Origin of the sequence: Streptomyces sp. NPDC094034, from assembly GCF_040303865.1 — a bacterium.
GTDB lineage: Bacteria > Actinomycetota > Actinomycetes > Streptomycetales > Streptomycetaceae > Streptomyces.
The window spans coordinates 345,178-402,848 of record NZ_JBEOUD010000001.1; the positions used below are offsets into that span (position 1 = coordinate 345,178).

Annotated in this window: 45 protein-coding genes and 2 tRNA genes (2 of these 47 only partly in view); 11 read left to right on the forward strand and 36 right to left on the reverse strand. The window is 69.2% G+C overall.

All coding sequences use genetic code 11. From position 1 onward, the window contains the following. Positions 1-371, forward strand: partial view of a dTDP-4-dehydrorhamnose 3,5-epimerase gene (gene rfbC, locus ABTZ59_RS01555; RefSeq protein ID WP_351388003.1) — the 3' portion only. The gene continues 229 nt to the left of window position 1, outside the view; only the last 371 of its 600 coding nucleotides appear in the window; the start codon falls outside the window, past its left edge; its stop codon occupies positions 369-371. Between the two features lie 88 nt (positions 372-459). On the opposite strand, the gene ABTZ59_RS01560 is transcribed toward rfbC, so the two are convergent. From ABTZ59_RS01560 to ABTZ59_RS01675, 24 genes are all read right to left on the reverse strand, one after another. Continuing rightward, complete coding sequence (locus tag ABTZ59_RS01560) at positions 460-1,254, reverse strand: O-methyltransferase (RefSeq protein WP_351388006.1); 795 nt, start codon at positions 1,252-1,254, stop codon at positions 460-462. A gap of 181 nt (positions 1,255-1,435) precedes the next feature. Then, positions 1,436-2,317 (reverse strand): dTDP-4-dehydrorhamnose reductase, encoded by an 882-nt coding sequence (gene rfbD / locus ABTZ59_RS01565; RefSeq protein WP_351388012.1) that lies wholly within the window; start codon positions 2,315-2,317, stop codon positions 1,436-1,438. Continuing rightward, positions 2,314-3,300, reverse strand: a complete 987-nt coding sequence (rfbB, locus tag ABTZ59_RS01570; protein WP_351388017.1) for a dTDP-glucose 4,6-dehydratase — start codon at positions 3,298-3,300, stop codon at positions 2,314-2,316. Before rfbB ends, rfbD begins: the two co-directional genes overlap by 4 nt. Further along, complete coding sequence (locus tag ABTZ59_RS01575; protein ID WP_351388021.1) at positions 3,297-4,364, reverse strand: glucose-1-phosphate thymidylyltransferase; 1,068 nt, start codon at positions 4,362-4,364, stop codon at positions 3,297-3,299. Before ABTZ59_RS01575 ends, rfbB begins: the two co-directional genes overlap by 4 nt. Positions 4,365-4,626: 262 nt before the next feature. Next, entirely contained in the window at positions 4,627-5,886 is a 1,260-nt protein-coding gene (locus ABTZ59_RS01580) for a glycosyltransferase family 2 protein (RefSeq protein ID WP_351388026.1), read from the reverse strand. A gap of 177 nt (positions 5,887-6,063) precedes the next feature. Then, entirely contained in the window at positions 6,064-8,169 is a 2,106-nt protein-coding gene (locus ABTZ59_RS01585; RefSeq protein WP_351388033.1) for a CDP-glycerol glycerophosphotransferase family protein, read from the reverse strand. A gap of 135 nt (positions 8,170-8,304) precedes the next feature. Further along, positions 8,305-9,810: a D-ribitol-5-phosphate cytidylyltransferase gene (locus tag ABTZ59_RS01590; RefSeq protein WP_351388036.1), complete on the reverse strand. Its 1,506-nt coding sequence runs from the start codon at positions 9,808-9,810 to the stop codon at positions 8,305-8,307. A 364-nt stretch (positions 9,811-10,174) separates the two neighbouring features. Next, entirely contained in the window at positions 10,175-11,611 is a 1,437-nt protein-coding gene (gene obgE, locus ABTZ59_RS01595) for a GTPase ObgE (RefSeq protein ID WP_351388041.1), read from the reverse strand. Between the two features lie 130 nt (positions 11,612-11,741). Continuing rightward, positions 11,742-11,996 carry a 50S ribosomal protein L27 gene (gene rpmA / locus ABTZ59_RS01600; protein WP_351388046.1) on the reverse strand — a complete coding sequence of 85 codons (255 nt, stop codon included), beginning with the start codon at positions 11,994-11,996 and terminating at the stop codon, positions 11,742-11,744. Between the two features lie 14 nt (positions 11,997-12,010). Then, positions 12,011-12,331, reverse strand: coding sequence for a 50S ribosomal protein L21 (gene rplU / locus ABTZ59_RS01605; RefSeq protein ID WP_030352366.1), 321 nt, complete (start codon positions 12,329-12,331; stop codon positions 12,011-12,013). Between the two features lie 257 nt (positions 12,332-12,588). Further along, positions 12,589-16,647, reverse strand: a complete 4,059-nt coding sequence (locus tag ABTZ59_RS01610) for an Rne/Rng family ribonuclease (protein WP_351388051.1) — start codon at positions 16,645-16,647, stop codon at positions 12,589-12,591. 232 nt (positions 16,648-16,879) lie between these two features. Beyond that, complete coding sequence (locus tag ABTZ59_RS01615) at positions 16,880-17,686, reverse strand: TIGR03936 family radical SAM-associated protein (RefSeq protein WP_351388054.1); 807 nt, start codon at positions 17,684-17,686, stop codon at positions 16,880-16,882. Between the two features lie 268 nt (positions 17,687-17,954). Beyond that, positions 17,955-18,488 carry a GNAT family N-acetyltransferase gene (locus ABTZ59_RS01620; protein ID WP_351388059.1) on the reverse strand — a complete coding sequence of 178 codons (534 nt, stop codon included), beginning with the start codon at positions 18,486-18,488 and terminating at the stop codon, positions 17,955-17,957. A 65-nt stretch (positions 18,489-18,553) separates the two neighbouring features. Beyond that, positions 18,554-20,479: a TIGR03960 family B12-binding radical SAM protein gene (locus tag ABTZ59_RS01625; protein WP_351388064.1), complete on the reverse strand. Its 1,926-nt coding sequence runs from the start codon at positions 20,477-20,479 to the stop codon at positions 18,554-18,556. A gap of 53 nt (positions 20,480-20,532) precedes the next feature. After that, complete coding sequence (locus tag ABTZ59_RS01630; protein WP_351388067.1) at positions 20,533-22,095, reverse strand: CYTH and CHAD domain-containing protein; 1,563 nt, start codon at positions 22,093-22,095, stop codon at positions 20,533-20,535. A gap of 71 nt (positions 22,096-22,166) precedes the next feature. Then, positions 22,167-23,366: a rod shape-determining protein RodA gene (rodA, locus tag ABTZ59_RS01635; protein ID WP_351388070.1), complete on the reverse strand. Its 1,200-nt coding sequence runs from the start codon at positions 23,364-23,366 to the stop codon at positions 22,167-22,169. A 3-nt stretch (positions 23,367-23,369) separates the two neighbouring features. Next, positions 23,370-25,538 (reverse strand): penicillin-binding protein 2, encoded by a 2,169-nt coding sequence (gene mrdA, locus ABTZ59_RS01640; protein WP_351388074.1) that lies wholly within the window; start codon positions 25,536-25,538, stop codon positions 23,370-23,372. Positions 25,539-25,635: 97 nt separating this feature from the next. Continuing rightward, on the reverse strand, positions 25,636-26,304 hold the full coding sequence (gene mreD / locus ABTZ59_RS01645) for a rod shape-determining protein MreD (RefSeq protein ID WP_351388077.1): 669 nt from the start codon (positions 26,302-26,304) through the stop codon (positions 25,636-25,638). Between the two features lie 11 nt (positions 26,305-26,315). Next, complete coding sequence (mreC, locus tag ABTZ59_RS01650) at positions 26,316-27,344, reverse strand: rod shape-determining protein MreC (protein ID WP_351388081.1); 1,029 nt, start codon at positions 27,342-27,344, stop codon at positions 26,316-26,318. Between the two features lie 128 nt (positions 27,345-27,472). Continuing rightward, positions 27,473-28,492, reverse strand: coding sequence for a rod shape-determining protein (locus ABTZ59_RS01655; RefSeq protein WP_030352375.1), 1,020 nt, complete (start codon positions 28,490-28,492; stop codon positions 27,473-27,475). 248 nt (positions 28,493-28,740) lie between these two features. Further along, positions 28,741-29,154, reverse strand: a complete 414-nt coding sequence (ndk, locus tag ABTZ59_RS01660; RefSeq protein ID WP_249949357.1) for a nucleoside-diphosphate kinase — start codon at positions 29,152-29,154, stop codon at positions 28,741-28,743. Positions 29,155-29,219: 65 nt separating this feature from the next. Then, complete coding sequence (locus ABTZ59_RS01665) at positions 29,220-29,573, reverse strand: DUF4233 domain-containing protein (protein WP_351388088.1); 354 nt, start codon at positions 29,571-29,573, stop codon at positions 29,220-29,222. A gap of 5 nt (positions 29,574-29,578) precedes the next feature. Then, a complete protein-coding gene (gene folC / locus ABTZ59_RS01670; protein WP_351388092.1) occupies positions 29,579-31,093 on the reverse strand; it encodes a bifunctional tetrahydrofolate synthase/dihydrofolate synthase in 1,515 nt (504 codons plus the stop codon). Positions 31,094-31,206: 113 nt separating this feature from the next. After that, positions 31,207-33,828 carry a valine--tRNA ligase gene (locus tag ABTZ59_RS01675; protein WP_351388100.1) on the reverse strand — a complete coding sequence of 874 codons (2,622 nt, stop codon included), beginning with the start codon at positions 33,826-33,828 and terminating at the stop codon, positions 31,207-31,209. A gap of 136 nt (positions 33,829-33,964) precedes the next feature. Between ABTZ59_RS01675 and ABTZ59_RS01680 the strand changes: the two genes are divergently transcribed. Next, positions 33,965-34,936, forward strand: coding sequence for a flagellar basal body-associated FliL family protein (locus ABTZ59_RS01680; protein WP_351388104.1), 972 nt, complete (start codon positions 33,965-33,967; stop codon positions 34,934-34,936). 84 nt (positions 34,937-35,020) lie between these two features. On the opposite strand, the gene clpX is transcribed toward ABTZ59_RS01680, so the two are convergent. The 5 genes from clpX to ABTZ59_RS01705 form a co-directional block, all read right to left on the reverse strand. Continuing rightward, positions 35,021-36,313: an ATP-dependent Clp protease ATP-binding subunit ClpX gene (gene clpX, locus ABTZ59_RS01685; protein WP_129771118.1), complete on the reverse strand. Its 1,293-nt coding sequence runs from the start codon at positions 36,311-36,313 to the stop codon at positions 35,021-35,023. A gap of 145 nt (positions 36,314-36,458) precedes the next feature. Further along, positions 36,459-37,133 (reverse strand): ATP-dependent Clp protease proteolytic subunit, encoded by a 675-nt coding sequence (locus ABTZ59_RS01690; protein ID WP_030352382.1) that lies wholly within the window; start codon positions 37,131-37,133, stop codon positions 36,459-36,461. Between the two features lie 46 nt (positions 37,134-37,179). Next, the gene (locus ABTZ59_RS01695) at positions 37,180-37,785 is read right to left on the reverse strand and encodes an ATP-dependent Clp protease proteolytic subunit (RefSeq protein WP_030352383.1); all 606 of its coding nucleotides are present in this window, start codon (positions 37,783-37,785) and stop codon (positions 37,180-37,182) included. Positions 37,786-38,130: 345 nt separating this feature from the next. Beyond that, positions 38,131-39,564 (reverse strand): trigger factor, encoded by a 1,434-nt coding sequence (gene tig / locus ABTZ59_RS01700; RefSeq protein ID WP_351388115.1) that lies wholly within the window; start codon positions 39,562-39,564, stop codon positions 38,131-38,133. A 177-nt stretch (positions 39,565-39,741) separates the two neighbouring features. Further along, positions 39,742-39,818, reverse strand: a tRNA-Pro gene (locus tag ABTZ59_RS01705). 151 nt (positions 39,819-39,969) lie between these two features. Between ABTZ59_RS01705 and ABTZ59_RS01710 the strand changes: the two genes are divergently transcribed. Further along, a tRNA-Gly gene (locus ABTZ59_RS01710) sits at positions 39,970-40,040 on the forward strand. A 120-nt stretch (positions 40,041-40,160) separates the two neighbouring features. On the opposite strand, the gene ABTZ59_RS01715 is transcribed toward ABTZ59_RS01710, so the two are convergent. After that, positions 40,161-40,355 carry a hypothetical protein gene (locus ABTZ59_RS01715; protein ID WP_351388120.1) on the reverse strand — a complete coding sequence of 65 codons (195 nt, stop codon included), beginning with the start codon at positions 40,353-40,355 and terminating at the stop codon, positions 40,161-40,163. Between the two features lie 457 nt (positions 40,356-40,812). Between ABTZ59_RS01715 and ABTZ59_RS01720 the strand changes: the two genes are divergently transcribed. Both ABTZ59_RS01720 and ABTZ59_RS01725 read left to right on the forward strand, forming a co-directional pair. Continuing rightward, positions 40,813-42,120, forward strand: a complete 1,308-nt coding sequence (locus ABTZ59_RS01720) for an acyltransferase family protein (RefSeq protein ID WP_351388125.1) — start codon at positions 40,813-40,815, stop codon at positions 42,118-42,120. Between the two features lie 162 nt (positions 42,121-42,282). Next, positions 42,283-43,506: a cation:proton antiporter gene (locus tag ABTZ59_RS01725; protein WP_351388129.1), complete on the forward strand. Its 1,224-nt coding sequence runs from the start codon at positions 42,283-42,285 to the stop codon at positions 43,504-43,506. A gap of 111 nt (positions 43,507-43,617) precedes the next feature. On the opposite strand, the gene ABTZ59_RS01730 is transcribed toward ABTZ59_RS01725, so the two are convergent. After that, positions 43,618-44,763 carry a SpoIIE family protein phosphatase gene (locus tag ABTZ59_RS01730; RefSeq protein WP_351388132.1) on the reverse strand — a complete coding sequence of 382 codons (1,146 nt, stop codon included), beginning with the start codon at positions 44,761-44,763 and terminating at the stop codon, positions 43,618-43,620. A 106-nt stretch (positions 44,764-44,869) separates the two neighbouring features. On the opposite strand from ABTZ59_RS01730, the gene ABTZ59_RS01735 reads away from it, so the two are divergent. Then, positions 44,870-46,105: a GNAT family N-acetyltransferase gene (locus ABTZ59_RS01735; RefSeq protein ID WP_351388135.1), complete on the forward strand. Its 1,236-nt coding sequence runs from the start codon at positions 44,870-44,872 to the stop codon at positions 46,103-46,105. A 22-nt stretch (positions 46,106-46,127) separates the two neighbouring features. Here ABTZ59_RS01735 and ABTZ59_RS01740 read toward each other — a convergent pair whose 3' ends face one another. Both ABTZ59_RS01740 and ABTZ59_RS01745 read right to left on the reverse strand, forming a co-directional pair. Beyond that, entirely contained in the window at positions 46,128-46,952 is an 825-nt protein-coding gene (locus tag ABTZ59_RS01740) for an Fpg/Nei family DNA glycosylase (RefSeq protein WP_351388140.1), read from the reverse strand. A gap of 284 nt (positions 46,953-47,236) precedes the next feature. Further along, complete coding sequence (locus ABTZ59_RS01745; RefSeq protein WP_351388146.1) at positions 47,237-47,725, reverse strand: ribose-5-phosphate isomerase; 489 nt, start codon at positions 47,723-47,725, stop codon at positions 47,237-47,239. A gap of 188 nt (positions 47,726-47,913) precedes the next feature. On the opposite strand from ABTZ59_RS01745, the gene ABTZ59_RS01750 reads away from it, so the two are divergent. Continuing rightward, positions 47,914-49,368: an amino acid permease gene (locus ABTZ59_RS01750; RefSeq protein WP_351388150.1), complete on the forward strand. Its 1,455-nt coding sequence runs from the start codon at positions 47,914-47,916 to the stop codon at positions 49,366-49,368. Positions 49,369-49,384: 16 nt separating this feature from the next. Here the strand turns inward: ABTZ59_RS01750 and ABTZ59_RS01755 are convergent, their stop codons facing one another. Further along, complete coding sequence (locus ABTZ59_RS01755; protein WP_351388153.1) at positions 49,385-50,926, reverse strand: serine hydrolase domain-containing protein; 1,542 nt, start codon at positions 50,924-50,926, stop codon at positions 49,385-49,387. Positions 50,927-51,035: 109 nt separating this feature from the next. On the opposite strand from ABTZ59_RS01755, the gene ABTZ59_RS01760 reads away from it, so the two are divergent. Both ABTZ59_RS01760 and ABTZ59_RS01765 read left to right on the forward strand, forming a co-directional pair. Then, positions 51,036-52,256 (forward strand): sensor histidine kinase, encoded by a 1,221-nt coding sequence (locus ABTZ59_RS01760; protein ID WP_351388156.1) that lies wholly within the window; start codon positions 51,036-51,038, stop codon positions 52,254-52,256. Continuing rightward, positions 52,247-52,894 carry a response regulator gene (locus ABTZ59_RS01765; RefSeq protein ID WP_351388162.1) on the forward strand — a complete coding sequence of 216 codons (648 nt, stop codon included), beginning with the start codon at positions 52,247-52,249 and terminating at the stop codon, positions 52,892-52,894. The genes ABTZ59_RS01760 and ABTZ59_RS01765 overlap by 10 nt, the downstream gene beginning before the upstream one ends. Positions 52,895-52,944: 50 nt before the next feature. Here the strand turns inward: ABTZ59_RS01765 and ABTZ59_RS01770 are convergent, their stop codons facing one another. Next, entirely contained in the window at positions 52,945-53,529 is a 585-nt protein-coding gene (locus ABTZ59_RS01770; protein WP_351388164.1) for a biotin transporter BioY, read from the reverse strand. 284 nt (positions 53,530-53,813) lie between these two features. On the opposite strand from ABTZ59_RS01770, the gene ABTZ59_RS01775 reads away from it, so the two are divergent. Beyond that, on the forward strand, positions 53,814-54,455 hold the full coding sequence (locus ABTZ59_RS01775) for a superoxide dismutase (RefSeq protein WP_351388169.1): 642 nt from the start codon (positions 53,814-53,816) through the stop codon (positions 54,453-54,455). A gap of 171 nt (positions 54,456-54,626) precedes the next feature. Here ABTZ59_RS01775 and ABTZ59_RS01780 read toward each other — a convergent pair whose 3' ends face one another. Further along, positions 54,627-55,250, reverse strand: coding sequence for a mycothiol-dependent nitroreductase Rv2466c family protein (locus ABTZ59_RS01780; protein WP_351388176.1), 624 nt, complete (start codon positions 55,248-55,250; stop codon positions 54,627-54,629). A 149-nt stretch (positions 55,251-55,399) separates the two neighbouring features. On the opposite strand from ABTZ59_RS01780, the gene pepN reads away from it, so the two are divergent. Next, positions 55,400-57,671, forward strand: partial view of an aminopeptidase N gene (gene pepN, locus ABTZ59_RS01785; protein ID WP_351388181.1) — the 5' portion only. Its footprint extends 329 nt past the window's final position; the window shows 2,272 of its 2,601 coding nt (coding positions 1-2,272); the start codon lies at positions 55,400-55,402; the stop codon falls past the right edge of the window.

The following is a 57,671-nucleotide window of genomic DNA, read 5'->3' on the forward strand; positions in this document are numbered from 1 at the left end:
GCGCGGTGCTCGACGTGATCGTGGACATCCGGGTCGGCTCCCCCACCTACCGGCAGTGGGAGGCGGTACGACTGGACGATGTGGATCATCACGCCGTCTATCTCGCCGAGGGGCTCGGCCACGCGTTCATGGCGCTGACGGACGACGCCACGGTGGTCTATCTGTGCTCCGAGGGATACGCCCCCGGTCGTGAGCACGGCATCAATCCGCTGGACCCGGCGCTCGGTATCGAGTGGCCCCAGGGCATCACGCCGCTGCTCTCCGACAAGGACGCCGCGGCGCCGACCCTCGCGGAGGCCGAGGCCCAGGGCCTGCTCCCGTCGTACGCGGACTGCACGGCGTACTACAACGAGCTGGCCGCCCGCGGCTGAGCCGGCCCGGCGCATACGGAAGGGGCCCGAGCGATCATGAATCGCTCGGGCCCCTTCCGTATGGTTCCGGGATCAGCTGGTTCCGGGATCAGCCGGTGACCGCTTCGATCTGCCGCCGCAGCGGCGCGAAGGCGGACCGCGAGCGGCGCAGATTACGGGCGCGGGCCAGAGCGGGCCAGAAACCCGCCCCGAGCAGCGCCTCGGGCCGCACCGCGTTCTTACGGACCAGCACCTCTTCGGGCACGTCCTGCGGGTCAGGTACGACGTACTCCTCGATGATCTTGTCGTACGCGCTCTTCAGCACCGTGCTGTCCGGGTTGGCGCCGAAGATGGCCACCACCCCGGTCGGCTCGGTGTCGACGTCGACGACCAGCAGGTCGGGTCGGTACCGGCGCAGCACCGTGGCGACCTTGTAGACGTCGCCGGCCCAGAACTTGGTGTGCCGGTCGCGCGCCGCCTCGTCGACGTCCCGCGGCAGCATGTCGTCCAGGACGATCACGCTGGACCAGCGGGAGTGCTTCTCGACGTTCATGAAGTCGCGCAGCGCGAACTCGAAGAGATGCATGCCGTCGATGAACGACAGCTCCAGCTTCGGGTCACCGCCGAACAGATTGACCGGGTCACGTCGGGCGAGCGCGCGGAACGGGTTACGGCCGTTGCGGAGATGGATCAAAGGATCCTTGCGGGCGAAGAAGTCGTCGCTGGTGGCCTTGACCAGATGGACATCGCAGCTGATGTCCGTGACGACCCGGAACGCCGGGTCGACCGCGACCGACGGAACCCGGGACAGAGCCAGACTGCGGCCGTCATTGACCCCGATTTCCAAGTAGGTGCGGGGCTTGTACACACGGTGCAGTTGGCGCAGGAAGCCGTGGCGATCCACGTAAGGGGCCCTTCACTGAGAATCAACAACCAAGGGATTGATTCTCAGTGAACTTAGTGGGCCATCAGGCTGTACGTAAACATCTACCGGCCAGTAACACCCATTTGGCCGCCCGGGGTCACGCTCGGCCCGAGCTGGGCCGCGCTCGGCCCTGCCCAGCCCCCGGACGGCTCAGCTCCGCTCAGCCCCGCTCGGCCCGGACCAGCGCGGGGAACGCCTCGCCGAGTGCCGTGCGCCAGTCACGGATCGGCTCGATGCCCGCGGCCTTCCACCGGTCATGTCCCAGCACGCTGTACGCGGGCCGGGGGGCCGGCCGTACGAAGGCCTCGCTGGTGGTCGGACGGACCCGCTCCGGGTCCGCGCCGAGCAGCCGGAAGATCTCGCGGGTGAACCCGAACCAGGTCGTCTCGCCGCCGCTGGTGCCGTGGTAGACCCCGGCCGGGGCGGTCCCCGCGAGGGCCCCGAGGCCCAGCAGGGCCAGCCGGTCCGCGAGGTCGCCGGTCCAGGTGGGCTGGCCGACCTGGTCGTCCACCACGTCCAGAGAGTCCTTGATCCCCTCCAGCTTGATCATCGTCCGGACGAAGTTGCCGCCGCCCGCGCCGTACAGCCAGGCCGTACGGACCACGAAACCGGTCTCAGGGAGGGTGTCCAGGACCGCCCGCTCCCCCGCCAGCTTGGTCCGCCCGTAGGCGCTGCGCGGGGCCGTGGGGTCGTCCTCGCCGTACGGTGCCCGGGCGTCTCCGGCGAAGACGTAGTCCGTGGAGACCTGGATCAGGACGGCGCCGGACGCCTCGCACGCCTCGGCGAGCACCCGGGGTCCCGTGCCATTGACCGCGAGCGCCTCGGCCTCCTTGGTCTCGGCGTCGTCCACGGCCGTCCAGGCAGCGCAGTTGACGACGATGTCGGGCGTATGGGTCTCCAGGGCGGTGCGCACCGCGCCGGGGTCCGTGATGTCCAGCGCCGTACGGTCCAGGCCGGTCGCGTGCTGCCCGGCCCCGGCGAGCCGGGCCAGCAGATCCTGACCGAGCATGCCGCCGGCGCCGGTGACGAGCCAGCGGCTCACAGCGCGGCACGCCCCTTCAGCGGCTCCCACCAGGCGCGGTTCTCGCGGTACCACTCCACGGTCTCCGCGAGGCCGGTGGCGAAGTCCTTGCGCGGCTCGTACCCCAGCTCCGTACGGATCTTGGCGCAGTCCACGGAGTAGCGGCGGTCGTGGCCCTTGCGGTCGGTGACGTACTCGACGCTGGTGTCCCAGTCGGCTCCGCAGGCCTCCAGCAGGAGCCGGGTCAGCTCCTTGTTGGACAGCTCCGTGCCGCCGCCGATGTTGTAGACCTCACCGGCCCGGCCCTTCGTGCGGACCAGCTCGATGCCCTGCACATGGTCGTCGATGTGCAGCCAGTCGCGGATGTTGCCGCCGTCGCCGTACAGCGGGACCTTCTTGCCGTCCAGCAGGTTCGTGATGAAGAGCGGGATGACCTTCTCGGGGAAGTGGTGGTGCCCGTAGTTGTTGGAGCAGCGGGTCACCCGCACATCGAGGCCGTGCGTGCGGTGGTACGAGAGCGCGATCAGATCGCTGGACGCCTTCGCCGAGGAGTAGGGCGAGTTGGGCTCCAGCGGGTGGGTCTCCGGCCAGGAACCCTCGTCGATCGAGCCGTAGACCTCGTCGGTGGAGATATGCACGAAGGTCTGCACCCCGGCGCGGTGCGCGGCGTCGATCAGTGTGTGCGTGCCCACGACATTCGTACGGACGAACTCCGCGCCGCCGTCGATGGAGCGGTCGACGTGCGACTCGGCCGCGAAGTGCACCACCTGGTCGTGCTCGGCCATCAGCTTGGCGACCAGCTCGGGGTCGCAGATGTCGCCCTGGACGAAGCGGAACCCGGGGTGGTCACGGACCTCGTCCACGTTGGCCGGGTTGCCCGCGTAGGTGAGCTTGTCGAGCACGGTCAGCTCGACATCGCCGGGGCCCTGGGGGCCCAGGACCGTACGGACGTAGTGCGAGCCGATGAAACCGGCACCGCCGGTCACGAGAATCCTGTCGGTCATGAGGAGATCTGCACCTTGCTGTGGTCACCGAGGACGAGTCGGTGGGCGGACGGGTTACGGGGCGCGGGGGTGATCTCGACATCACGGCCGATCAGCGATGCCTCCACCCGGCGCACGCCGCTGAGCGAGGAGCCCCGCAGAACGATGGAGTACTCGATCTCGCTGTCCTCGATCCTGCACCGCTCGGACACCGACGTGAAGGGACCGATGTAGGCGTCGCTGATCACCGTGTCCTCACCGATGATCGCGGGACCGACGATCCGGCTGCCGGTGACCCGCGCGCCCTTCTCGATCCTGACCCGCCCTATGATCTCCGTCGCCTCGTCGACGCTGCCGTCACGGCACGGCTCGACGGTCTCCAGCACCGAACGGTTGACCTCCAGCATGTCGGCGACATTGCCGGTGTCCTTCCAGTAACCGGAGATGGTCGTGGAGCGGACGTCGCGCTTCTGGTCGATCAGCCACTGGATGGCGTGCGTGATCTCCAACTCACCGCGCCAGGAGGGCTCGATCGAGCGCACGGCCTCATGGATGGCCGGGGTGAACAGATAGACGCCGACGAGCGCGAGATCGCTCTTGGGCTCCTTGGGCTTCTCCTCCAGGGCCACCACCCTGCCCGCGCCGTCGAGTTCGGCGACGCCGAAGGAGGTGGGGTTGGGGACCTTCGTGAGCAGGATCTGCGCCTCGGGGCGGTCCGCGCGGAAGCCGTCGACCAGGCCCGTGATGCCACCGACGATGAAGTTGTCACCGAGGTACATCACGAAGTCGTCCTCGCCCAGGAACTCACGCGCGATGAGAACGGCGTGCGCCAGTCCGCGGGGGGCGTCCTGCTTGAGGTAGGTGACCTTTATGCCGAATCGCGAGCCGTCGCCGACCGCCTCGCGGATCTCCTCCGCGGTGTCTCCGACGATCACGCCGACCTCGGTGATCCCCGCCTCGGCGATGGCCTCCAGCCCGTAGAAGAGCACGGGCTTGTTCGCCACGGGGACGAGCTGTTTCGCGGAGGTATGCGTGATGGGGCGCAGACGGGTACCCGCCCCGCCGGACAGTACGAGAGCCTTCACTATCCCTATCCCTGCTGAGATTCCGATGCTGTCCGGGCGTCGCCCGACAGTCCGATTTTACCTACGATTTCCTGTGCGGCCCGCCGCTGGTCATCTTAGGGGAGTGAACCGGTGCAAAAGGGGTGCACGAAAGGGCGCTCAGGCGTGCGCGGATGTGCAATCCAGAGCCTCGCGCGGGCAGACGCGCGGGCGGACTCACCGGCCCTGATCGCCGTACCGCTCGGCGCCGCCCGCGGCTCATCGTCCCGTACCGCCCAACCCCTCACGGCCTGGGCCTGGTTGGCAGCGAACCGAGCGGTCTCGGCACGGCCAGGGCCCGTATCCGGGTACGCACCCGGCGCGCCACCCTGCGTGCCAGCGATTTGCGCCGGCGTAAGACCTTGGGCGCCTCGATGCGCCGCAGCCCCGGCTTGCCGAGCCAGTCCGGCACGGTCACCTCGTACGACGCGTCCGTCAGACCGCTCCTCTTGTCACCGAAGTGCGGGAAGACGAGGTACGGAGTACGGGCGCGGCCCCGGTGGACCACCTCGGGTACGGTCCCGGCCCCGATGAAGGCCAGCATGTCCGCCAGCAGATCGAGCCGCCCCAGCGCGACGCACTCCAGCCGCAGCCGTTCGGAGACCTTGATGCGCGCGGCCACGCCCGGGGTCCAGTACCGCTCCATCAGCGGCGCGGCCAGCTCCAGCTTGTGCTGCCGGATCTCCTCGGGCTGCTTGAGCATCCCGCGGCCGAACTGCTGGATCAGTCCGACCGTGAAGGGTCTGACCATCAGCCGGTCACGCTTGTGGCCGGGCGGCACCAGCCTGGTGATGAGCGCCATCAGAGCGCCCGTGGCCTCGAATCGGAGCGCGTGGCCGCCGCTCTTGGTCACATGCTTGCCGTCGTCGCGGCCGACCAGGTAGTAGCAGGTGTAGTCGGCGATCACCGAGACACCGTTGCCCCGGATGTACGCCTCCATCGTGAACAGGGCGTCCTCACCGGTCTTCAGCGTCTCGTCGAAACGCAGCCCCAGTCGCTCTGTCAGTTCGCGGCGGAAGAGCTTCTGCGCGCTCAGCGTGTAGATGACCTGCGAGCGGTAGATGTCGACCCGCTCCGCCGTACGGTTCCACATCGAGCCGGGAGCGCCGCGGTTCACCCCCTCGACCCTGCCGAGCACCACGTCGGTGCCGGCGCGGTCGGCCATGGCGACCATGCGCTCCAGCGATTCCTCGCCGAAGTAGTCGTCGGCGTCGAGGAAGAAGACATAGCGGCCGCGTGCCATGCCGAGTCCGACGTTTCGCGGCCCGCTGGGACCCCCCGAGTTGGCCTGGCGCACCACTCTGGTCGGGATGGCCGTGCGCGCGGCGAACGCCTCCAGGTATTCACCCGTGCCGTCGGTCGAGCCGTCGTCGATCGCGACGATTTCGATGCGGTCCGGACCCAGCGTCTGGGCCTCGACGGATTCCAAACAGCGGATCAGATAGGGCATCGCTTCATATGCGCCGACAATCACGCTGACGTCAGGAAGAGGCAAAGTGTTCATCGCAATTCAAGACAAGCGACATCGAATGTTGGTTGTCTCACCTCGATCGCCCGTCCCGTGATGCCCGTCACATCCGCGTTCCGGCCGGGCGGAGTGGCGGCCGAACGCGGCGGACATGACGAAGGCCCGGCAGCGCGCCCGTAGGCGCCCTGCCGGGCCCGAGAACCGCTGGGGCGCTCAGCCCCCCACGGGCGAGTCCTCCGCCCGGGGCTCGGACGGCGCCGAGTCGTCCGGCGCGGGCGCCTCCTCCGGCTCCGCGAGCCGCTGCTCGACACCCACGTTGCGGGCCAGCGACTTCGCCGCCAGGGCCCGCGTCGCCGCGTCGAACCGCTCGATGGAGGTCGGCTCGTCAGGACCGAGCAGATAGCGCTTCAGCTCATGACGGGCTTCGGAAAGCGGGTCGGCGGCCGGCTCCGCGACCGCGGCGAGCAACTGGTCCAGCTCCTTCGCGCTGTTGGAGAGGATCACGGCGGCCCGTACGGCGGTGTTCTGCCGCTTGAACTCCTCCGCGCCCAGCTCCGCGGAGTCGGTGACCGCGTACGGCTTGCCGCTCGCGATGAAGTCCGACACGACACTGGAGATGTCGGAGACCATCGCGTCCGACTCGTTGAAGCAGTCGTACAGGGCGGGCTCCGAGCCATCGATGACCCGGTGCTCCCACCAGCCGAAGGAACGCCAGTACGCGCCGTTCCACTCGCGCCTCAGCCGCGTCAGCTCCGCCTGCGCGGCCGGGTCGGCCTTGGAGTCGCGCGACTCCTCCGCCTCGTCCCTGCTCGCGTCGGCCCCGCCGGACAGCTCGGTCAGCCGCGCGCCGATCCTGGCCAGCTCGGTCCGCGCCGCGCTCTGCTCGTCGCGGAGCCCCGCCGCGTCCTTCGCCCAGCGGGCGTCGGTGGCGCGCTCGGTGGCGGCCTTCTCCACGAGCGCGATGATCCGCTCGTGGACGGCCTTCGCCTTGGCGCTGCGCGTACCGGTGAAGGGGTGCGGCTTGTAGAGCACCCGAACGGGGCGCTCGGCCTTCAGCAACCGCTTGACGATGTTCTCGCCGGCCAGCAGGAGCGAGGTGTTGCCCGGGCTGTCGTCCCAGCCCTCCCACGTGGGCGCGTAGAGCACCGTGGGGATGGGGTTCTTCGTCGAGCCGCTCGCCTGCTCGATCGGTGCCAGCTGCGGGCGGCCCACCTCGACGATGTCCTCGTCCCGCACCCCGACATCGGCGAGCGCGTACCGGTCACGCCCGGCCCGGCCCGCGGTCCACACCTCGTCGTACGCCTTGCTGTACGGGTTGACGCTGGCCAGCTTGTCGCTGTCGCCGTGCCCGATGAAGACATGCTTCATGGTCGGGACGCGCAGCATATGGATGTTCTTGCCGACGTTGGCCGCGTAGAGCGCGACCCGGACCGTCGAGAGATCCAGATTCATCAGATGCACGCCACCGGGGACGCAGAGCACCGGCACGGCCGTCGGGCCAAGCTGCTGCGCGATGACGCGCTCGCGCAGGACGATCAGCGGCCGGCCTTCGAGCTGTCCCATCGTCTCCAGCCACATGTTGACCTGGTACGCGGACTCCTTGGAGCCGGAGAAGTACAGCATCACGGTCGGCCGGTAGTCGGCCAGCCAGCCGTCCACCGCCGTGAGCACCTTCTCGGCGTTGGGCACGAGCCGGCTCGGCCGCAGATACGGCAGCAGCGCGACGATGAAGCCGACGGCGAGCAGCACGCTGAGGCCGAGCCCGGCGTAGCCGTAGAGGTTGTCGCGGGTCTGGAGCGTGATGATCACGCCGACCATGGCGAAGACATCCAGGTGGAGCATCTTCTCGGCGGAGCGGCTGAGCAGCCAGCGCGGCGGGGCGTCGGGGATCCGGATGGCACCGAGATCGATGTTGCGGGTGACCACGGGCAGCCTGCGGCGCAGCCGGAGCAGGGTGACGATCGCGCCGTGCGGCGCCTGGAGCCCGTAGAACACCAGCACGGCGACGACGGTCACATAGAAGATCCGGTCCTCACCGAGGCCGCATCGCGCGACCAGGAGCACCAGCAGCATCTGCCGGATCAGGAAGCGGATCGACAGACCGGCCCGGACCTTGGCGAGCCGGTTCACCAGATAGCTGCCGCGCTGGTGCAGGAAGGTGTCCGCGAGATAGCTCACCGCCGCGGCCACGGCGAAGAACCAGATATTGGGAATTATCGCGGCGAGCATGACGCACGGGAAACTCAGACCCAGAAGAAGTGCGGCTGCCAGCTCTGATCCGCTGCCCACCCGGGCCAGGCGAATGGCTGTCGAAATCACGGAATACCTGCTCCAGACCGTGGAGGCTATAGGACCTTGCGACGAAAATTGTGAAGAGAAAAGTTCACGAACTCGGGCCTCCGTGATTCGCGCGTCGGCGACCACAGAGGCCCGTGCAAAGATTGTCAAGAATTATTACACATCTTCCTGACGGTCCAGGACGGCCGCCAGAGCCTGCTCGAAGTCCGACGCCTCGGAGGCACCGCGGGTCGGGTCCTGCTGCCGTACGTCGATGACATGGCCGGTCAGCTCGGAGAGCAGCACATCGAGGGAAGTCCTGGCGACCGCTTCGGAGGAGAGCAGCGAACCCTCCGGCTCCTGACCGAATGCCTTGGTGCGCATGGGAGTCGCGGTGCGCTCCGGATTGACGCAATTCACTCGGATTCCCTCGCCGGCCCATTCGTCGGAGAGCGCCTGGGTCAGATTCACCATGGCCGCCTTCGTGGACGAGTAAAGGCTGTACTCCGCGCGCCCCCGGGTGTAGCTGCTCGATGTGTAGAGCAGCAGCTGGCCCTTGGTCTCCACCAGATACTTGTACGAGGCGCGGGCGATCTGCACCGGCGCCAGGTAGTTGACGTTCAGCGCTTCCTGGATGGTGGTGTTGTCCGTCTCGGCCAGCTTGCCGATGCGCAGCACACCCGCGGTGTTGATCACGTAGTCGATCCGGCCCGTCTCGGCGTAGGCGCGCGACAGCGCGTCGTCGACATGCTCAGGGTTCTCGACATGCGTACCGGTGGTGGAGCGGCCCAGCGCGTACACCGTCGCGCCGAAGGACTCGGCGAGCTGCGCGATGTCCGCGCCGATGCCGTACGAGCCGCCGAAGACGACGAGGGTCCGGCCGGCCAGCAGCTCACGGTAGGAGTCGTCGGAGGACTGCTGCGGAGCGGCGGCGGAGGCCAGCTGGAAGAGCTTGTCGGCGATGAACACATCGACCGGCTGTGTGACCTTCATGTTGTACTCGTCGCCCGCGACGACATAGATCGGCACGTCCGGCAGATACTTCAGCACCACCGAACAGTCGTCGGTGGCCTGGAAGTTGGGGTCGCCCGCGGCGATCTCGTACGCCTTGCGGATGGTGGAGAGCTTGAACGCCTGAGGGGTCTGGCCGCGCCGCAGCCGCGACCGGTCGGGGACGTCCGTGATGAACTCGCCGTCGCCGCCGTGCGTACGGGTCACGATGATCGTGTCCGCGGACGGGATGGCGACGTCCACGGCCTGGTAGCGCTCCAGCGCGTCCACGCAGTCCGTGATCACGCGGTGCGACAGCAGCGGGCGCACGGCGTCGTGGAACAGGACGTTGCGGTCCTCGCCCTCGGCCAGTCCCTCGCCCAGCGCGGCGATGGCGCGCTCGGTGGTCTCGTTCCGTGTCGCGCCGCCCTCGATGATCCGGGTGACCTTGGCCAGTCCGGCCTTCGAGACGATCTTCTCCACGTCGGCCACATAGCCCGGCGCCATCAGCACGATCACATCGTCGATCGAGTCACTCCGCTCGAAGATCGACAGCGTGTGCTCGATGACCGCCTTCCCCGCGATCTTCAGCAACTGCTTCGGGATCGACAGGCCCACACGCTGGCCGGTTCCGCCCGCCAGGACGACAGCGGTGGTGCGGGACTTCGTGGGCGACGCGGATGTTGCAGACACAGAACTGACCTACCTTGCGGGCTCAGAGGATGTAGCGATGGTCCCACCCGCGGCAATCGTCTTGCAAGGTGGACCACAACCCCGCGACGCCGGTACGCAACCCCTGATTCACCTGCGAAGACCAGTACGCCGGTGGTCCAGTGCCGGGAGTCGTACGTGAAGGACACCACATAAGTTTCACGTCGGAGCACGGCGGCTCCCATATGAGAGGCTACGCGACGCGCCCGCATGGTCACCCACCGCGGCAACGACCCGCCGGCCCGCAGGTCTACGGGCGGCGGGCCGGCGGAGCCGCGGCTCTCGAAAATCTCTCCAAGAGCTCTCCAGGGCCCTCCTGGGCCCTCCAGGAGCTCTTCAGGGCTCTCTAGAAGGGGTGGAACTCGTCGTACTCCCGCTGCGCCTCGTCCCGTTCCGCGTCCCGGTCCCTACGCCGCTGCGCCGCCGGACGGGGCGCCTCCAGACGGTGGTCCTCACCGCGGCGGCCGAGCATCTCGGCGCCCGCCATCATCGTCGGCTCCCAGTCGAAGACGACCGCGTCGTCCTCGGGTCCGATGGCCACCCCGTCCCCCGCTCGCGCGCCCGCCTTCATCAGCTGCTCCTCGACACCGAGCCGGCTGAGCCGGTCCGCGAGATAGCCGACGGCCTCGTCGTTGTTGAAGTCGGTCTGGCGGACCCAGCGTTCGGGCTTCTCGCCGCGCACCCGGTAGAGCCCGTCGTCCTCCAGGGAGACGGTGAAGCCCGCGTCGTCGACGGCCTTCGGACGGATGACGATCCGGGTCGCCTCCTCCTTGGGCTTGTCGGCGCGGGACTTGGCGATGATCTCGGCGAGCGCGAAGGACAGTTCCCTGAGACCCAGATGGGCCACGGCCGAGGCCTCGAAGACGCGGTAGCCGCGCTTCTCCAGATCAGGACGGATCATCTCGGCGAGATCCTTGCCGTCCGGGATGTCGATCTTGTTGAGGACGACGATCCGCGGCCTGTTGTCGAGACCGCCGTACTGCGTCAGCTCCTCCTCGATCACATCGAGGTCGGTCACCGGATCGCGGTCGGACTCCAGCGTGGCCGTGTCCAGCACATGCACGAGCACGGAGCAGCGCTCGACATGGCGCAGGAACTCAAGGCCCAGACCGCGGCCCTGGCTGGCGCCCGGGATCAGACCGGGGACGTCCGCGATGGTGTAGACGGTGGAACCCGCCGTCACCACACCCAGGTTGGGGACGAGCGTGGTGAACGGGTAGTCCGCGATCTTGGGCTTGGCCGCGGAGAGCACGGAGATCAGCGAGGACTTGCCGGCGCTCGGGTAACCGACGAGCGCCACATCGGCGACCGTCTTCAGCTCAAGTACCACATCGCCCGCGCGGCCCGGCTCACCGAGCAGCGCGAAGCCGGGGGCCTTGCGACGGGCCGAGGCCAGCGCCGCGTTGCCGAGACCGCCGCGGCCGCCCTCGGCGGCGACGAACGTGGTGCCCTCCCCGACCAGGTCGGCCAGCACATTGCCGGCGCGGTCGAGGACGACCGTACCGTCGGGCACCGGCAGGACCAGGTCCTGGCCGTCCTTGCCGGAGCGGTTGCCGCCCTCGCCCGGCTTGCCGTTGGTGGCCTTGCGGTGCGGGGAGTGGTGGTAGTCGAGCAGCGTCGTCACCGACTGGTCGACGACGAGGACGACATCGCCGCCACGGCCGCCGTTGCCGCCGTCGGGTCCGCCGAGCGGCTTGAACTTCTCACGGTGTACGGAGGCGCAGCCGTGGCCTCCGTTACCCGCGGCGACATGCAGCTCGACGCGGTCCACGAAGGTGGTCATGGGGATTGCCTCCAGTACATACGGAAATGTCATACGTCCAACACACGAAGGGCGGACCCGCTTCCCGTCACCGGGAAGTGAGGTCCGCCCTCGCGAAGAAACCGTGCTACAGGCGCCTGATGCTCAGTGCTCAGACGACCGGAACGATGTTCACGACCTTGCGGCCGCGGCTGGTGCCGAACTCCACCGCGCCCGCGTTCAGCGCGAACAGCGTGTCGTCGCCGCCACGGCCGACGCCGGAGCCCGGGTGGAAGTGCGTGCCGCGCTGGCGGACCAGGATCTCACCGGCGCCGACGACCTGACCGCCGAAGCGCTTCACGCCGAGCCGCTGAGCATTGGAATCGCGCCCGTTCCGGGTGGACGATGCGCCCTTCTTGTGTGCCATGTCTCCTCAGTCCCTTACTTCGCAGCCGCGGGGATACCGGTGACCTTGATCGCCGTGTACTGCTGACGGTGACCCTGGCGACGGCGGTAGCCGGTCTTGTTCTTGTAGCGAAGGATGTCGATCTTCGCACCCTTGTGGTGGTCCACGATCTCGGCCGTGACCTTGATGCCGTCCAGCACCCACGGGTCGCTGGTGACGGCCTCGCCGTCGACCACGAGCAGGGTCGAGAGCTCGACCGTGTCGCCAACCTTGGCCGTGGGAATCTTGTCAACCTCAACGATGTCGCCGACAGCAACCTTGTGCTGGCGACCACCGCTGCGCACGATGGCGTACACGCGGATCTCACTCTCGCTCGGAACGGAACCTCTGATGCCAGCCGCTCGCACGGACCGGGGCCCGTGGCGATTCCTGACAGGACGAGCGGCCTCCCCCGGAAATCCGGGAGGTGGGTGCTCAGAGGTGGGCGCGCATAGGAACACACCGAAGGTTTAGAGTACGGGGCCCCTGTGCAGAGGGTCAAACCAGCCCCCGTCCCCGGCGCCGTACGGGCTCATGCGCGGCCCGTACGGCAACCGGGGACGACGGGGCGTCGTCAGTCCTCCGTGGAGGCGGTGACGCCGGAGGGCGTCGTACGCTCGGCCGCCGCGGTCTTCTTCGTCGACTTGGCCGTCTTCTTGGCCGTCGTCTTCTTCGCCGCGGTCTTCTTGGCCGTCGTCTTCTTGGCCGTCGTCTTCTTGGCGGCCGTCTTCTTCGCCGTCGTCGCCTTCTTGGCGGTCTTGCGTACCGCCTTCTTGGCCGGGGCCGCGGGCTCCTCGACGGCCGGTTCCCCGGCCTTCGCGGGCTCCTCCGCCCTGGCCGACTCCACCACGACGATCGCCGCGTCCTCGGCGCCCGAGGGCGACCCCGCCGGAGCGGTGACCTTGCGGGTCACCCTGCGGCGCGCCCGGGGCGGAGCCGCGACCGGCGCCTCTTCCGCGACGGGCGCCTCTTCGGCGACGGGCGCGGCGGCGGCCGGTTCGGCGACGGCCTGCTCGGCCGCCACCGGCTCGGCTACGGTCACGGGCTCGGCGGACACCGGCAGGACCACCTCGGCGGCGGCCTCCGTGTCGGCGGCCTTCGGCGAACCGGCCGGAGCCGTCGCCTTGCGCGTGGCACGGCGGCGCGTACGGCCCTTGGGGGCCGCCTCCTCGGCGGGAGTCCGCGGCCCGGCGGCGGGAGCCGCGTCCGGTGCCGAGGTCTCCACCGACGATTCCACCGGCGTCTCGACCGGCGATTCCACCGGCGTCTCGGCGCGCGTCTCGGCGGCCGGGGCCTCGGTCCTGGCCATCTGCGCCGGCACCTGCTCCGGCTCCGCGGTCCGCGGCGAGCCCGCCGGGGCGGACGCCTTGCGCGACGCCCGGCGGCGCGAACGGCCGCGTACGGACGCCTCCGCCTCCGCCACGCTGCTGAACAACTCCTCGTCCGGCGCGAACGTGTCGGACAGCGGCTCGGCCAGTGCGACCGGGGCCGCCACCTCCGCCGCTACCTCGGCCTCGGTCTCGGCCTCGGTCTCCGCCACGATCTCGACGTGCTCATGCTCGTGCTCGTGCTCCGTACCGGCGCCGCCGCGACCGCGCTTCTTGGAGCGCTTGCCGTTGCCACCGCCACCGGCCGACGTGGGCTGCTCCATGTGCACGATCACACCGCGCCCGTTGCAGTGGACACAGGTCTCGGAGAAGGACTCCAGCAGACCCTGGCCGACCCGCTTACGGGTCATCTGCACCAGACCCAGCGAGGTGACCTCGGCGACCTGGTGCTTCGTACGGTCCCGGCCCAGGCATTCGAGCAGCCGTCGCAGCACGAGGTCCCGGTTGGATTCGAGCACCATGTCGATGAAGTCGATGACGACGATGCCGCCCAGGTCGCGCAGCCGCAGCTGGCGCACGATCTCCTCGGCCGCCTCCAGGTTGTTCCTGGTGACGGTCTCCTCAAGATTGCCGCCCTGACCGGTGAACTTCCCGGTGTTGACGTCGACCACGATCATGGCCTCGGTCTTGTCGATCACCAGCGAACCGCCGCTGGGCAGCCAGACCTTGCGGTCCAGCGCCTTCATCAGCTGCTCGTCGATGCGGTACGTCGCGAAGACGTCGACCTCGCTCGTCCAGCGCGACAGCCGGTCCGAGAGATCGGGCGCGACATGGTCGACATAGCCGTGGATGGTCTGCCACGCGCCGTCACCGCTGACGATGACCTTCGAGAAGTCCTCGTTGAAGATGTCGCGGACGACCCGCACGGTCATGTCGGGCTCACCGTAGAGAAGCGTCGGGGCGTTGCCGCTCTTCGACTTCTTCTTGATGTCCTCCCACTGCGACTGAAGCCGCTCGACATCGCGGCGCAGCTCGTCCTCGCTGGCGCCCTCCGCGGCCGTACGGACGATGACGCCCGCGTCCTCGGGGACGATCTTCTTGAGGATGGTCTTCAGCCGGGACCGCTCGGTGTCGGGCAGCTTGCGGCTGATGCCGGTCATCGAGCCCTCGGGCACATAGACCAGATAGCGGCCGGGCAGCGACACCTGGCTGGTCAGACGCGCGCCCTTGTGGCCGATCGGGTCCTTCGTGACCTGCACGAGCACCGACTGGCCGGACTTGAGCGCGGTCTCGATCCGGCGCGGGCCGTTGGCCATGCCCAGCGCCTCGAAGTTGACCTCACCGGCGTACAGGACGGCGTTGCGCCCCTTGCCGATGTCGACGAACGCGGCCTCCATCGACGGCAGTACGTTCTGGACCTTGCCCAGATACACATTGCCGACGTAGCTGGTGGCCTGCTCCTTGTTGACGTAGTGCTCGACGAGCACGTTGTCCTCAAGGACGCCGATCTGGGTGCGCTCGCCGTTCTGGCGGACGACCATCACGCGCTCGACGGCCTCACGGCGCGCCAGGAACTCCGCCTCGGTGATGATCGGCACCCTGCGGCGGCCCTGCTCGCGGCCCTCGCGGCGGCGCTGCTTCTTGGCCTCCAGACGGGTCGAGCCCTTGATGGACTGCACCTCGTCGGAGCTGGTGCCCGGCTCGCGCTCGTCCTTCTTGCGCGGCTCGCGGACCTTGACGACCGTACGCTCCGGGTCGTCCCCGCCGGACTCCGCCTCGGAGCCGCCGTCACCGCTGCGACGGCGCCTGCGACGGCGGCGCCGGCTGCTGGAGGAGCCGCCGCCCGAGGGGGCCTCGGCCTCCTCGTGGTCGTCGTCGTCCTCGTCGTGCTCGGCGCGCTCGCCGTCCTTGCCGGTGTCCTCGTCCTCGGCGTGGGCCCCGGACTCGTCCTGCTCGTCCGTGGTGTCCTCGGTGTCCGCGGACTCGCCGCGGCGACGGCGACGGCCGCCCCGGCGACGGCGGCGCGACGGACGGTCCTCGTACTCGTCGGAGTCGTCGCCCTCGGCGGACTGCTCCGTGTCCGGCTCGGCCGCGGACTCCTCGGCGTGCTCCCGCACCGCCTCCGCGTCGGCCCTGGGGTCCTCCACGGGCTCGGCGGGCTCGCCGCGCCGGCGGCGGCGCCGACGGCCCGAGGGCTCGGAAGCGGCGACGGGCTCGCGGACCGCCGCGGTCGGCGTCTCGTCCTCGGTCTCGTCGAGGTCCTCGTCGTCGTCCACCGGCGTGACGGCGGCGGCGGCCGCGGCGGCCGTCTCCGGGGTCTGGAACATCGGTTCGGTGAAGACGGGCGCGCGGAAGACGGCCACGGCGGGCCGGGTGGCGCGGCGACGCGAGCGCTCGGGCGCCTCGCTCTCGCTCTGCGCGGCCTTCGGCGCGGGCTTCTCCTCGACGGTGGTCTCGGGCGCGGCGGCGCGGCGGCGCGTACGGCCGCGCGTAGCGGCCTGCTCGGCGGCCTCGACCTCGGTCTCATCGGTGGTGATCTGCGCGACGGTGGCCTGCGGCAGACTCTCGCCCGCCGAAGCCGCGTCGGCGTTGGCGTTCGCGTTCGCTTCGGGCGCGGGCGCACCGGCGGGCGCGGTGGCCTTGCGGGTGGCGCGGCGGCGGGTACGGCCGGCCGGCGCGGTCTCCTCGGCGGGGCTCTCCTCCGGGGCCGGGACCGTGACGGCCTCAGGTGCCTCGGGGGCGGCGGCCTCGTCGGTGGCGGGCGCGGGCGCGGTGGCCTTGCGGGTGGCGCGACGGCGCGCACGCGGCGCCGCCACCGGCTCCTCCGTCACCACGGACTCCACGGCCTCAACCTGCTCGACCGGCTCAGCCGTCACCTCAGGCGCGGGAGCGGTGGCCTTACGGGTGGCACGACGGCGCGCACGCGGCGCGGCCACCGGCTCCTCCGTCACCACGGCCTCGGGCACCGCGGCGGCCTCAACCTGCTCAACCGGCTCGGCCGTCACCTCAGGCGCCGGAGCGGCGGTCTTACGAGTCGCACGGCGACGCGCACGCGGCGCCGCCACCGGCTCCTCCGTCACACCCGTCCCGTCGCTCGCTGCCGCCCCCGCGGCCTCGGCGGCCGGTACGGCCTGTGCGACGGTCTCCGTGACGCTCGCGGCGTCCTCGGCCCCCGCGGCAGCGGCGGGCGGGCCCGCCGGGCGGGACGCGGCGCGGCGCCTGCGGCGCGGCGGCAGCGTATCGCTGGGTGAGTTGTTCTCTTCGTTGGTGTCCCCGGGGGTACCGGGTTCAGTGGGCTCAAGCATGCGGGCGGTTCTCCCGTCACGCTCCCGGGCGCCACGCCTGATTCCGGTCCGGCCGCGGCTCGCGCGCTGCGCGAATGCCGCCGTCCGGGGCGCGGGCGCCGCACGGGAGCTGTTATGTCTGGCTCGCCGGTTCCCTACGCGATGTACGTACGGCCTGGCGAAAGTCTTCTGGTCAGTGCGCCGCCCGACCCAGGTGGCTCCCGAGTCCCAGGGCTGCGCTACAACGACCGCCCTACGCGGTACCCGCACCTTCCGGCGCCTTCGCGGCGGCGGGTCCGGCGGCCTTGGGTGGGGCGGGCCGGGCTGCCTCGCGGTCGGGCGCGAGCGGATCGGTCACCGTTCCGGACTCCTCGTCGAAGAGCCCCTGCGCCAGCCTGGTCACCGCTGCGGGGACCGGCGGCGCCAGGTCGGCCACAGCTCGGAGACCGGACAGGACGTCGTCGGGTCGCACGGCAGGTGTCACGTGCCGAACAACCAGCCGCAGTATCGCACAGGGCCCGTCCCCCGGCCTATCAGGCCGTGACCGAGCCCCCTCCGTACCCGCCTGCGGGACAGTTTCCAGACCGGCCACGGCCTCCCGTGCGTCGAAGGTCCGCAGACCGTTCTTCGTCCGGCGTTCGACCTCGACCGACTCGGCGGCCAGGAAGGCGGCCACGGCCTCTTCCGCCGCGGGCGGCTCGACGCCGTCCAGCCGCAGCTCCCATACGGAAGCGGTCAGCCGGTCGGCGAGCCCGGATGTACGTGCCTCGACAGCGTCGATGATGTCCAGGCCGGCCGGCAGCGACTCGTCGAGCAGCTCACGCAGCTTGTCCGGGTCGCACACCTCCACCAGGGCGATCTCCAGGAACTCGGCCTCGCTGCCCGTGCCGGTGGGTGCGGCATTGGCGTACGACACCTTCGGGTGCGGGGTGAACCCCGCCGAGTACGCCATCGGCACCTCGGCGCGGCGCAGCGCCCGCTCGAAGGCGCGCTGGAAGTCACGGTGGCTGGTGAACCGGAGGCGGCCGCGCTTGGTGTAGCGCAGTCGGATGCGCTGCACCGCCGGTGCGGGTGGCGGGCCTTCGGGCTGTCGCTTGCCCAGTGGTTCTTCTCCTCGGTGCGGGCGGTACGCGGTGACGCGCCGCCCTTGGACGTGGGGGTGGCCCCGGATCCCGGCTCAGCCCCGCTTTCGCGGGGAGATCTCGGGTGCGGGGTTCGCGCCGGGGACGATCGTTGTCCTACCCAGAGTACGCGTACGGCCCTTCCACAGTTCCCCACCCTCGGCTCGGCGGAGCCCGCCCACCGGCGCCCGCCCCGCGCCGGGAGCCTCAGGCGTCCGTCCTGATCCAGTAGCGGAGCTTTCCGCCGCGCTGGTCCTCCAGCACCCCGCCGGCCGCCTCGATCACCTTCCGCGACGGAATATTGGTGGTGTCGCAGGTGACCAGGACGGATTCGAGTCCGATGGCGCGGGCGACGGGCAGCGACGCGGTGAGCATGGCGGTCGCGTGGCCCTGCCGCCGCGCGGTGGGACGTACGGCATAGCCGATATGGCCGCCCAGCTCGCGCAGGAACGGGTTGAGCCGGTGGCGGATGGCGAGACGTCCCAGAAAGGTGTCGCCCTCGACGTACCAGAGTGTGGTGTTGGGCACCCACCCCTTGATCCGCGGGGTCTCCTCCAGCGGCTCGGCGTTGAGCCGCGCCACATACGCGGCGAAGACCTCGGGCCGGTGCCAGGTCCCGCCGAACTCCTCCATCTCGTGCAGGAGTAACGAGCGCTCGTCCGGGCCCTCTTCGACGAATTCCTTCATGGCGTCGAGGAAAGAGGCATGGATCCGGATGTCCGGGGCGATGAGCTGCGGCATCAGGCCATTGTGCGGGCGCGCGGCGCGGCCGGGCGGGCTCTGGGGCCCGCCGGGCGCGCGCCGGGCTACTTGACGACGGTGAGCGGCAGCAGCTTCTTGCCCGTGGGGCCGATCTGGATCTGGGTGTCCATCTGCGGGCAGACACCGCAGTCGAAGCACGGCGTCCAGCGGCAGTCCTCGACCTCGGTCTCGTCGAGCGCGTCCTGCCAGTCCTCCCAGAGCCAGTCCTTGTCGAGACCGGAGTCCAGGTGGTCCCAGGGCAGGACCTCCTCGTACATGCGCTCACGCGTCGTGTACCAGGCGACGTCCACACCGAACTCCGGCAGCGTCTTCTCCGCGCAGGCCATCCAGCGGTCGTAGGAGAAGTGCTCACGCCAGCCGTCGAACCGGCCGCCGTCCTCGTACACCGCGCGGATGACCGCGCCGACGCGCCGGTCGCCGCGCGAGAGCAGGCCCTCGACGATGCCGGGCTTGCCGTCGTGGTAGCGGAAGCCGATGGAGCGGCCGTACTTCTTGTCACCCCGGATCTTGTCGCGGAGCTTCTCCAGCCGGGCGTCGGTCTCCTCGGCGCTGAGCTGCGGCGCCCACTGGAAGGGGGTGTGCGGCTTGGGTACGAACCCGCCGATCGAGACCGTGCAGCGGATGTCGTTCTGGCCGGACACCTTGCGGCCCTCGGCGATCACCCGGACCGCCATGTCGCCGATCTGAAGGACGTCCTCGTCGGTCTCGGTGGGCAGACCGCACATGAAGTACAGCTTCACCTGACGCCAGCCGTTGCCGTACGCGGTGGAGACCGTACGGATCAGGTCCTCCTCCGAGACCATCTTGTTGATGACCTTGCGCAGCCGCTCGGAGCCGCCCTCGGGCGCGAAGGTGAGACCGGACCTACGGCCGTTCCTGGTCAGCTCGTTGGCCAGATCGACATTGAACGCGTCGACACGGGTGGACGGGAGGGACAGCCCGACCTTGTCCTCCTCGTAGCGGTCCGCGAGTCCCTTGGCGATGTCGCCGATCTCGCTGTGGTCGGCGGAGGAGAGCGAGAGCAGCCCGACCTCCTCGAAGCCGGTCGCCTTCAGCCCCTTCTCGACCATCTCGCCGATTCCGGTGATGCTGCGCTCGCGCACCGGGCGGGTGATCATGCCCGCCTGGCAGAACCGGCAGCCGCGTGTGCAGCCGCGGAAGATCTCCACGGACATCCGCTCGTGGACGGTCTCGGCGAGCGGGACGAGCGGCTGCTTCGGGTACGGCCACTCGTCGAGGTCCATCACGGTGTGCTTGGACACCCGCCACGGGACACCGGACCTGTTCGGTACGACACGGGCGATCCGGCCGTCCGGCAGGTACTCGACGTCGTAGAAGCCGGGGACGTAGACCCCGCCGGTCTTCGCCAGCCGGAGAAGGACCTCCTCGCGCCCGCCGGGACGGCCCTCCGCCTTCCAGGCCCGGATGATCCCGGTGATCTCCAGCACGGCCTGCTCGCCGTCGCCGATGACGGCGCAGTCGATGAACTCCGCGATCGGCTCGGGGTTGAAGGCGGCGTGGCCGCCGGCGAGCACGATGGGGTGGTCGACGGTACGGTCCCGGGCCGCGAGCGGGATGCCCGCGAGGTCCAGGGCGGTGAGCATGTTGGTGTAGCCGAGCTCGGTCGAGAAGCTCAGCCCGAAGACGTCGAAGGCACCGACCGGACGGTGGCTGTCCACCGTGAACTGCGGGACCTTGTGTTCGCGCATCAGCTCTTCGAGGTCCGGCCAGACGCTGTAGGTGCGCTCGGCGAGCACGCCCTCGCGCTCGTTCAGCACCTCGTAAAGGATCATGACGCCCTGGTTGGGCAACCCGACCTCATAGGCGTCCGGGTACATCAGCGCCCAGCGGACATCGGTGGACTCCCACGGCTTGACCGTGGAGTTCAGTTCACCACCGACGTACTGGATCGGCTTCTGCACATGCGGGAGCAGGGCTTCGAGCTGCGGGAAGACCGATTCGGCAGGCATCACGGCGATCTTTCGTGGACTGACAGATGCGACCATTCAGCCTACCCCGATGGTCACCCGCTCAGATCCGCCCTCAAGCGGGGGTCGGACGCCTTCGCCCACAGCTCGGGCAGCTCCCGTTCGCGGAGCTCGCCCTGGGCCTCCTCCTGGCCGTAGAGCAGACCCCAGGTGAAGGCGGACTCGCCCGCCGTGTGGGCCTGGATCGCGAGATCGCGGAGGGCCTGGCGGGCCACCACGCTGTCCTGGTGGTCGCCGAGCGCGGTCTGGAGGGCCTTCATGCGTGTGGCGAAGCGCCTGGCCGCCTTGCCCAGGGCGGGTCCGGCCGCCTCGGCGGCGTAGCGGGCGCGCTTGGCGGCCTTGCGGGCGTTGTGCATCGCGAGATCGCGTTCCTCGCCCGGCCCGAGCGCCAGCGCGTCGCCGACGCGGCCGGCCAGCCGCTCGTAGTTCTTGAGGATCGCCCTGGGCAGCGCCTTCGCGGCGGGCTGCGCCGCGTCCGGCCGCAGCGGCGGCGCGGTGAGCAGCCTGTCGAGCGTGTCCAGCAGGGTCAGATACCGCTCGCTGTCGAGTACGGCGACGGTCCTGCTCCGGGACCCGGCGCGCTGGGCGGCGTCCCAGGTCTGGAGCCGGCCGCGTACCGGCCCGAGGAGCAGTGTCATGGGCAGCGCGTCGATGCGGGAACTCAGCCGTTCGTCGAGGACTTCGTGGTCGCGGTCGACGCCCAGCTCCGCCGCGACCCACTTGAGTTCCTCCGCGACCGGGTCGGTGACGGACCGGTCGAGGATCTTGCGGTACGTGCGGAAGGCGGAGCGCATACGGCGGGTGGCGACGCGCAGCTGATGCACGGAGTCCGGCAGGTCGCGGCGTACGGCGGCGTCCTGGGCGACGATCGCGTCGGCCTGGTCGCGCAGATAGGCGAGGATGTGGTCCCCGGCGCTGCGCGGCCTGCCCTTGGGCGCCTTGGTCGCGGCTCCGCCCGGCTCGTGGGGCGCCGTCTCGGCCAGTGCCCTGCCGAGCTTGGACGCGGCGGACGCCGGGCGCAGACCGGCCTTGCGGAGCTTCTTCTCCACCGCGTCGAGGATCGCGGGATCGGCGTCGTCGCCCAGCTCCACCTCGACCTCGGTCCAGGAGGCGGTCCGGGCGTTCTTGCCGCCGGTGTCCCCGGTGAGCCGTCGCGCCCGTACGGCGTCCACGCTCGCCTCGGCGAGCGCCGTGCCCTTCGCGTCGAGCAGCTGAAGGACATCGCGCGAGGTCGTCAGCCGTACGAGGGGGGTCAGCCCGGCGCCGCGTACGCGCGAGCGGACCAGCGCGGCGAGTTCGTCCGGAAGTGTGTCCGCGAGCGGCGCCTGGATCTCGTCGCGGATGCCGGTGGAGACCGGGAATTTCAGATGCCAGCCCTCGTCGGCACCACCCGTGCGGCGCCGGAGCGTGACATGGTCGGCGGTGAGGCGCAGATCCGGGGTGTCGTAGTAGACGGCGTCCAGCTCCACGACGCCCTGGGCGCGAACGGACGCGACGCCCTTCACTCCGGTGAGATCCGGCAGTCCGGAGGGTTCGTCGGCGTCGGAGGGCGCGGGAAGTTCGTATTTGCGCTCGATCTCTCGCTTTGTGTCCGCCATGTACCGAATTTAGTCCCAGGGGCGGCTCCTGGGCAGCCCCTGGGACCTGTCCGGGGCGTCCCGGGCGGCGCTCAAGCCGACATGGGCCGCTGCACCCGGATCGACTGGAGCAGTCCGATGGCGATCCACGCCGCGAACATGGCGGTGCCGCCGTACGAGACGAACGGTAGCGGCAGACCCGCCACCGGCATGATCCCGAGCGTCATCCCGATGTTCTCGAAGGACTGGAAGGCGAACCAGGCGATGATCCCCGCGGCGACGATCGTGCCGTAGAGCTCGGTGGTCTCCCGGGCGATCCGGCAGGCGCGCCACAGGACCACGCCGAGCAGCAGCAGGATGAGCCCGGCGCCGACGAAGCCCAGTTCCTCGCCCGCGACCGTGAAGACGAAGTCGGTCTGCTGCTCGGGCACGAACTGGCCGGTGGTCTGGGAGCCGTGGAAGAGCCCGGTGCCGGTGAGTCCGCCGGAGCCGATGGCGATCCGTGCCTGGTTGGTGTTGTAGCCGACGCCCGCCGGGTCCAGCTCCGGGTTGGCGAACGCCGCGAAGCGGTTGATCTGGTACTCGTCGAGCACGCCGAGCGCCGCGACCGCGATGCCGCCCGCCACCCCCGCGCCGACCAGGCCGATGATCCAGCGGTTGGAGGCGCCCGAGGCGAGCAGTACGCCGAGCACGATGACGGCCATGACCATGACGGAGCCGAGGTCCGGCATCAGCATGACGATGGCCATCGGTACGACGGCGAGACCGAGGGATTTCGCGACCGTGCGATGGTCCGGATGGACCTGGTCCCCGGCGTCCACCCGGGCCGCCAGCATGACCGCCATGGCCAGGATGATCGTGACCTTCACGAACTCGGAGGGCTGGAGGGTGAATCCGCCGCCGATCACGATCCAGGCGTGGGCGCCGTTGATGGTCGCGCCGAGCGGGGTGAGGACCAGCAGGACCAGGACGACGGAGAGCCCGTACAGCGCGGGGACCGCCCCGCGCATGAGGCGGTGCCCGACCCAGATCGTGCCGATCATCAGGGCGATCCCGATGCCGGTGTTGAGCAGATGGCGTACGAGGAAGTAGTACGGATCGCCCTGGTTCAGCTGGGTGCGGTTACGGGTGGCCGACCAGACCAGCAGCGAGCCGATCAGCGACAGGGCGACCGCCGAGAAGAGCAGCGGCCAGTCGAGTCTGCGCACCATCGAGTCGCGGGCCACGAGCTTGGCCCAGGTCCCGCGCTCCGGACCGTATCCGGAGACCGAGAAGCCACTTGTGCCGGCCATCGCTCAGTCCCTCCGCGTGGATGTGGCGGGCGGGCCCGCCAGCATCTGCTCGTCCGGGGTTTCCTTCACCGGCTCGTACGGCCTGATCTTCGGCGCGTCGATCGAACCGTCCGGCTGGATCTTCGGCAGTTCCTTGCGCGGCTCGGGCATCAGCGCCTTGCTGATGTCCTGGTCGCCCTTGGCGTTCAGCCCGTACATCGCCTCGTAGATCTTTCGCACGGCGGGCCCCGAGGCACCGGAGCCGGTACCACCCTGCGAGATCGTCATGACGATCGTGTAGTCCTCGGTGTACGAGGCGAACCACGAGGTCGTCTGCTTGCCGTAGACCTCGGCCGTACCCGTCTTGGCGTGCATCGGGATCTTGTCCTGCGGCCAGCCGCCGAATCGCCAGGCGGCGGAGCCGGTGGTCGTGACCGCCGCGAGGGCTTCGTCGATCTGCTCCAGCGTCCGCCCGCGCGTCGGCAGCTTGCCGTGGGACTTGGGCGCGATCTCCTCGACCCGCTTGCCGTCGGCGCTGACGATCGCCTTGCCGACCGTGGGGTTGTAGAGGGTGCCGCCATTGGCGATGGCCGAGTAGATGGTGGCCATCTGGATGGGGGTGACGAGGGTGTCGCCCTGGCCGATCGAGTAGTTGACGGAGTCACCGGCGCGCATCCGGTTGCCTTCGAGGCAGCCCTCGTAGGCGATCTTCTCGACGTAGGTGCCGCCCTTCTTGCCCTGCTTGCACCAGCTGACCTTGTTGGCCTCCCAGAAGCTCTGCTTCCACTGACGGTCCGGGATGCGTCCGGTGACCTCGTTGGGGAGGTCGATACCGGTCTCCGCGCCGAGGCCGAACTGGTGCGCGGTCTTGTAGAACCAGTCGTTGGGGTGCTTCGGCTTCATGCCGCCGTCTTTCTGCCACTCCTTGTGCGCGATGCCGTAGAAGACGGTGTCGCAGGAGACTTCGAGTGCCTTGCCGAGGGTGATGCTGCCGTAGCCCCTGGACTCGAAGTTCTGGAAGACCTGACCGCCGACGCTGTACGAACTGGGGCAGGGGTAGTTGCCGTTGAACTTGTACCCGGCGTTGACGGCGGCGGTCGACGAGACGACCTTGAAGATCGAGCCGGGGGCCGCCTGGCCCTGGATCGCGCGGTTCAGCAGCGGGAAGTTGGACTTCTTGCCGGTGAGCCTGGCGTACTCCTTGGCGGAGATGCCGCCGACCCAGGAGTTCGGGTCGTACGTCGGCAGGGAGGCCATCGCGACGACCCGTCCGGTCTTCGCCTCCATGACCACCGCGGCACCGGAGTCCGCCTTGTAGTGCTCTCCGGTGTTGCGGTCCATCTCCTTGCGGGCGGCCTTCATCGCCTCGTTCAGTTCGTACTCGGTGACGGCCTGCACGCGCGCGTCTATCGAGGTGACGACATTGGCGCCGGGCTCGGCCTTGTCGTTGCGCGCCTGGCCGATGACGCGGCCGAGGTTGTCCACCTCGTAGCGGGTGACTCCCGCCTTGCCGCGCAGCTGCTTGTCATAGGTGCGCTCCAGTCCGGAGCGGCCGACCTGGTCGGAGCGGAGATACGGCGAGTCGCTCTGCTGAGCCTTCGTGATCTCGTCGTCGGTGACGGGCGAGAGATAGCCGAGCACCTGAGCGGTGTTGGCGAGCCCGGGCGCGGCGTAGCGGCGTACGGCGGTGGGCTCGGCGGTGACACCGGGGAAGTCCTCGGCGCGCTCCCGGATCTGCAGGGCCTGCTGGGTGGTGGCCTCGTCGGTCACCGGGATCGGCTGAAAGGGCGAACCGTTCCAGCAGGGCTTGGGCGTCTTCGAGTCGCAGAGCCTGACCTTGTCCATGACGTCCTTGGGCTTCATGTCGAGGACATCGGCGAGCCGGGTCAGGACGCCCACCCCCTTGTCCTCCATCTTCATCAGCTCGGTACGGCTGGTGGAGACGACGAGCCGGGTCTCGTTGTCGGCGAGCGCGACCCCGCGGCTGTCGAGAATCGAGCCGCGGACGGCCGGCTGGACGACCTGCTGGACGTGGTTGCTCTTGGCCTCGTCCGTGTACTCCTGGCCGTTGCGGACCTGGAGGTACCAGAGCCGGCCGCCGAGGGTGAGGAGAAGCGAGAAGACAAGGACTTGAATGATGACGAGCCGGATCTGGACCCGCGGTGTCCGCCCGGTCTCCGGAATATTGCTCACTGCGATCCCCCACGGACGGTACGGGCGGTACGGCCGGACGGTGCGTGGCCGGCCGCACGCGCGGGCGTCCGCGCGACGGCCGCCGGGTGCTGCGGTGTCACAGTCGCTTGACCCCCTTGATACGTCCGGCCCGCGTGGCGCGGGTGCGGGCGGCCCTCAGCCGCAGTCCGCCCCGCTGGCCGCCGATCCGCAGGCCGGTGCCGGTGGTGGTCCAGCCGGACGCGACATCGGCGCCGCCGCTGCTCTGGGTCTCGGCGAGCGGATCGTTCTCGGCCCGTCTGGCCAGGAACATGATCAGCGGAACGGTGAACGGCGCGAGCAGCAGATCGTAGACCGCGGCGGTGAACAGCAGCCCGGCAAGACCGACATGGCGGGCGGCGGTGTCACCGACGAGCGCGCCGACCGCCGCGTACAGCAGGGTCGAGCCGAGCGCCGCGCCGACGACCGCGGCCATCGGCACGAACGCCGAACGCATCTGGCCCTTCTCCGGGCGGGCCAGTCCGGCCAGATAGCCGATCACACAGAGCACCAGCGCGTAGCGGCCGGCTGCGTGGTCGGCCGGGGGCGCCAGATCGGCCAGCAGTCCGGCACCGAAGCCGATGAGCGCGCCGCCCACATGGCCGTACACGAAGGCCAGGGCGAGGACGACGAGGAGCATCAGATCGGGGACGGCGCCGGGGAGCTGGAGTCTGGAGAGTACGGACACCTGGATGACGAGGGCGACCACGACCAGCGTGGTCGAGAGCAGAATCCGGTTGAAGCGCATGGGGATCAGCCCTACTCCTGGTCGTCTGCTTGGCCGTTGGCGTTGGGATCCGGATTGGCGTTCGGGTCCGGATTGGCGTTGGCGTCCGGATTGCCGGTGTCGGCCTCGCCGTTCGCCTCGACGTCGGCGTTGGGCGACGGAGTGACCGTGACGGTGACGGTGGGCGTCGGGGTGGGCGCCGACTTGGGCGGCAGGACCGTGTCGCGCGGATCCTGCCGGGGAGCCTCCACGACGACGCCGACGAGGTCGAGCTTGGTGAAGCCGACGAAGGGGCGTACGTACAGGGTCCGGGTCAGATCGCCGCCTGACGGGTCGACCTGGACCACCTCGCCGACCGGGACACCGGGCACGAACGGCTTGTCCTTGCTGGATCCGAAGGTGACCAGCCGGTCACCCTTCTTGATCTTGGCCTTGCCGTTGAGGAGCTGGACGGAGAGCGGACGGTCGCCCTGGCCGGTGGCGAAGCCCAGTTCGTCGCTGCTCTCCATCCGGGTGCCGACGGTGAAGTCCGGGTCATTGGCGAGCAGTACGGTCGAGGTGCTCGGGCCGACGGTCGTCACACGACCGACAAGTCCGTCACCATTCAGCACGGTCATATCGCGTGTGATGCCATCCTTGGCACCGATATCGATCGTGATGGTCCAGGAGAATCCCTGGGCCGCTCCTATGGCGATGACCTCGGCGCCCTTGATTCCGTACTGACCGGCGCCGGCCTTCGCGAGCATCTTGTCGAGTTCGCGTACCCGGTTGCGATTGCGGTCGTCACTGCCGAGCCGCTGTTTCAGCTCGGTGTTCTCCTTCTGGAGCACGGCGATGCGATTGTGCCGCGCACCGGAATCCCGTACCGCCCCTATGGCATTGCCCACCGGATTGACCGCGGACGCGACGCCGTTCTCCACCGGACCGAAGACCGTCGCGGCGGCGTGCCGCGCGCCGTCGACCGGGGAATCCTCGCCACCGCGGATATCCACCGTGATCAGTGCGAACGCGATGGCGATCAGCAGCACCAGGAGCAAACGGCTCTCTCGTGTGTCCCTCACGTGCGGCGGCCGTGCCTTCCTCGTAGGAATGATTCTGCGGTTATATCAACGATCCGCCGCGCGGGAGTTCGAGGCCCCTGCCGGGCGTCCCCCCGGCCCGGAGGACCAGGGGGACGGGGACTCTTCCGTCATCGGCGGGGCTGGGCGTCCAGCACCTGCTGAAGCGCCTCGAACTCCTCGACACACTTGCCGGATCCGAGCGCCACGGAGTCCAGTGGGTCCTCGGCGATATGGATCGGCATCCCGGTCTCGCGACGCAGCCGCTCATCGAGACCGCGCAGCAGGGCGCCGCCGCCGGTGAGCACGATCCCGCGGTCCATCACATCGCCGGACAGCTCGGGCGGGCACTTGTCGAGCGTGGTCTTCACCGCGTCGACGATGGCGTTGACCGGTTCCTCGATGGCCTTGCGCACCTCGGCGGCGGAGATGACCACGGTCTTCGGCAGCCCGGAGACCAGGTCACGGCCGCGGATCTCGGTGTGCTCGTCCTTGTCGAGGTCGTAGGCGGAACCGATGGTGATCTTGATGCTCTCGGCGGTCCGCTCGCCGAGCAGGAGTGAGTACTCCTTCTTGATGTGCTGGATGATCGCGTTGTCCAACTCGTCGCCGGCGACCCGGATGGACTGTGCCGTGACGATTCCGCCGAGCGAGATCACGGCGACCTCGGTCGTACCACCACCGATGTCCACGACCATGTTGCCGGTCGCCTCGTGGACGGGGAGTCCGGAGCCGATGGCCGCGGCCATGGGCTCCTCGATGATGTGCACCTGGCGCGCGCCCGCCTGGGTGGACGCTTCGATGACGGCGCGGCGCTCAACGCCCGTGATACCGGAGGGCACACAGACGACGACCCGCGGACGCGCCAGATAGCGGCGTTTGTGGATCTTCAGGATGAAGTAGCGCAGCATGCGCTCGGTGATTTCGAAGTCGGCGATAACGCCGTCCTTCAGTGGCCGGACGGCAACGATGTTGCCCGGTGTCCGGCCGATCATCTTCTTCGCCTCGGCGCCGACCGCGAGAATACCGCCGGTGTTGGTGTTGATGGCGACGACGGACGGCTCGTTGAGTACGATCCCCCGGCCTCTGACGTACACCAGCGTGTTGGCGGTCCCGAGGTCGACAGCCATGTCACGGCCGATGAACGACATGTTGTTCCCCATGAGGATGCGTCTGGCCTTCCCAAGCGTTGATGGCTTTTCAGGATGGCGAGGTGGGTGCTGTGGCTTGGAGGTTTCCATCGTAGTGCCGTCGCGAGGACGACGGCGCGGTGGCCCACCTCAGTAAGGGTGACGAAGTGTCGGACCGATGCGTTCCCGAAAGTGGCTTAGATATGCCCAAAGGCGACCGAATTCCTTCGGTCGCCCCAGGCGGTCAGCTCCGTTTGGCTGACATGCGGTCAGGAAAGACCCGGGAAGAAGATTTTAAGTTCCCGAATGGCGGACTCCTCCGAGTCCGAAGCGTGGATCAGGTTCTCCCGGACGATGGTCCCGAAGTCCCCCCGGATGGACCCGGGCGCTGCGGCGATCGGGTCAGTCGGACCGGCGAGCGCGCGGACGCCCTCGATGACCCGCTCGCCGTCGACGACCAGAGCGACGACCGGTCCGGAGGCCATGAACGCGACCAGCGGCTCGTAGAAGGGCTTCCCCTTGTGCTCGCCGTAGTGCTGCTCCAGCGTGTCCTGGTCGAGCGTGCGGAGCTCCATGGCGCTGATGGTCCAGCCGGCCTTGCGCTCGATACGGCCGACGATCTCGCCGACCAGGCCGCGGCGTACGGCATCCGGCTTGAGCAGGACAAGCGTGCGCTGGCTCACTGTGCGGGCTCCTTCTACTACGGGGTGCGGGCCCTCAGAGGCTACAGGGCATACCACACTGTCGATCACACAGCGTCAGCCTCTGCCGATGACTGTTCGGCCCAGCGTGCCTTCGCCTCGTCGATCTTCCGACCGAAGTGGACCGAGGCCCCCCACAGGGCCGCGAAGATCACACCGAGAACGAACATGGCGGGCACCACGAAACCGCTGGCGAACAGCGCGACCTGAAGCGCCCAGCCGAGCTCGACACCGCCCGGACGGGTGATCACCCCGCAGAGCACCAGGGACAGCAGCATCGCGATGCCACAGACCGTCCAGACCGTCCCCACCGACAGATCGTCCAGCTTCATGGCGACCAGACCGGCGAAACCGATCACGAAGAACTCACCGATCAGTGTGGACGCACAGAGCGTACGCATAGGGTTCAGCGCCTCCTCAGCAGCAGTCGGGCCTCGCCGACCGTGATCACCGAGCCGGTGACCAGGACCCCCGCGCCCGCGAACTCGGACTCCTCCTCGGCGAGGGTGATCGCCGCCTCCAGCGCGTCATCGAGGCGCGGCTCCACCTGGACCCGGTCCTCCCCGAAGACCTCGACGGCGACGGCCGCCAGCTCGTCCGCGCCCAGCGCGCGGAAACTGGAGTTCTGCGTGACGACGATCTCCGAGCAAATCGGCTCCAGCGCCTCCAGCACCCCTCGGACGTCCTTGCCGTCACTGGAACCCACCACACCGATCAGCCGGCTGAAGCCGAACGACTCGGTGATGGCGTCCGCCGTGGCACGCGCCCCGGCCGGGTTGTGCGCCGCGTCCAGCACCACCGTCGGCGAGCGCCGTACGACCTCCAGGCGGCCAGGCGAGGAGACCGAGGCGAACGCCTTGCGGACCGTGTCCATGTCGAGCCGGCGGGCATGCTGCGCGCCGATCCCGAAGAACGCCTCCACGGCGGCAAGCGCCACCGACGCGTTCTGCGCCTGATGCGCGCCGTACAACGGGAGGAAGATCTGCTCGTACTCACCGCCGAGACCGCGCAGGGTCAGCAGCTGGCCGCCGACCGCGATCTCGCGGGCGACCACACCGAACTCCATGCCCGCCCTGGCGACCGTCGCGTCCACGTCGACGGCCTTCTTCAGCATCACCTGAGCGGCGTCCACCGGCTGCTGCGCCAGGATGACCGTCGAACCCGGCTTGATGATCCCGGACTTCTCCACCGCGATCTCACCGGGTGTGGAGCCGAGCCGGTCCGTGTGGTCCAGATCGATCGGCATGACGACGGCGACGGAGGCGTCGATGACATTCGTCGCGTCCCAGGTGCCGCCCATGCCGACCTCGACCACGGCGACATCCACCGGCGCGTCCGCGAAAGCGGCGTAGGCCATGCCGGTCAGCACCTCGAAGAACGAGAGCCGGTACTCCTGCGCGGCGTCGACCATCTCGACATACGGCTTGATGTCCCCGTACGTCTCGATGAACCGCTCGGCGGAGACCGGGGCGCCGTCCAGACTGATCCGCTCGGTGATGGACTGGACATGCGGGCTCGTATACCGGCCGGTACGCAGATCGAACGCGCCGAGCAGCGCCTCGATCATGCGGGCCGTGGAGGTCTTGCCGTTGGTGCCGGTGAGATGGATCGACGGATAGGCGCGCTGGGGGTCGCCCAGCACATCCATCAGACCCTTGATCCTGGTGACCGACGGGTCGAGTTTCGTCTCGCCCCAGCGGCCCGCCAGCTCCTGCTCGACGGCGCGCAGCGCCTTGTCCACCTCCGGGTCCTCGGGGCGTGCCGGGACGCCGTCATCCTGCGCGGGCCCGGCCTGGGCGCGCAGCGTACGGCTGCCGGCCTCGATCACCGCGAGGTCGGGGTCTCGGTCGGTCGCGGCGTCGACGATCTCATCGAATTCGTCGTACTCGCCGGGCTGGTCGGAAGGACGGTGCTCGCTCACGCGACCAGTCTACGGAGCACCACCGACAGCCGGTCGCCCGCGCCCCGGCTCCGTACGGGAGCGGGGCCCCGGCCAGGTGGCCGGGGCCCCGCTCTCGGGTGCTCGTCGCAGGGTCAGCCCTGGGGCAGGCCCGCGAGCTGCGCGGTCAGCCGCTCGATGTCCGCCTCGGCCTTGGTGAGCCGGCCGCGGATCTTCTCGACCACATTGTCGGGGGCCTTGGCGAGGAACGCCTCGTTGCCGAGCTTCGCCGTCGCCTGCGCCTTCTCCTTCTCCGCCGCGCCGAGGTCCTTCGTCAGGCGCTTGCGCTCCGCCTCGACGTCGATCGTGCCCGACAGGTCGAGCGCGACCGTCGCCCCCTCGACCGGCAGCGTCGCGGTGGCGTGGAAGCCCTCGCCCTCCGGCTGGAGGCGCAGCAGCTGCCGGATCGCCGCCTCGTGCGCGGCCAGCGGCGTACCCGTGAGATCCAGCCGTGCCGGGACCTTCTGGCCGGGCTGGAGCCCCTGGTCGGAGCGGAACCGACGGACCTCGGTGATCACCTGCTGAAGGTGTTCGATCTCCCGCTCGGCCGCCGTGTCGCGGAACCCGCTGTCGGCCGGCCAGTCGGCGACGACGACCGACTCCTTGCCGGTGAGCGTGGTCCAGAGCGTCTCGGTGACGAAGGGGATGATCGGGTGCAGCAGACGCAGGGTGAGATCGAGGACCTCGCCGAGGACCCGTCCGGAGACCTTCGCCGCCTCGCCGCCCTCGATGAAGGTGGTCTTGGACAGCTCCACGTACCAGTCGAAGACCTCGTCCCAGGCGAAGTGGAACAGCGCGTCGGACAACTTCGCGAACTGGTAGTCCTCGTAGTACGCGTCGACCTCCGCGACCACGGCGTTGAGCCGCGACAGGATCCACCGGTCGGTGGCGGACAGCTCGGCCGCGTCGGGCAGCGGGCCCTCGACGGTCGCGCCGTTCATCATCGCGAAGCGCGTGGCGTTCCAGACCTTGTTGGCGAAGTTCCGGGAGCCCTGGACCCAGTCCTCGCCGATCGGCACGTCGATACCCGGGTTGGCACCACGGGCCAGGGTGAACCGGACCGCGTCGGAGCCGTACTTGTCCATCCAGTCCAGCGGGTTGACCGCGTTGCCGAAGGACTTGGACATCTTCTTGCCGAACTGGTCACGGACCATGCCGTGCAGCACGATCGTGTGGAACGGCGGCGTGCCGTCCATCGCGTACAGACCGAACATCATCATCCGGGCGACCCAGAAGAAGAGGATGTCGTAGCCGGTGATCATGATCGAGTTCGGATAGAACTTCTCGACGCTCGGGGTCTGTTCGGGCCAGCCGAGCGTGGAGAACGGCCACAGCCCCGACGAGAACCAGGTGTCCAGGACATCCGTGTCCTGTGTCCAGCCCTCGCCCGTCGGCGCCTCGTCGTCGGGACCGACGCAGACGGTCTCGCCGTTCGGCCCGTACCAGACGGGGATGCGGTGGCCCCACCACAGCTGCCGGGAGATGCACCAGTCGTGGAGGTTGTCGACCCAGCCGAAGTAGCGGGACTCCATCTCCTTCGGGTGGATCGCGACCTCGCCGTCACGGACGGCGTCACCGGCCGCCTTGGCCAGCGGCCCGACCTTGACCCACCACTGGAGCGAAAGGCGCGGCTCGATGGTCGTCTTGCAGCGGGAGCAGTGTCCGACGGAGTGGGTGTACGGGCGCTTCTCCGCGACGATACGGCCCTCGGCCCGCAGCGCGGCGACGATGGCGCTGCGCGCCTCCATCCGGTCGAGCCCCTCGAACGGTCCCGGGACGGTGATCACGGCGCGCTCGTCCATGACCGTGATGTTCGGCAGATCGTGCCGGCGGCCGATCTCGAAGTCGTTCGGGTCGTGCGCGGGCGTCACCTTGACGGCGCCCGTACCGAACTCCGGGTCGACATGGGTGTCCGCGACGATCGGGATCGTACGGTCGGTGAGCGGCAGCTTGATCCGCTTGCCGACGAGATGCGCGTACCGCTCGTCGTCGGGGTGGACGGCGACGGCCGTGTCACCGAGCATCGTCTCGGCACGGGTGGTCGCGACGACGACGGAGTCCTCTCCCTCGCCGTACTTCAGCGAGACCAGCTCGCCGTCGTCGTCCTGGTACTCCACCTCGATGTCGGAGATCGCGGTGAGACAGCGCGGGCACCAGTTGATGATGCGCTCGGCGCGGTAGATCAGCTCGTCGTCGTAGAGCTTCTTGAAGATCGTCTGAACGGCCTTGGACAGCCCCTCGTCCATGGTGAACCGCTCACGCGACCACGCGACACCGTCCCCGAGGCGGCGCATCTGTCCGGAGATCTGCCCCCCGGACTCGGCCTTCCACTTCCAGACGCGCTCGACGAACGCCTCGCGCCCCAGGTCGTGCCGGGACTTGCCCTCCTTGCCCAGCTCGCGCTCGACGACGTTCTGCGTCGCGATGCCCGCGTGGTCCATGCCGGGCTGCCACAGCGTCTCGTACCCCTGCATGCGCTTGCGGCGCGTGACGGCGTCGATGAGCGTGTGCTCGAAGGCGTGCCCCAGGTGCAGGCTGCCGGTGACGTTCGGCGGTGGGATGACGACGGTGAACGGCGGCTTGTCGCTCTTCTCGTCGGCCTCGAAGTAACCGCGGTCCACCCAGCGCTCGTACAGCTTCCCCTCTACCTCGGCCGGAACGTACTGGGTCGGCAGTTCGGTGTTGGTCGCTGGCTGCTGCTGAGTGTTCTCGGTCACGGGGCACAGTTTAGAGGTGTCACCGCCCCGTACTGAAACGGGATAGTTCGGTAACGGTGCGGCCCCGGGTGACCCCGGTCACCGACTCGTCCGTCAGGATGTTCGGAACGCATAAGCAACTAACAGGGGACAGCACATGAGTTACAACCAGCCGGGCCCATACGGTGGGCAGCAGCCTCAGCAGCCAGGACCGTACGGCCAGCCGGGTCCCTACGGCCAGCAGCCGCCGCAGGGGCCCCCGGCGCCCGGCTACGGTTACCCGCAGCAGTCCCCGCAGGGCGTCCCCCCGCAGCAGTCCCCGCAGGGCTACGGCTATCCGCAGCAGCCGGGACCGTACGGCCAGCCGCCCCAGCAGCCCCCGTACGGCCAGCAGCCTCCCTATGGCGGTGGCCAGTACCCGCCCCCGCCGGGCCAGGCCCCCAAGAAGAAGACGGGCCTGATAGTCGGCGCGTCCGTGCTGGCTCTCGCGGTGATCGCGGGCGGCGCGTACTTCCTGGTGGGAGGCGGCGGCTCCGACGTCGCGGACGACGGCCCGCACAAGCTGACGGCGCCGGCGACGGTGCTCAACGGCGAGTACAAGAAGGGCGAGAGCAGCGGCGGCGACGGCGGCATGACCGAGAGCGACCTCAAGGACGCCGAGAGCTGGGGCGTGAAGAACCCCAAGGACGTCAGCGCCGACTACGAGGCCGGCAACAAGGACAACCCGCTGGCCGGCAAGGCCCTGAACTTCGGCGGGGTCTATGGCGAGATCGACGACCCGGAGAAGGTCGTGGACGGCATGTTCGCCTATATGAAGCAGAAGTCCACGGAGGAGAAGGACTCCATGGGCGAGATGGTCGGCACCCCCCAGGCGTTCACGCCCGAGGGTCTGGACAACGCCGTCCTGAAGTGCCAGGAGCTGAAGGTCAAGAACGACGGGTCCGGCACGGGCGCCGCCGCGGGACCGAAGGAGATCACCTTCCCCCTCTGCGTCTGGGGCGACCACAGCACCCTGGGCTTCTCCATGCACATCGAGATCGCCAACGCGATGGCGGGCAAGAGCGCGTCTCTCGAAGACGCCGCGGCCATCGCCGCGAAGCTCCGCAACGACGTCCGCGTCAAGCTCTGAGCGCGTAGCCACACAGGGGCGCCCGGCCAGTCGGACTGGCCGGGCGCCCCTCTGTCGTGCGTACGCGGACCGCCGCGCCGACGGTTACGCCGACTTCTCGTGGCGGCCGTCGTTCTTCACGATGCGCGGCTCGCGCGGGACCAGCGTCGGGTTCACGTTGTCGCGCACGACCTCCGCCGTGATGACGACCCGGGCGACGTCCTTGCGGGACGGCACCTCGTACATCACCGACTGGAGCACCTCTTCGAGGATGGCGCGCAGGCCGCGCGCGCCCGTGCCGCGCAGGATCGCCTGGTCGGCGATGGCCTCCAGGGAGGGCCGGTCGAAGTCCAGCTCCACACCGTCGAGTTCGAAGAGCCGCTGATACTGCTTCACCAGCGCGTTGCGCGGCTCGACCAGGATCTGGAGAAGGGCCTCGCGGTCCAGGTTGTGGACGGAGGTGAGGACCGGCAGGCGGCCGATGAACTCCGGGATCATCCCGAACTTCACCAGATCTTCCGGCATGACCTCCTGAAACTGGTCACTCGCCTCGATCTCGCGCTTCGAGCGGATCGTCGCGCCGAAGCCGATGCCCTTCGCTCCCGCGCGCGACTCGATGATCTTCTCCAGGCCGGCGAAGGCGCCGCCCACGATGAAGAGCACGTTCGTCGTGTCGATCTGGATGAACTCCTGGTGCGGGTGTTTCCGGCCGCCCTGCGGCGGTACGGAGGCGGTGGTGCCTTCCAGGATCTTCAGCAGGGCCTGCTGGACGCCCTCGCCGGAGACATCGCGGGTGATCGACGGGTTCTCGCTCTTGCGGGCGACCTTGTCGATCTCGTCGATGTAGATGATTCCGGTCTCGGCCTTCTTGACGTCGTAGTCGGCCGCCTGGATCAGCTTCAGCAGGATGTTCTCGACGTCCTCGCCCACATAACCGGCCTCGGTGAGCGCGGTGGCGTCGGCGATCGCGAACGGTACGTTCAGCATGCGCGCGAGCGTCTGGGCGAGCAGGGTCTTGCCGGAGCCGGTCGGGCCCAGCAGAAGGATGTTGGACTTGGCGAGCTCGATGGCGTCCTCGCGCCCGGACACCCCGCCGTTCTCGCCGGCCTGAACGCGCTTGTAGTGGTTGTAAACCGCCACGGAGAGGGCCTTCTTCGCGGGCTCCTGCCCGACGACGTATCCCTCAAGGAACTCGTAGATCTCCCGCGGCTTGGGCAGTTCCTCCCACCGCACCTCGGAGGTCTCCGCGAGCTCCTCCTCGATGATCTCGTTGCAGAGGTCGATGCACTCGTCGCAGATGTACACACCGGGACCCGCGATGAGCTTCTTCACCTGCTTCTGGCTCTTCCCGCAGAACGAGCACTTGAGCAGATCGCCGCCATCACCGATGCGTGCCACGAGGTGCTTCCCCTTCGCCTGGGAGCAGCCTGGTTCAGCGGCTCCTGTGCCTCATATCCGACGGTACCTTGCCCGGGCCCTCGTTCGGGCCCCCCTTGGCGCGGTTCACACGGGTCGTGGGACCGCGCCAAGGGCGCCGGGTGTGTCAGGCGGCCGCAGCGGCCGTGGTCTTGCGGGTCGACACGATCTGGTCGACAAGTCCGTACGCGAGCGCGTCCTCGGCGGTCAGGATCTTGTCGCGCTCGATGTCGTCGCGGACCTTCTCGATCGGCGTCGTCGAGTGCTTCGCCAGCATCTCTTCGAGCTGGGCGCGCATCCGCAGGATCTCGTTGGCCGCGATCTCCAGGTCGGAGAGCTGTTCCCGGCCGGTCTGGCTGGACGGCTGGTGGATGAGCACGCGCGCGTTCGGCAGCGCCAGTCGCTTGCCGGCGGTGCCGGCGGCGAGCAGCACGGCGGCGGCGGACGCGGCCTGGCCCATGCACACGGTCTGGATGTCCGGCTTCACGAACTGCATCGTGTCGTAGATGGCGGTGAGCGCCGTCATCGAGCCACCGGGGCTGTTGATGTAGATCGAGATGTCGCGGTCCGGGTCCATCGACTCCAGGCAGAGCAGCTGCGCCATGACGTCGTTGGCGGAGGCGTCGTCGATCTGCACCCCGAGGAAGATCACGCGCTCCTCGAAGAGCTTCGCGTACGGGTCGTACTCGCGCACGCCCTGCGACGTGCGCTCCACGAAGCGCGGGACGACGTAACGGTTGTCCACCTGCGGGCCGGTGTAGAGGCCGCTCGCGGAGTAGTTGTTCATGTGGGTGTTCACCATCCTGTGGCGTTCGGTGGGCTGGGCCGGCTGGTCGGGGCTGGTGATCTCAGGCCCCGGTACCGCCGCCGCCCGGAACACCCGAAGCAGCGGAGATGATCTCGTCGATGATGCCGTAGGCCTTGGCCTCCTCGGCGGTGAACCAGCGGTCGCGGTCACCGTCGCGGATGATCGCCTCTTCCGTCTGGCCGGTGTGGCGCGCGGTGATCTCGGCCATGCGCTTCTTCGTACGGAGCAGCTGCTCGGCCTGGATCTTGATGTCGGAGGCGGTGCCGCCGAGGCCCGCGGAGCCCTGGTGCATGAGGATGTCGGTGTGCGGCAGCGCGAAGCGCTTGCCCGCAGTGCCGCCGGTCAGCAGGAACTGACCCATCGAAGCGGCGAGGCCCATACCGATGGTGACCACGTCGTTCGGGATGTACTGCATGGTGTCGTAGACGGCCATGCCGGCTGTCACCGAGCCACCGGGGCTGTTGATGTAGAGGTAGATGTCCTTCTCGGGTTCGGCCGCGAGGAGGAGGAGCTGCGCCGTGATCTTGTTGGCGATGTCGTCGTCGACCTGCTGGCCGAGGAAGATGATCCGCTCTCCGAGCAGCCGGCTGTAGACCTGGTCGCCGAGGCCACCACCGAGGGACGGCTCACCGGCGGCGTAAGGCATCAGATTCGTCACGTATACACCTGCTCGTCTCTGACGGCTGCGGCCGTCTCAGCGTCTTCGTACCGGGGACGGGAAACTCCCCTGCCCTCGTATTCATGGACCCTAACGCGCTGGTCGGCGCGGGCCATCCCGCTTCCGTGGCTGTTCGCTGGGAGCGCAAGGCAGTTGGGGCTCCATACGGCCCTGAGCGGGCCTGCCGGCCCTCTCCCGGCCCCCCATGCCGCCCCTGGTGCCGTCGGGCCCTCACCGGTCCCGTACGGCGCCGGGGTGTACGGGACGGGCCCCGGTCGCGTGTGCGTCCGGGGCCCGTCCTGGCGTTCAGAGCGGCGTTCAGAGCGAGACGGCTCAGGCGTCGTTCTTGTCGGCCTTGGTGTCGGCCTTCTCGTCGGCCTTGGTGTCGGCCGCCGCCTCGGTGTCGGCGTCGGTGGAGTCGGCGGCCTCGACGGTCTCGGCCGGCTCGTCCTCGTCCTCGTCGTTCAGGTCGACGATCTCACCGTTCGTGTCGATCACCTTGGCCGCCTCGACGACCACCGCGAGCGCCTTGCCGCGGGCGACCTCGCCGACCAGCATCGGCACCTGGCCACCCTCGACGACCGCCTGGGCGAACTGGTCGGGGGACATGCCGGAGGACTGCGCGCGCCGCATGAGGTGCTCGGTGAGCTCCTCCTGGTTGACGTTCAGCTTCTCCTTGTTCACCAGCTCATCCAGGATGAACTGGGTCTTGATGCCCTTCTCCGCCTGCTCCTTGGTCTCGGCGTCGAACTCTTCCTCGGTCTTGCCCTGGATCTCCAGGTACTTCGCGAGGTCGAGGCCCATCTGACCGAGCTGGTGGTGCTCCAGGTTGTGCTTGCGGGTGTTGATCTCCTCCGCGAGCAGCTTCTCGGGGATCGGCACCTCGGCCAGCTTCAGCAGCTCGTCGAGGACGCGCTCCTGGGCCTGGGTGGCCTGGTCGTACTGCTTGCTGCTCTCCAGCCGCTTGCGGCTGTCGGCCTTCAGCTCGTCGAGCGTGTCGAACTCGCTCGCCATCTGCGCGAACTCGTCGTCCAGCTCGGGCAGCTCACGCGCGGCGACCTGGCTGACCTTGACGGTGACCTCGGCGGCCTTGCCCTCGGCGGCGCCGCCCTTCAGCTCGGAGGTGAAGGTGGCCTCGCCGCCGGCCTCCAGGCCGATGACGGCCTCGTCGATGCCGTCGAGCAGCTCGCCGGAGCCGATGGTGTACTGCACACCGTTGGCGACACCGTCGGGCAGGACCTCGCCGTCGACCTTGGCCTCAAGGTCGATCGTCACGACATCGCCCTCGGCGGCGGCGCGCTCGACCGGGTTGGTGGAGGCGAAGCGGTCGCGCAGCTGCTCGACCGACTTGTCGACGTCCTCGTCGCTGACTTCGATGGAGTCGACGGTGACCTCGATACCCGAGTAGTCGGGGATCTCGATGACCGGCCGGATGTCCACCTCGGCGGTGAAGGCCAGCAGCTCGCCGTCCTTGAGCTCAGTGATGTCGACCTCGGGCTGGCCGAGGACATTGAGCTCACCCTCGTTGACCGCGTCGGTGTAGAACTTCGGGAGGGCGTCGTTGACGGCCTCCTCCAGCACAGCACCACGGCCGAACCGCTGGTCGATGACGCGGGCCGGGATCTTGCCCTTGCGGAAGCCCTTCACCGTGACCTGCTGGTTGATCTTCTTGTACGCCGCGTCGAGGCTGTCCTTGAGCTCCTCGAAGGGCACCTCGACAGTGAGCCGAACCCGGGTCGGGTTCAGGGTCTCCACGGCGCTCTTCACGGTTCGGTCTCCTTGGTGGCTGATTCTTGGGTTCTGCCGGTCCGCCGCGGTGCGGCGCGATCCAGCGGATCGGCCCGGTTCCTCAGAGACTCTGCGGACACACGGGCGCGCAGCTTGCATAGTAACCGGAAGCGGGAAGAGCCCCACAATGCGATCTTGCGACGCGATCTTGAAAAATGGTCGGGGTGGCCGGATTCGAACCGACGACCTTCCGCTCCCAAAGCGGACGCGCTACCAAGCTGCGCCACACCCCGTCGGTGCGACACGTAGGGTACATGCCCGCGAGCATGCGGCCGACCGCTTTGCCCGGCGCCTCGACCGCCTCTTTGCCGGTGTGCGGCGAGCGCCCGGGACCCGCTACGATGTGGTCCGTGCCGAGGCCGCATGACCTGCGGCACGACGCGTGCGGGCGTAGCTCAATGGTAGAGCCCTAGTCTTCCAAACTAGCTACGCGGGTTCGATTCCCGTCGCCCGCTCTTGTGCAGAACTCATGGGTCGGAGCCGGTTTCCGTATGACACGGAGGCCGGCTCTCCTCGTTTCCGCTCCCGCCGCCACCGCCGACGGCGGCCACTTCCGCCGTCCGCGGCCGCCGCCGCTAGAAGCTGATCTGGTTGATCATCTCGGCCAGGGAGTTCATGAAGTTGTTCACCGACGGAGCGATGTTGGTGGAGGCGAGGAAGAAGCCGAACAGGATCGCGACTATCGCGGGGCCGCCCTTGAGGGAGCCACCGCGTATGAGCACCACGAGAACGACCGCCAACAGAACCACCACAGACAGCGAAATGGCCACACTGATCACACCCTCGGTCGGTCCGCCTAGCCCAGCCCCGGGAAGCGCGCACGCCACACCCCCGCTCCGACCATCGTGCCATCAACCTCCGCGCGGATGTTGTCCGGTGACGAATCCGCGACATCACGATCGCGCCAATCGCGCCCCCCGCGCGCCGGGTTCGGCGCGAGCGCGGCGCGCGCGAGCCCGCCGCGCGTGAATGACGCGTGGACGCGAATTCAAATCAACCGTCCCCTGGTGGTCACAACTCATTCACAACCCATTCCCTCCGTTTCGCGCGACCGGTCGACGTGTGCATTGACCGGGATCGTTCACACATAAAAGATCTCAACGATATGCCCCTTTTAATGCTGATTAACCAGGGCATATCGCCCGGTTGTCGGCGGTTTCAGATTCGAATGGGTTACTTGGCGGAGAGGTTTTACGAATTGGTTTGAGCGCGGCTAGGGTGCCTCGAATGTTCAAGGCGCCGCATACCGACGAGACGTCCGAGCCTCCCCGTACCTTTCCGGCCCCGGAGGTCGATCCCGCCACCGGAACCAGAGATTCCACGGTGGCCGACACGCCGGTGCCGACCGGACAGCGGCCCGCCGGTCCCGCCACCGGTCCGGCGGCGGATCAGAGCGCGGATCCGAGCGCGGATCGGAGCGCGGATCGGAGCGCGGATCGGAGCGCGTCGCCCACCAAGCGCGACGCGTTCTTCGACAACACCAAGTACCTGGCGATCGTCCTGGTGGCGGTGGCGCACTTCTGGGAACCCGTCATGGAGGGCAGCCGCGCGACGCGCGCCCTCTATCTGGTCATCTACGCCTTCCACATGCCGGCCTTCATCCTCATCTCCGGCTACTTCTCCCGGAGTTTCGCCGCCCGCCCGCACCAGATCAGGCGCCTGGTGACCGGGGTGGCCGTGCCCTATGTCGTCTTCGAGGTGGCGTACTCGCTCTTCGAGCGGTACGCGAACGACAACCCGGACCAGCCCATCAGCCTGCTCGATCCCTGGTATCTCACCTGGTTCCTGGCCGCGTTGTTCATCTGGCGGCTGACCACCCCGCTCTGGCACTCGCTGCGCCACCCGCTGGCGGTGGCGCTCACTCTCGCCGCGCTGGCGTCGCTCACGCCGGGCATCGGCGAGGACCTCAACCTTCAGCGCGTGCTCCAGTTCGGTCCGTACTTCGTCCTGGGGCTGCTGCTCAGGCCCGAGCACTTCCAGCTGGTACGGCGCCGCGAGGTCCGGCTGCTCGCGGTACCGCTGTTCGCGGGCGCGCTGGTCTTCGCGTACTGGGCCGGCCCCCGGATCGCGTCCGGCTGGCTCTACCACAGCGCCAGCGCCCAGCAGTTGGACTTCCCCTGGTGGGCGGGGCCCGTGATGACGTTCGCGCTCTTCGGCTGCTCACTCCTGCTGACAGCCGGATTCCTGGCATGGGTGCCCCGCCGCAGGACCTGGTTCACGGCGCTGGGCGCGGGCACGATCTGCGGCTATCTGCTGCACGGATTCCTGGTCAAGGCCGCGGTGTACGGCGGCCTCTTCGACGCGTACCCGTGGCTGGCCGGCCCCGCGGGGAAGGTCGTGGTGACCGTCGCGGCCGCCGCCGCGGTGACACTGCTGTGCACGCCTCCGGTACGGCGGCTGCTGCGCTGTGTGACCGAGCCCGAGATGCGGTGGGCGTTCAGGCGGGAGGCCCAGGCGCGGCCCGAGAAGGGGACGGAGACGGGGACACGCGCCTCCGGCCGAGCGGCCGACGCACTGTCGCGGACCTCTCGGTAGTCGCCCGCGCCGCCCTGTTGAGCCCACTTCCCGGTTTGTCCGGTTTCCCCGTCCACAGTTGCTCAATAAACCGTTTGGTAAACTAATTACTGACGATTTCTTGACGCGCCTTTGACTTGACGGAGGAACGATCCCATCGGACACGCAGAGACCCTCATAGCCATGGGCGGCGCCTTCCTCGCCGCCGCCGTACTCGCCCGTCTGGGCAGCCGCATCGAGCTGCCCACCATTCCCCTGTTCATCCTCGCCGGGATCCTGCTCGGCCCCCACACTCCCGGCATCGTGCTGGTCAAGGACCCGCACGAGCTGGAGATGCTCTCCGCCCTCGGGCTGGTCCTGCTGCTCTTCTACCTCGGCCTGGAATTCCACCTGGACGACCTCAAGGCGGGCGGCCGGAAGATGGCCCTCGCCGGTGGCGCGTATCTCGCGCTGAACGTGGGCGCGGGTCTCGGCTTCGGCTTCGCCCTCGGCTGGGGTACGGCGGAGGCGCTGGTGCTCGCCGGTGTGCTCGGTATCTCCTCGTCCGCGATCGTCACCAAGGTCCTGGTCGACATGGGCCGGATCGGTAACCCGGAGACCAAACCGATCCTCGGCATCATCGTCGTCGAGGACATCTTCCTGGCCCTCTATCTCGCCGCGCTCCAGCCCATCCTGTCGGGTGCGGACAGCGCCGCGGCCGCCGTCATGGACGGCGGGAAGGCGTTCGGCTTCCTGCTGCTGCTGGCGCTCGCCGCCCGGTTCGGCACGAAGGTCGTCGGACGGCTCATGAACACCAAGGACGACGAGCTTCTCGTCATCTCCTTCCTCGGCGCGGCGGTCCTCGTGGCCGGTGTCTCCGAGTGGTTCGGGGTCGCGGACGCCATCGGCGCTTTCATGGTCGGTCTGATGCTCGGCGGCACCACCTCGGGCCCCCGGATCCGCAAGCTCGTCCACCCGCTGCGGGACGCCTTCGGCGCGATCTTCTTCTTCGCCTTCGGGCTGTCGATCAACCCGGGTGATCTGCCGACCGTGCTCTGGCCCGTGCTCGTCGCCGCGGCCGTGACCCTTGTGATGAATGTCGCCGCGGGGCTCACCGCGGCCAGGATCTTCGGTTTCGGCGCCCAGCCCGCGGCGAACATCTCGACGACCCTGCTGGCCCGGGGCGAGTTCGCGCTGATCCTCGCCACGATGGCGGCGGGCGCGGGGCTCGACAGCCGGCTCGCTCCGTTCATCGCCGGATATGTCCTGGTCCTCGCGGTCCTCGGCCCGCTGGCGGCGGGCAGGTCGCACTGGCTGGCCCGGATCCTGCCGGGCGGCAGGACCGGAGGTGGCGGCCCGGGATCCGCGGGGAACGAGCCCTCGTACGCGCCCGATTCGGGCGACAGGGGGGCACCCGTGACGAGCTGACGCCCATGCTTTTACCACCACCCGCGACAGCCCGTACCACCCCGCGCTCCCCTCCGCCCATGACGGCGGAGGGGAGTTCTGTCCGTACGCGGGGGTGTCCGGCGAAAGACCCTAGGGCTCGCGGCAGATCAGCAGCAGCGCGCGGTCGTCGTTCACGTCCTTCGCGACCGCCTCGATGAGATGCCAGGCCGCACCCTCGAAGCCCGGGACGACATAGCGGTCCGCCTCGCCGGTGAGCCGGTCGATGCCCTCGCCCAGATCGCGGCCCGGGGCCTCGACCAGCCCGTCCGTGAAGAGCATCAGCACGTCACCGGGGCGCAGTGAGCCCTTGACCGGGTCGAACTGCGCCCCGTCGTACACCCCCAGCAGCGGGCCCTCGCCCGACTTCTCCTCCCAGCGGCCGCTGCCCGCGTGCAGTTGGAGCGCGGGCAGATGGCCCGCCGACAGCAGTTCGAAGTCACCCGAGTCCAGATCGAGGACGAGATGGATGGAGGTGGCGAAGCCCTCGTCCCAGTCCTGTCTGAGCAGATAGCCGTTGGCCGCCGGGAGGAAGCTGTGCGAGGGGAGCGAGCCGAGGAGTCCGCCGAAGGCGCCCGAGAGCAGCAGGGCACGGGAGCCCGCGTCCATGCCCTTGCCCGAGACATCGGTCAGGACGACTTCGAGCGTCCGGCCGCCGTTGGTCCGGGCGGCCACCACGAAGTCGCCGGAGAAGGACTGGCCGCCGGCCGGGCGCAGCGCCATCTCGTGGTGCCAGCCCTTGGGGAGCCGGGGCAGGGCGCTCTGCACCCTGATCCGTTCGCGCAGGTCGAAGAGCATCGTCCCGCCGCGCCGCCAGGGCACCCCGACGCGCGCCCTGAACTGGGCGATCAGCAGTCCGAAGAGCCCACAGGCGGCGACCACGAGCACCGTGCCCGGGGTGACGCGGGCCGGGCCGTCCGGGTACGGGCCGAGGACCATCGACTCGATGATCAGCGCGGCGGCGGCGGCCGCGTACAGACTGAGCAGACTCGCGGGCCGCAGCAGCAGCCCGCCGGCCACGATCGGGAGGACGAGTGCGGAGGGCGCGCACCAGACGGGGACGGCGATGGTGGTGAGCGTGATGGCCGGGATGGTGAGCAGCAGACCGACGAGGGCGATCCAGTCGGAGCCGTCGCCCCGGAAGTAGTCCACCCCGGATTTGCGCACGCCGTTGCGGACCCGGTGCAGCTTCCTGCGCATCCGGGCCGAGTAGGATTCCGCTCCCGCGACACCGGCCATTGTTGTGGACCCTATCGATCCGTCCGCCCGGCGTGCAGGGGGACCCCTGTGACATTGCGTTCGAAATCGGGTCGCCTTGTTGTCCTGCCCCTGGTACTGATGGCACATGACTATCGATCTACGGGTACTGAAACCGGCCGAATGGGACACCTGGTTCGGGGCGCTGGAGCTCGCGTTCGGTGGTGTCCCGGACACGATCGGGGAGACCGGGCTGATGCGGGAGCTCACCGAGTTCGACCGCTCGCTCGGGGTCTGGGACGGGGACGAGTGCGTGGGCACGGCGGGGGCGTTCAGCTTCCGGCTCACGGTACCCGGCGGTGCGCGGGTCCCCGCGGCCGGCGTGACGATGGTGAGTGTCGCGGCGACGCACCGCCGGCGCGGGGTGCTGACGTCGATGATGCGGCGCCAGCTCGATGACGTCAGGGCGTGGGGCGAACCGCTCGCCGTGTTGACGGCCTCCGAGCCGGTGATCTACGGACGCTACGGCTACGGCGTCGCGACCGAACAGCTCTCGGCGGAGATCGACACCTCCCGGGTGCGGATCTCGATACCCGAGGGATCGGACGATATACGTCTTCGTCGGGTGAAGCCGGATGACCCGGTGGTACGCGACGCGTGCGAGGCGGTGTACGCCGCCGAGGTCGCGGGGCGGCCGGGGATGCTCGCCCGCCGGCCGGGCTGGGAGCGGCATCCGGTCGTCGACGCCGGACAGGTGAAGGACGGCATGTCGGCGCTCCAGTGCGTGCTGGCGGAGCGGGACGGCGAGGTGGTGGGGTTCACGCTCTTCCACAACAAGCCGGAGTGGGACAGGTCGGGCCCGAAGGGGACCATCGAGCTGCGGGATCTGTACGCACTGGACCCGGCGGCGTACGCGTCGCTCTGGGACTTCCTCTTCTCGATCGATCTGACCTCGACGGTCCGGGCGGGCAACCGGCCGCCGGACGACCCGTTCCAGTATCTGGTCTCGGACATCCGGCGGTGCCAGGTGCGGCTGCGGGACTCGCTGTATCTGCGGCCGGTGGAGGTCGGGGCCGCGCTGGAGGCCCGTACGTACCGGACGCCGGTGGATGTGGTGCTGGAGGTGACGGACGCGTTCTGCCCCTGGAACGAAGGGCGTTGGCGGCTGTCAGGCGACTCCAAGGGCGCGTCCTGCGAGCGCACCGCCGATCAGGCCGAGCTGGCGCTGTCCGTGAACGAGTTGGGCGCCGCGTATCTGGGCGGCGCCTCCCTGGCGGCGCTGGCGCGCGCGGGGCGGGTTCGGGAGATACGTCCCGGAGCGCTGGGCGATGCGTCGGCCGCGTTCTCGTCGGAGATCGCGCCCTGGCTGCCGCACGGGTTCTAGGTCCTGTCCGGTCGGACAGGACCTAGGCCCTGGGGCCTTGGTGCCGCTGGCAGCCCGGGCACCAGAACAGGTTGCGGGCGGCGAGGGTCGCGGTGCGGATCTCGTCGCCGCACAGCAGACAGGGCATCCGCGCCCTGCGGTAGACGTACACCTCGCCGCCGTGATCGTCGACGCGCGGCGGGCGGCCCATCGCCTCGGGGGTGTGCTCGGGGCGGACGGTGTCGATCCGGTTGTTCCGTACCCCTTCACGCATCAGCGCCACCAGATCCGCCCAGATCACCTCCCACTCGCGGCGGGTGAGGTCCTTGCCCGCGCGGTACGGGTCGATGCCGTGACGGAAGAGGACCTCGGCGCGGTAGACATTGCCGACGCCCGCGATCACCTTCTGGTCCATGAGCAGGGCGGCGACGGTCGTACGGGACCGGGAGATCCGCGCCCAGGCCTTCTCGCCGTCGTCCACGCGGCGCAGCGGGTCAGGGCCGAGGCGTTCGTGTATCGCCGCCTTCTCGGGCGCGGTGATCAGGGCGCAGGTGGTGGGGCCGCGCAGATCCATGTACGCCGTATCGGAGGCGAGCCGCAGCCTGACCGTGTCCGTGGGCGGCGGGGCGGGCGCGTCGCCGAAGCCGACCTTGCCGAACAGGCCGAGGTGGATATGGACCCAGCCCTGGTCCTCGAAGCCGAGGAAGAGATGTTTGCCGTGGGCGTCGACGCCGTCGAGGACCCGGCCGTCGAGCAGCGCCGCGCTGTCGGAGAACTTGCCCTGGGGGCTGCTGACCCGGGTCGGCCGACCGCCGAACCGGTCGAGATGGTCCTGGGCGAGCCGGTGGATCGTATGCCCCTCGGGCACGGGATCTCCTCTGTGACACGTTCGGTGAAAGGTCCTCGGCCGGACGGACGGGCCGTGGGCCGCGACATGGCTGTGCCGCCGGGGCGGCCCCGGCGGCACATGATCAATCCGGGCGGTAGGCCCTAGGGCCTTTCGTTCGGATCTTGCCGGGCTCGCGTGCCCTGGCACCGCGCCTCGCCGCGTTGTCGTCAGTCACCAGGGCTCCGCCATGGCTCCCTCCTCCGCCTTGCGATCCACGGCACCAGCCCCCGCTCCCTGATCCGGCCTGATCCAAACGAAAGGCCCTAGTCCTGGCGCGGGTGGTGGGCCGGGACCGGCGGGAGTTCGTGGGTCGACTCGTAGTCGGTGAGCATCTGGATACGGCGCGCGTGGCGCTCCAGGCCCGAATACGGGGTGTTGAGGAAGACCTCGACGAACTTCGTCGCCTCGTCCCGCGTGTGCATCCGGCCGCCGACGGAGATGACATTGGCGTCGTTGTGCTCGCGCCCGAGAGCCGCGGTCTGCTCGCTCCAGGCGAGGATGGCGCGGACACCCTTGACCTTGTTCGCGGCGATCTGCTCGCCGTTGCCCGAGCCGCCGATCACCACGCCGAGACTGTCCGGGTCCGCCGCCGTGCGCTCCGCGGCGCGCAGACAGAACGGCGGATAGTCGTCCTCGGCGTCATAGATGTGGGGTCCGCAGTCGACGGGCTCGTGGCCATGGGCCGTGAGCCACTCGACGAGGTGGTTCTTGAGTTCGTAGCCGGCATGGTCGGAACCGAGATACACGCGCATGGAGCGAAGTGTGGCACGCGGGGTGTGGCACGCGCTCCGCTGGGTAGCGGTCAGCGGGGTCAACCTTCCGGTAACCCCACGTACAGCTCCGGATAACGAAACGGAATCGTTGCTTCCGTTTCTGGGGGCCGAACGTTTGAATGCCGGGACTCACTACTTGAGTGGACCGAAGACGTAAGGATTGCCGCATGACCTCCCTGCCGTCCCCCACGAAGGAAGGCGGAAAGCCCAGCGAGCCTGGGAATACGCAGTCCTCCGACGGCCTGCAAGCCGGTCTCAAGAACCGTCATCTGTCCATGATCGCGATCGGTGGAGTGATCGGCGCCGGGCTGTTCGTCGGCTCCGCTTCCGGTATCGCCGCCGCGGGTCCCGGCATCCTGCTCTCCTACGCGCTGGTCGGCCTGATGGTCGTACTCGTCATGCGCATGCTGGGCGAGATGGCCGCGGCGCGGCCCAGCTCCGGATCCTTCTCCGCCTACGCGGACCAGGCGCTCGGCCGCTGGGCGGGGTTCTCCATCGGCTGGCTCTACTGGTTCTTCTGGGTGGTGGTGCTGGCGGTCGAGGCGACCGCGGGCGCCCAGATCCTGGAGGGCTGGATACCCGCCGTGCCGCAGTGGGCGTGGGCGCTGATCGTGATGGTCGTACTGACCGCCACGAACCTCGCGTCGGTGGCCTCGTACGGTGAGTTCGAGTTCTGGTTCGCCGGCATCAAGGTCGTGGCGATCGCGGCGTTCGTCGTCGTCGGTCTGCTCGCCGTCTTCGGTCTCCTGCCGGGGTCCGACAATCCGGGCGCGGGTCTCGCCCATCTCACCGACAGCGGCGGATTCCTGCCCAAGGGGCCCGGGGCGATCCTGACCGGTGTGCTGATGGTCGTCTTCTCCTTCATGGGCAGCGAGATCGTCACCCTCGCGGCCGGGGAGTCCTCGAACCCGCAGCGGGCCGTCGCCAAGGCGACCAACAGCGTGATCTGGCGGATCGCCGTCTTCTATCTGGGCTCCATCTTCGTCGTGCTGACGCTGCTGCCCTGGAACGATCCGTCGATCCTCAAGGAGGGCTCGTACGTCGCGGCGCTGAACTCGATCGGGATCCCGCACGCCGGGCAGGTGATGGACTTCATCGTGTTGACGGCCGTCCTGTCCTGTCTGAACTCCGGTCTCTACACGGCCTCCCGTATGGCCTTCTCGCTCGGCCTGCGCGGGGACGCGCCCAAGGCGTTCGCCCGGACCAACGCGCGCGGCGTCCCCACGGCGGCCATCCTGTCGTCCGTCCTCTTCGGGTTCGTCGCCGTCTTCTTCAACTACCAGTGGCCCGACACCGTCTTCGCGTTCCTGCTCAACTCGTCGGGCGCGGTGGCGCTGTTCGTGTGGCTGGTCATCTGCTTCACCCAGTTGAGGATGCGCGGAATCATCCTGCGCGAGGCGCCGGAGAAGCTGGTCGTACGGATGTGGCTCTTCCCGTATCTGACCTGGGCGACGATCGCGATGATCTCGTTCGTACTGGTCTACATGCTCACCGACGACACGGCGCGCGAGCAGGTGCTGCTCTCGCTGCTGGTGGCGGCGCTCGTGGTGGCGATCGCCCTGGTCAAGGAGGCGCGTGGGCGGAAGGAGAGGTCGGCGGCGGAGGCCGACGTCCGAGGGTGACCCCGCCCGTCCCGTGTCAGGCGCGCCGGTGGAGGCGGAAGGCCGCGAGCCCCCGTGCGGCGATCACCGCGGTCGAGGCGAGGGCGGTCACGGCCGTCCAGATGACAAGGGCGGGCCAGGCGTAGGTGACCTGCGCCAGGGTTCCCGAGCGGTTCATCAACAGGCCGAAGAGGGCGGCGAGTCGCGTGAGGAGGAGAAGGGGAAGTGCGTACGGCAGCAGCCGCGCCACTCGCCACCACGGTCGCCCCTCGGTGCGCCGGGCCCACCGGCGGGCTCGAAGAACGCCACGGACACCGAGGCCCGTCGCCAGCAGGGTGAGGGCCGCGAGGACCCAATCGGCCGTCATGGAGAACGGCTTGGCCACCTCCGGGCTCTCGCCCCTGGCGAGGTCGACGAGGCCGTCCGAGATCTGAGGCGCGTCGTCTCCGGAGATCATGCCGGTGTTGGTGACGACCGCGATACCGATCCCGCTGTCGGGCAGCAGGGTGGCGATCGAGTTGTGGGTCAGCAGCTGGCCGGTGTGCTGGATCTCCCTGGGTCCGCCGTCCCGTGTGCTCCGCGACCAGCCCATGGCGTAGTGGCTGTCCGGCGGTGACGTGGGCGGGGTGTGCGTGAGATCGATGGTGCGTGCGGTGGCGACGCGTCGGCCGTCGGCGGACACACCCCGGTTGTTCTGGGCGATCAGCCACCGCGAGAGGTCGTCGGCCGTCGTGACGACACCGTGGCCGCCCGCGGTGAACCAGCGGGGATGGGGACGGGAGAACACCGAGCCGTACGCGCGGACGTAGCCGCGGGCGCCATCGGGCATGTCGTCGGTGGTGTCGACGGAGGTGGTGCGCGTCATGCGCAGCGGCTGGAAGATCTCCGCCGCCAGGTAGTCGGAGAAAGGCCGGCCGCTGACGACCTCGACCAGGCGGGCCGCGACGAAGTAGTTGGGGTTGTGGTAGCTGTTCCTGGTGCCAGGATCGGCGGCCAGGTGCGCGTCGCGCATCGCGGCGACCGCCTCCTTGAGGGTCCGCGGTTGAGCGCGCCTGAGATCGGGGTAGGCGGAGTCGGCCATGCCGGAGGTCTGGGTCAGCAACTGCCGGACGGTGATCTTTCCGGCGCGTCGGTCGGCCATGGTGAACTCGGGCAGGTAGCGGTGCACGGGCTGGTCCAGGCCGACCCTGCCCGCCTCGACGAGCCGCATGACGGCGAGTGCGGTCATGGCCTTCGACAACGACGCCACCGGTACGCGCGTCCGCGCGGTCATGGCCTGCCCGGACGCGGTGTGCCCATAACCGGCGGTGTGCACAACCCGGTCGCCCTGGGTGACGGTGACCACCGCGCCCGGCAGACCCGTCCGCTCCATGTAGTCCCGTACGTAACGGTCGATGGCCGGCGGGTCCAAGGTGGCGGCGGGTTTCGCGGCGGACGCGGGCGGGGCGGCGGACAGCGTGGCCGCGATGCCGAGGGCGGCCACCAGGGCGGCGAGTCCGCGACGGGCTCCGTACCGGGCGGCGCGGACGGTGCGTACGGCGGGGACGGTGCGCGCGGCGGGAACGGTGAATATTCTCATGAGGCCCAGTGCACCGGGCCGGGCCCCGTCGGCGCATTGGCGTACACGGGAGTCCAAAGGTAGTGCCGGCACTACCGTTTCGAGCTCCCCGCCCCGGTACGGTCGGCGCGTGCGACACCGAACCGCCTGGCAGGCCCTGGCCCAGACCCCGTTGAAAGTGCTCGGCTCCCGCTGGCCCTGGCGGGCGTTCGCCTATCTGCTGTCCGGGGTCGTCTTCGGCGCCGTCACCACGACGGTTCTGGTGATCATGCTGATCGCCGGGGTCGCTTCGCTGGTCGTCGCCGTGGGGGCGGTGTTCCTGCTCGGCGTCGCGCTGTCCGGCATCGTCGTCACCCGCTTCGAGCGCTGGCGCCTGCGTCTCGTGGACCTGGATCCGGTGCCGGACCCCCACCAGGCCCCCGAACGGGCCGGGCCACGCGGATGGCTGCACACGCGGCTGCGTGAGCCGGCGACCTGGCGCGAGCTCGGCTTCACCGCGGTGTCGTTGACCGCTCTGTGGTGGATGGATCTCCTGGTCCTGGGTTTCGCCCTGGCCGTCCCGGTACTGGTGATGCTGTCGCCGGTCGACGATCCCGATGCCTGGCCCTTGCTGATCGTCGGCCTGTGTCTGCTGCCCGCCGCGCCGTACACCATCACCGCCTGGGCCGGTGCGCGGGCGGCGGTCACGCGTCTGATGCTGGCACCCCGCGACAGCGAGCTGGGGCGCCGGCTGACCGACGTACGAGCCTCCAGGGCACGTCTGGTCGACGCCTTCGACGCGGAGCGACGCCGGATCGAGCGGGATCTGCACGACGGAGCCCAGCAGCGGCTCGTCTCCCTCAATGTGATGCTCGGCCTGGCCCGTCTCGATGCCGAACCCGGCTCCTCCCTGGCCGGGCAGCTCGGCGACGCCCAGGAACAAGTCACCCTCGCCGTCGACGAGTTGCGCGAGCTGAGTCGGGGCGTCCACCCCAAGGCCCTCACCGACCAGGGTCTGACAGCGGCGGTCGAGAACCTCGCCACCCGCTCCGTCCTGCCCGTGACGGCCGACATACGCCTGCCGCGCCGGGTGCCCCTCCCGGTGGAGACCACGGCGTACTTCGTGATCGCCGAGGCCCTGACCAACGCCACCAAACACAGTCGCGCGAGCCGGGCCCGGGTGCACGCCCGGCTGGACACCGACGTACTCACCCTGTCCATCAGCGACGACGGCGTCGGCGGCGCCGACCCTGAGGCGGGCAGCGGCCTGATCGGCCTCGCCGACCGCGTCGCCGCCGCGGACGGCAGACTCCGCGTCTCCAGCCCGCGGGGCGGCCCTACACTCCTGCACGTGGAGCTGCCGTGCCGCTGACCGTCGTGCTCGCCGAGGACTCCCCGCTGATGCGGGACGGGCTGGTGGGTGTGCTGACCCGGTTCGGCCATCAGGTGCTCGCCGCCGTCGGGGACGCGGATGCCCTGCTCACCGCGGTCCGGGAGGTCGGCCCCGACATCGTCGTCACCGACGTCCGCATGCCACCGGACAACACCGACGACGGTCTGCGCGCCGCCATCGCCCTGCGCCGCGAGCGGCCGACGCTGCCGGTCCTGGTCCTCAGCCAGTACATCGAGCAGTCCTACGCCGCCCATCTGCTCGACCTCGGCAGTGACAGCGGCATCGGCTATCTCCTGAAGGACCGCGTGAGCGCCGTCACCGAGTTCGTCGACGCGGTCACCCAGGTCGCCGCCGGTGCGACGGTCGTGGACCCCGAGGTGGTACGCCAACTCCTGAACCGCCGCCACGACCCCTTGCGACGGCTCACCCCACGGGAACGCGAAGTCCTCGCCCTCATGGCCGAGGGCCATGCCAACGCCGAGATCGCCCGCGAGCTGTATGTCACGGAAGCGGCGGTGAACAAGCACGTCAGCGGCATCCTGCAGAAGCTCGGACTCCACCTCGACGGCCAGGGACACCGCCGCGTCCTCGCCGTCCTCACCTACCTCCGCGCCTGACCGCGGCGCGGTCGGCCCTCGGGTGAGGTCGGCCGGGCCCTCGGGTGAGGTCAGCCGCGGCGGCCGATGAGCTTCCACGCGGCGGGCAGCGCGCCCATCGCCAGGGCCGCCTTGAGGGCGTCCCCGAGCAGGAAGGGCACCAGACCTGCGCTGACGGCGGCACTCAGTGACATCCCGGTGTAGAGCGCCAGGTAGGGCACGCCCACGGCGTAGATGATCACCGAGCCGAGCACCATCGTGCCGGCCGTACGCGGTACGGAGCGGTCGCCGCCGCGGCGGGCCAGCGCGCCCACCACCGTGGCGGCGAGCAGCATGCCGAGGACATAGCCGAAGGAGGCGAAGCTCAGTCCCGCGCGGCCCTCCGCGAACCATGGCATTCCGGCCATGCCGACCACCGCGTAGAGCGCGAGGGAGAGGAAACCGCGGCGGGCGCCGAGCGCGGTGCCGACGAGCAGCGCGGCGAAGGTCTGGCCGGTGACCGGGACGGGCGAGCCGGGGACCGGGACGGCTATCTGCGCCGCCACTCCGGTGAGCACGGCTCCCCCGACGACCAGGGCGATGTCCCGGGTGCGGGTGGCGGGGAGCAGATCGGCGAGGACCGCTCCGGTACGGGGGGCTGCGGCAGCAGTGCTCATGGGGTCTCCGCGGTCGTGGGGCGTCGGGCTTCCGACGTCGGGTCAGGGGCTTCTTGCGGCATGCGTCGAACAGCCCGACGGTAACCGACGGTCCCGCGCCGTTTCACCGTCGGCCATCCACAAAGGGGAGGTCAGCGCGTTGTCGGAGATGGCACAAAGTGCCGCTCCGACAACCCGGCGCGCGGCACTGGGGTCCTAGGACCATCGCCTGATCGGCGCACGATCCTGTTGCTGCTAGCGTGCACTTGCATAGGATGTGCAATAAGAGGCCGGAGGGTTTGACCATGGCGGTATACACACTTCCTGAACTTCCGTACGACTACGCGGCGCTCGAACCGGTCATCAATCCGCAGATCATCGAGCTGCACCACGACAAGCACCACGCGGCCTATGTCAAGGGCGCCAACGACACGCTCGACCAGCTCGCGGAGGCGCGCGACAAGGAGTCCTGGGGCGCGATCAACGGGCTGGAGAAGAGCCTCGCGTTCCATCTCTCCGGCCATATCCTCCACTCGATCTACTGGCACAACATGACCGGCGACGGGGGCGGCGAACCGCTCGCCGCGGACGGCGTCGGCGACCTGGCGGACGCGATCGCCGAGTCCTTCGGCTCCTTCGCCGGCTTCAAGTCCCAGCTGACCAAGGCCGCCGCGACCACCCAGGGCTCGGGCTGGGGCGTCCTCGCGTACGAGCCGGTCAGCGGCCGGCTGATCGTCGAGCAGATCTACGACCACCAGGGCAATGTCGGCCAGGGCTCGGTGCCGATCCTGGTCTTCGACGCCTGGGAGCACGCCTTCTACCTCCAGTACAAGAACCAGAAGGTGGACTTCATCGAGGCCATGTGGCGGGTCGTCAACTGGCAGGACGTGGCGAAGCGTTACGCGTCCGCCAAGGAGCGCGCACACAGCCTGCTGCTCGCCCCGTAGACCCGGCGGGGCCGCCGCGGACATCGGGCCGTACGCGTCCTGCTCGTGATCGTCTTCTCACCTTTCACGTGCGGGCGGAATGAGGGAGGACCCCCGCGAGGACGTGACTCGCGGGGGTCCTTCTGTAGGGCTGTAGGGCTGTAGGGCTGGCTGATATCGGCCGGTACGGAATCAGTCGAAGACCGGGCCCTGGGTACGCGTCCTCTTGATCTCGTAGAAGCCGGGGATCGACGCGACCATCAGCGTGCCGTCCCAGAGCTTCACGGCCTCCTCGCCCTTGGGTGCCGGGGTGACGACCGGGCCGAAGAAGGCGATCTGCTCGCCGTCCGCGCCGGGGACGGCGATGACGGGCGTACCGACCTCCTGGCCGACCTTGTCGATGCCCTCCTTGTGGGAGGCGCGCACTTCGGCGTCATAGGTGTCGGAATCCGCGTATTCGATCAGGTCGGCGGGCAGACCGGCGTCGTCCAGCGCGGCGACGATCGCCTCGCGGGTCGCGCCCTCGCCCTGGTTGTGGAAACGGGTACCGAGCGCGGTGTACAGCGGTCCCACCACCTTGTCACCGTGCTTCTGCTGGGCGGCGATGACCACACGCACCGGGGCCCAGGCCTTGGCGAGGCCCTCGCGGTACTCCTGGGGGATGTCCTTGTCCTCATTGAGGACGGCCAGGCTCATCACATGCCAGCGGACCTCGATATCGCGGACCTTCTGCACTTCGAGAACCCAGCGGGAGGTCATCCAGGCCCAGGGGCACAGCGGGTCGAACCAGAAGTCGACGGGAGTCTTCTCGGACATGTCTCTCCTCATGAACGGCTGCGAACGCACCAAACGTCGACAACGTCCGGGCCGGTCGGGAGCATTCCCGGATGCCGCACGTCAGTGGCACATGCGAGGATCGTGGCTGTTTCGGACGAGCCACGAAGGCGAGCCACGAAGGAGTGACCGTGCCCGGTGAGAACCTGTCCCGCGAAGAGGCCCGTGAGCGGGCCGGCCTGCTGACCGTAGACGGGTACGAGGTGGACCTCGACCTGCGCTCGGCGGTCGGCGAGGTGCCGGGCGGTGCGACACCGGGCTCGGACACGCCGCCGCGGACGTTCCGCTCCGTGACGACGATCCGGTTCCGCTGCGCCGAGCCCGGGGCCGCCACCTTCGCCGATCTGATCGCCCCGGACGTGACCGCCGTGACGCTCAACGGGACGGAGCTGGACCCGGCCGCGGTCTTCGACGGCTCGCGGATCGCGCTGGACGGCCTGCTGGCGGAGAACGTCCTGGTGGTGGACGCGCGATGCGCGTACAGCCGTACCGGCGAGGGCATGCACCGCTTCGTCGACCCGGAGGACGGCGAGGTCTATCTCTACACGCAGTACGAGCCGGCCGACGCGCGCCGGGTCTTCGCCAACTTCGAGCAGCCGGACCTCAAGGCTCCGTACCTCTTCCGGGTGACCGCGCCCGAGGGCTGGACCGTATGGGGCAATGGCGAGGGCACGCTGACCGACGGGGTCTGGCACTTCGCCGAGACGAAGCCGATCTCGACGTACATCACGGCGGTCGTGGCCGGTCCGTACCACTATGTGACCGACTCCTACCGCCGTACGTTCGACGACGGCACGGTCCTGGAGATCCCCCTCGGCGCGATGTGCCGCAAGGGGCTCGCCCGGCACTTCGACGCGGACGATGTCTTCCTGATCACCAAGCAGGGCTTCGACTTCTTCCACGACCACTTCGACTACCCGTATCCGTTCGGGAAGTACGACCAGGCGTTCGTGCCCGAGTACAACCTCGGCGCGATGGAGAACCCCGGTCTGGTGACATTCCGCGAGGAGTACATCTTCCGCGGGCATGTGACCCAGGCGTCGTACGAGCGACGGTCGAACACCATCCTGCACGAGATGGCCCATATGTGGTTCGGCGATCTGGTGACCATGCGGTGGTGGGACGACCTGTGGCTGAAGGAGTCGTTCGCGGACTTCATGGGATCGTTCGCGCAGGTGGGGGCGACCCGCTTCACCAATGGCTGGACGACCTTCGCCAACAACCGCAAGTCATGGGCGTATCGCGCGGACCAGCAGCCGTCCACCCATCCGATCACGGCCGACATCCGTGATCTGGAGGACGCCAAGCTGAACTTCGACGGCATCACCTACGCCAAGGGTGCGTCGGTGCTGAAGCAACTGGTGGCGTACGTGGGCCAGGACGCGTTCCTGGAGGGCGCCCGGCGCTACTTCAAGCGGAACGCGTACGGCAACACGCGGCTGGCCGATCTGCTCTCCGCGCTGGAGGAGACGTCCGGGCGGGACATGGCGGGCTGGTCCCGGTCATGGCTGGAGACCGCCGGGCTCAACTCCCTCACCCCTCAGGTGATCTTCGACGCCGAGGGGCGGATCACCGAACTGGCCGTGGTCCAGGACGCCGCCGAATCGCACCCGGAGCTGCGGCCGCACCGGGTGGCCATCGGGCTGTACCGGCGTACGCCGGGGGGCGAGCTCGTACGGTTCGCCCGTACCGAGACGGATGTGGCCGGGCCGCGCACGGTCGTCACCGAACTGGCCGGCGCGGAGCGGCCGGAGCTGATCCTCGTCAATGACGACGATCTGACCTATTGCAAGATCCGTTTCGACGCGGGCTCGCTGGACACGCTGCGCGCGTATCTCGGTGACCTCAGCGACCCGCTCGCCCGCGCCCTGTGCTGGTCGGCGCTCTGGAACCTCACGCGCGACGCGCTCATGCCGGCCCGGGACTTCATCGGTCTGGTGCTCACCCACGCGGGCCGCGAGACGAGCATCGGTGTGCTCCAGATGCTGCACGCCTGGGCCGAGTCGGCGCTCACGCACTACGCGGCGCCGGCCTGGCGCGAGGAGGGCGGGCGGCTGCTGGCCGAGGGCGCGCTGCGCGAGCTGCGGCTGTCCGAGCCCGGCAGTGAGCACCAGCTGACCTGGGCCCGCTTCTTCGCGACCGTCGCGTCGTCGGACGCGGACTTCCAGCTGCTGCGCGGGCTGTTGGACGGCACGGCGAAGATCGACGGTCTCGATGTCGACCAGGAGCTGCGCTGGGCCTTCCTGGGGCCGCTGGCCGCGCACGGGCGGGCGGACGAGTCCGTCATCGACGACGAACTGGCCCGTGACGACACGGCGTCGGGCAAGCGGCACCAGGTGCGCTGTCTGGCGGCCCGGCCGTCGGCCGCGGTCAAGGCGCAGGCATGGGCCCAGGTCGTCGAGT

Coding starts and splice junctions, on each gene's coding strand:
- rfbB (WP_351388017.1), bottom strand. CDS start 3,300: ATGACCGACAGGATTCTCGTGACCGGCGGTGCCGGTTTCATCGGCTCG.
- ABTZ59_RS01580 (WP_351388026.1), bottom strand. CDS start 5,886: ATGAACACTTTGCCTCTTCCTGACGTCAGCGTGATTGTCGGCGCATAT.
- obgE (WP_351388041.1), bottom strand. CDS start 11,611: ATGACCACCTTCGTGGACCGCGTCGAGCTGCATGTCGCCGCGGGTAAC.
- rpmA (WP_351388046.1), bottom strand. CDS start 11,996: ATGGCACACAAGAAGGGCGCATCGTCCACCCGGAACGGGCGCGATTCC.
- ABTZ59_RS01610 (WP_351388051.1), bottom strand. CDS start 16,647: ATGCTTGAGCCCACTGAACCCGGTACCCCCGGGGACACCAACGAAGAG.
- ABTZ59_RS01620 (WP_351388059.1), bottom strand. CDS start 18,488: ATGCCGCAGCTCATCGCCCCGGACATCCGGATCCATGCCTCTTTCCTC.
- ABTZ59_RS01625 (WP_351388064.1), bottom strand. CDS start 20,479: ATGCCTGCCGAATCGGTCTTCCCGCAGCTCGAAGCCCTGCTCCCGCAT.
- ABTZ59_RS01630 (WP_351388067.1), bottom strand. CDS start 22,095: ATGGCGGACACAAAGCGAGAGATCGAGCGCAAATACGAACTTCCCGCG.
- rodA (WP_351388070.1), bottom strand. CDS start 23,366: ATGGCCGGCACAAGTGGCTTCTCGGTCTCCGGATACGGTCCGGAGCGC.
- mreD (WP_351388077.1), bottom strand. CDS start 26,304: ATGCGCTTCAACCGGATTCTGCTCTCGACCACGCTGGTCGTGGTCGCC.
- ABTZ59_RS01655 (WP_030352375.1), bottom strand. CDS start 28,492: ATGTCGTTCATCGGCCGTGACATGGCTGTCGACCTCGGGACCGCCAAC.
- ABTZ59_RS01665 (WP_351388088.1), bottom strand. CDS start 29,573: ATGCGTACGCTCTGTGCGTCCACACTGATCGGTGAGTTCTTCGTGATC.
- ABTZ59_RS01680 (WP_351388104.1), top strand. CDS start 33,965: ATGAGTTACAACCAGCCGGGCCCATACGGTGGGCAGCAGCCTCAGCAG.
- ABTZ59_RS01690 (WP_030352382.1), bottom strand. CDS start 37,133: ATGGTGAACACCCACATGAACAACTACTCCGCGAGCGGCCTCTACACC.
- ABTZ59_RS01695 (WP_030352383.1), bottom strand. CDS start 37,785: ATGCCTTACGCCGCCGGTGAGCCGTCCCTCGGTGGTGGCCTCGGCGAC.
- ABTZ59_RS01720 (WP_351388125.1), top strand. CDS start 40,813: ATGTTCAAGGCGCCGCATACCGACGAGACGTCCGAGCCTCCCCGTACC.
- ABTZ59_RS01725 (WP_351388129.1), top strand. CDS start 42,283: ATGGGCGGCGCCTTCCTCGCCGCCGCCGTACTCGCCCGTCTGGGCAGC.
- ABTZ59_RS01730 (WP_351388132.1), bottom strand. CDS start 44,763: ATGGCCGGTGTCGCGGGAGCGGAATCCTACTCGGCCCGGATGCGCAGG.
- ABTZ59_RS01735 (WP_351388135.1), top strand. CDS start 44,870: ATGACTATCGATCTACGGGTACTGAAACCGGCCGAATGGGACACCTGG.
- ABTZ59_RS01745 (WP_351388146.1), bottom strand. CDS start 47,725: ATGCGCGTGTATCTCGGTTCCGACCATGCCGGCTACGAACTCAAGAAC.
- ABTZ59_RS01750 (WP_351388150.1), top strand. CDS start 47,914: ATGACCTCCCTGCCGTCCCCCACGAAGGAAGGCGGAAAGCCCAGCGAG.
- ABTZ59_RS01755 (WP_351388153.1), bottom strand. CDS start 50,926: ATGAGAATATTCACCGTTCCCGCCGCGCGCACCGTCCCCGCCGTACGC.
- ABTZ59_RS01770 (WP_351388164.1), bottom strand. CDS start 53,529: ATGAGCACTGCTGCCGCAGCCCCCCGTACCGGAGCGGTCCTCGCCGAT.
- ABTZ59_RS01775 (WP_351388169.1), top strand. CDS start 53,814: ATGGCGGTATACACACTTCCTGAACTTCCGTACGACTACGCGGCGCTC.
- ABTZ59_RS01780 (WP_351388176.1), bottom strand. CDS start 55,250: ATGTCCGAGAAGACTCCCGTCGACTTCTGGTTCGACCCGCTGTGCCCC.